At 60.7% G+C, this 57,671-nt stretch carries 44 protein-coding genes and 3 pseudogenes (2 of these 47 running past the window's edge); 34 read left to right on the plus strand and 13 right to left on the minus strand.

The window, feature by feature from the left end; all coding sequences use genetic code 11:
* Positions 1 to 1,255, plus strand: partial view of an HlyD family type I secretion periplasmic adaptor subunit gene (locus tag V1290_RS26110; protein WP_334367028.1) — the 3' portion only. It extends 110 nt beyond the left edge of the window; 1,255 of the gene's 1,365 nt are visible here — the last part of the coding sequence; the start codon falls outside the window, past its left edge; the stop codon is at positions 1,253 to 1,255.
* A 278-nt stretch (positions 1,256 to 1,533) separates the two neighbouring features.
* Positions 1,534 to 3,270, plus strand: a complete 1,737-nt coding sequence (locus V1290_RS26115) for an adenylate/guanylate cyclase domain-containing protein (RefSeq protein WP_334367029.1) — start codon at positions 1,534 to 1,536, stop codon at positions 3,268 to 3,270.
* An 836-nt stretch (positions 3,271 to 4,106) separates the two neighbouring features.
* Here V1290_RS26115 and V1290_RS26120 read toward each other — a convergent pair.
* The 9 genes from V1290_RS26120 to V1290_RS26160 are packed head-to-tail and all read right to left on the minus strand — an operon-like array spanning position 4,107 to position 13,116.
* Complete coding sequence (locus V1290_RS26120; protein WP_334367030.1) at positions 4,107 to 6,428, minus strand: xanthine dehydrogenase family protein molybdopterin-binding subunit; 2,322 nt, start codon at positions 6,426 to 6,428, stop codon at positions 4,107 to 4,109.
* The gene (locus V1290_RS26125) at positions 6,425 to 6,904 is read right to left on the minus strand and encodes a (2Fe-2S)-binding protein (RefSeq protein ID WP_334367031.1); all 480 of its coding nucleotides are present in this window, start codon (positions 6,902 to 6,904) and stop codon (positions 6,425 to 6,427) included. The genes V1290_RS26120 and V1290_RS26125 overlap by 4 nt, the downstream gene beginning before the upstream one ends.
* The gene (locus tag V1290_RS26130; RefSeq protein ID WP_334367032.1) at positions 6,901 to 7,770 is read right to left on the minus strand and encodes an FAD binding domain-containing protein; all 870 of its coding nucleotides are present in this window, start codon (positions 7,768 to 7,770) and stop codon (positions 6,901 to 6,903) included. The genes V1290_RS26125 and V1290_RS26130 overlap by 4 nt, the downstream gene beginning before the upstream one ends.
* Positions 7,771 to 7,775: 5 nt before the next feature.
* Positions 7,776 to 8,558, minus strand: a complete 783-nt coding sequence (locus V1290_RS26135; RefSeq protein WP_334367033.1) for an alpha/beta fold hydrolase — start codon at positions 8,556 to 8,558, stop codon at positions 7,776 to 7,778.
* Positions 8,559 to 8,569: 11 nt separating this feature from the next.
* Positions 8,570 to 9,289 (minus strand): ABC transporter ATP-binding protein, encoded by a 720-nt coding sequence (locus V1290_RS26140; RefSeq protein ID WP_334367034.1) that lies wholly within the window; start codon positions 9,287 to 9,289, stop codon positions 8,570 to 8,572.
* A complete protein-coding gene (locus tag V1290_RS26145) occupies positions 9,279 to 10,022 on the minus strand; it encodes an ABC transporter ATP-binding protein (RefSeq protein ID WP_334367035.1) in 744 nt (247 codons plus the stop codon). Before V1290_RS26145 ends, V1290_RS26140 begins: the two co-directional genes overlap by 11 nt.
* Complete coding sequence (locus tag V1290_RS26150; RefSeq protein WP_334367036.1) at positions 10,019 to 11,011, minus strand: branched-chain amino acid ABC transporter permease; 993 nt, start codon at positions 11,009 to 11,011, stop codon at positions 10,019 to 10,021. Before V1290_RS26150 ends, V1290_RS26145 begins: the two co-directional genes overlap by 4 nt.
* Positions 11,011 to 11,871 carry a branched-chain amino acid ABC transporter permease gene (locus V1290_RS26155; protein WP_334367037.1) on the minus strand — a complete coding sequence of 287 codons (861 nt, stop codon included), beginning with the start codon at positions 11,869 to 11,871 and terminating at the stop codon, positions 11,011 to 11,013. Before V1290_RS26155 ends, V1290_RS26150 begins: the two co-directional genes overlap by 1 nt.
* A 24-nt stretch (positions 11,872 to 11,895) precedes the next feature.
* Positions 11,896 to 13,116: an ABC transporter substrate-binding protein gene (locus tag V1290_RS26160; protein WP_334367038.1), complete on the minus strand. Its 1,221-nt coding sequence runs from the start codon at positions 13,114 to 13,116 to the stop codon at positions 11,896 to 11,898.
* Between the two features lie 205 nt (positions 13,117 to 13,321).
* Between V1290_RS26160 and V1290_RS26165 the strand changes: the two genes are divergently transcribed.
* From V1290_RS26165 to V1290_RS26190, 6 genes are all read left to right on the plus strand, one after another.
* Positions 13,322 to 13,981: a GntR family transcriptional regulator gene (locus V1290_RS26165; protein ID WP_334367039.1), complete on the plus strand. Its 660-nt coding sequence runs from the start codon at positions 13,322 to 13,324 to the stop codon at positions 13,979 to 13,981.
* Between the two features lie 40 nt (positions 13,982 to 14,021).
* Entirely contained in the window at positions 14,022 to 15,095 is a 1,074-nt protein-coding gene (locus V1290_RS26170) for an amidohydrolase family protein (RefSeq protein ID WP_334367040.1), read from the plus strand.
* A 161-nt stretch (positions 15,096 to 15,256) separates the two neighbouring features.
* A complete protein-coding gene (gene msrA / locus V1290_RS26175; protein ID WP_334367041.1) occupies positions 15,257 to 15,802 on the plus strand; it encodes a peptide-methionine (S)-S-oxide reductase MsrA in 546 nt (181 codons plus the stop codon).
* Positions 15,799 to 17,439, plus strand: coding sequence for an acetolactate synthase large subunit (locus tag V1290_RS26180; protein ID WP_334367042.1), 1,641 nt, complete (start codon positions 15,799 to 15,801; stop codon positions 17,437 to 17,439). The genes msrA and V1290_RS26180 overlap by 4 nt, the downstream gene beginning before the upstream one ends.
* A gap of 353 nt (positions 17,440 to 17,792) precedes the next feature.
* Positions 17,793 to 18,437 (plus strand): phosphatase PAP2 family protein, encoded by a 645-nt coding sequence (locus tag V1290_RS26185; protein WP_334367043.1) that lies wholly within the window; start codon positions 17,793 to 17,795, stop codon positions 18,435 to 18,437.
* Between the two features lie 183 nt (positions 18,438 to 18,620).
* Positions 18,621 to 19,247, plus strand: a complete 627-nt coding sequence (locus tag V1290_RS26190) for a tyrosine-type recombinase/integrase (RefSeq protein ID WP_334367044.1) — start codon at positions 18,621 to 18,623, stop codon at positions 19,245 to 19,247.
* A 301-nt stretch (positions 19,248 to 19,548) separates the two neighbouring features.
* Here V1290_RS26190 and V1290_RS26195 read toward each other — a convergent pair whose 3' ends face one another.
* Positions 19,549 to 19,761: a hypothetical protein gene (locus V1290_RS26195; RefSeq protein WP_334367045.1), complete on the minus strand. Its 213-nt coding sequence runs from the start codon at positions 19,759 to 19,761 to the stop codon at positions 19,549 to 19,551.
* 512 nt (positions 19,762 to 20,273) lie between these two features.
* Between V1290_RS26195 and V1290_RS26200 the strand changes: the two genes are divergently transcribed.
* From V1290_RS26200 to V1290_RS26240, 9 genes are all read left to right on the plus strand, one after another.
* Entirely contained in the window at positions 20,274 to 21,575 is a 1,302-nt protein-coding gene (locus V1290_RS26200) for an ABC transporter substrate-binding protein (protein WP_334367046.1), read from the plus strand.
* Between the two features lie 84 nt (positions 21,576 to 21,659).
* Positions 21,660 to 23,951, plus strand: a complete 2,292-nt coding sequence (locus tag V1290_RS26205) for a hypothetical protein (RefSeq protein ID WP_334367047.1) — start codon at positions 21,660 to 21,662, stop codon at positions 23,949 to 23,951.
* Between the two features lie 76 nt (positions 23,952 to 24,027).
* Positions 24,028 to 24,918, plus strand: a complete 891-nt coding sequence (locus V1290_RS26210; RefSeq protein WP_334367048.1) for a branched-chain amino acid ABC transporter permease — start codon at positions 24,028 to 24,030, stop codon at positions 24,916 to 24,918.
* A 2-nt stretch (positions 24,919 to 24,920) separates the two neighbouring features.
* Positions 24,921 to 25,946 (plus strand): branched-chain amino acid ABC transporter permease, encoded by a 1,026-nt coding sequence (locus V1290_RS26215; RefSeq protein ID WP_334367049.1) that lies wholly within the window; start codon positions 24,921 to 24,923, stop codon positions 25,944 to 25,946.
* Complete coding sequence (locus V1290_RS26220) at positions 25,943 to 26,716, plus strand: ABC transporter ATP-binding protein (RefSeq protein WP_334367050.1); 774 nt, start codon at positions 25,943 to 25,945, stop codon at positions 26,714 to 26,716. Before V1290_RS26215 ends, V1290_RS26220 begins: the two co-directional genes overlap by 4 nt.
* A gap of 2 nt (positions 26,717 to 26,718) precedes the next feature.
* The gene (locus V1290_RS26225) at positions 26,719 to 27,438 is read left to right on the plus strand and encodes an ABC transporter ATP-binding protein (protein ID WP_334367051.1); all 720 of its coding nucleotides are present in this window, start codon (positions 26,719 to 26,721) and stop codon (positions 27,436 to 27,438) included.
* A gap of 57 nt (positions 27,439 to 27,495) precedes the next feature.
* On the plus strand, positions 27,496 to 28,644 hold the full coding sequence (locus V1290_RS26230; RefSeq protein WP_334367052.1) for a hypothetical protein: 1,149 nt from the start codon (positions 27,496 to 27,498) through the stop codon (positions 28,642 to 28,644).
* An 18-nt stretch (positions 28,645 to 28,662) separates the two neighbouring features.
* Positions 28,663 to 29,046 (plus strand): hypothetical protein, encoded by a 384-nt coding sequence (locus V1290_RS26235; protein ID WP_334367053.1) that lies wholly within the window; start codon positions 28,663 to 28,665, stop codon positions 29,044 to 29,046.
* Entirely contained in the window at positions 29,018 to 31,678 is a 2,661-nt protein-coding gene (locus V1290_RS26240) for a hypothetical protein (RefSeq protein WP_334367054.1), read from the plus strand. The genes V1290_RS26235 and V1290_RS26240 overlap by 29 nt, the downstream gene beginning before the upstream one ends.
* A gap of 138 nt (positions 31,679 to 31,816) precedes the next feature.
* Here V1290_RS26240 and V1290_RS26245 read toward each other — a convergent pair whose 3' ends face one another.
* Positions 31,817 to 32,638: a universal stress protein gene (locus tag V1290_RS26245; protein WP_334367055.1), complete on the minus strand. Its 822-nt coding sequence runs from the start codon at positions 32,636 to 32,638 to the stop codon at positions 31,817 to 31,819.
* Positions 32,639 to 34,407: 1,769 nt separating this feature from the next.
* Here V1290_RS26245 and V1290_RS26250 point away from each other — a divergent pair.
* The 17 genes and pseudogenes from V1290_RS26250 to V1290_RS26335 form a co-directional block, all read left to right on the plus strand.
* Positions 34,408 to 34,695 (plus strand): annotated as a pseudogene (locus V1290_RS26250) (hypothetical protein); the annotation flags it as partial.
* 29 nt (positions 34,696 to 34,724) lie between these two features.
* Positions 34,725 to 34,874, plus strand: coding sequence for a hypothetical protein (locus V1290_RS26255; RefSeq protein ID WP_334369294.1), 150 nt, complete (start codon positions 34,725 to 34,727; stop codon positions 34,872 to 34,874).
* Between the two features lie 310 nt (positions 34,875 to 35,184).
* Positions 35,185 to 36,351, plus strand: coding sequence for an ABC transporter substrate-binding protein (locus tag V1290_RS26260; RefSeq protein ID WP_334367056.1), 1,167 nt, complete (start codon positions 35,185 to 35,187; stop codon positions 36,349 to 36,351).
* Between the two features lie 338 nt (positions 36,352 to 36,689).
* Positions 36,690 to 37,538, plus strand: coding sequence for a branched-chain amino acid ABC transporter permease (locus tag V1290_RS26265; RefSeq protein ID WP_334367057.1), 849 nt, complete (start codon positions 36,690 to 36,692; stop codon positions 37,536 to 37,538).
* A complete protein-coding gene (locus V1290_RS26270) occupies positions 37,538 to 38,485 on the plus strand; it encodes a branched-chain amino acid ABC transporter permease (protein ID WP_334367058.1) in 948 nt (315 codons plus the stop codon). Before V1290_RS26265 ends, V1290_RS26270 begins: the two co-directional genes overlap by 1 nt.
* Complete coding sequence (locus V1290_RS26275) at positions 38,482 to 39,264, plus strand: ABC transporter ATP-binding protein (RefSeq protein WP_334367059.1); 783 nt, start codon at positions 38,482 to 38,484, stop codon at positions 39,262 to 39,264. Before V1290_RS26270 ends, V1290_RS26275 begins: the two co-directional genes overlap by 4 nt.
* Complete coding sequence (locus V1290_RS26280) at positions 39,257 to 39,961, plus strand: ABC transporter ATP-binding protein (protein WP_334367060.1); 705 nt, start codon at positions 39,257 to 39,259, stop codon at positions 39,959 to 39,961. Before V1290_RS26275 ends, V1290_RS26280 begins: the two co-directional genes overlap by 8 nt.
* A 1,415-nt stretch (positions 39,962 to 41,376) precedes the next feature.
* On the plus strand, positions 41,377 to 42,741 hold the full coding sequence (locus V1290_RS26285; RefSeq protein ID WP_334367061.1) for an ABC transporter substrate-binding protein: 1,365 nt from the start codon (positions 41,377 to 41,379) through the stop codon (positions 42,739 to 42,741).
* Positions 42,742 to 42,900: 159 nt separating this feature from the next.
* Positions 42,901 to 43,728, plus strand: coding sequence for a carbohydrate ABC transporter permease (locus V1290_RS26290; protein ID WP_334367062.1), 828 nt, complete (start codon positions 42,901 to 42,903; stop codon positions 43,726 to 43,728).
* Positions 43,725 to 44,564, plus strand: coding sequence for a carbohydrate ABC transporter permease (locus V1290_RS26295; protein WP_051379336.1), 840 nt, complete (start codon positions 43,725 to 43,727; stop codon positions 44,562 to 44,564). The genes V1290_RS26290 and V1290_RS26295 overlap by 4 nt, the downstream gene beginning before the upstream one ends.
* A 13-nt stretch (positions 44,565 to 44,577) precedes the next feature.
* Positions 44,578 to 45,750: an ABC transporter ATP-binding protein gene (locus V1290_RS26300; protein ID WP_334367063.1), complete on the plus strand. Its 1,173-nt coding sequence runs from the start codon at positions 44,578 to 44,580 to the stop codon at positions 45,748 to 45,750.
* Entirely contained in the window at positions 45,747 to 46,067 is a 321-nt protein-coding gene (locus V1290_RS26305; protein ID WP_334367064.1) for an NIPSNAP family protein, read from the plus strand. Before V1290_RS26300 ends, V1290_RS26305 begins: the two co-directional genes overlap by 4 nt.
* Before the next feature lie 46 nt (positions 46,068 to 46,113).
* Positions 46,114 to 48,999 (plus strand): annotated as a pseudogene (gene ydiJ, locus V1290_RS26315) (D-2-hydroxyglutarate dehydrogenase YdiJ); the annotation flags it as partial.
* Between the two features lie 230 nt (positions 49,000 to 49,229).
* Positions 49,230 to 49,706 carry an aspartate/glutamate racemase family protein gene (locus V1290_RS26320; protein ID WP_334367065.1) on the plus strand — a complete coding sequence of 159 codons (477 nt, stop codon included), beginning with the start codon at positions 49,230 to 49,232 and terminating at the stop codon, positions 49,704 to 49,706.
* A 157-nt stretch (positions 49,707 to 49,863) separates the two neighbouring features.
* Positions 49,864 to 51,309, plus strand: a pseudogene (locus V1290_RS26325) (NAD-dependent succinate-semialdehyde dehydrogenase).
* A 3,410-nt stretch (positions 51,310 to 54,719) separates the two neighbouring features.
* Complete coding sequence (locus V1290_RS26330) at positions 54,720 to 55,757, plus strand: aldo/keto reductase (RefSeq protein WP_334367066.1); 1,038 nt, start codon at positions 54,720 to 54,722, stop codon at positions 55,755 to 55,757.
* Positions 55,757 to 56,614, plus strand: a complete 858-nt coding sequence (locus tag V1290_RS26335) for an amidohydrolase family protein (protein WP_334367067.1) — start codon at positions 55,757 to 55,759, stop codon at positions 56,612 to 56,614. The genes V1290_RS26330 and V1290_RS26335 overlap by 1 nt, the downstream gene beginning before the upstream one ends.
* 8 nt (positions 56,615 to 56,622) lie before the next feature.
* On the opposite strand, the gene V1290_RS26340 is transcribed toward V1290_RS26335, so the two are convergent.
* On the minus strand, positions 56,623 to 57,483 hold the full coding sequence (locus V1290_RS26340; RefSeq protein ID WP_334369173.1) for a carbohydrate ABC transporter permease: 861 nt from the start codon (positions 57,481 to 57,483) through the stop codon (positions 56,623 to 56,625).
* Between the two features lie 96 nt (positions 57,484 to 57,579).
* Positions 57,580 to 57,671: the end of a carbohydrate ABC transporter permease gene (locus V1290_RS26345; RefSeq protein WP_334367068.1), read on the minus strand. 1,036 nt of this gene lie beyond the right edge of the window; 92 of the gene's 1,128 nt are visible here — the last part of the coding sequence; its start codon lies off the right edge, out of view; its stop codon occupies positions 57,580 to 57,582.

A 57,671-nucleotide genomic window follows, 5' to 3' on the forward strand; every position in this document is an offset into this window, starting at 1 on the left:
CGGTGTTTGGGCCGGAGTCGCTCCACTGAACAGTGCGGTCGTCGCCCCGGGCACGTTCGTAGCCACCGGACAGAACAAGCTGATCCAGCACTTCGAGGGCGGCATTATCCGCGAGCTTGCGGCCAAGGACGGTGATGTCGTCGAGGCGAACCAGGTACTGGTTCGCATGGACGACACCGCTGCCAACGCCAAGCTGAGGCGGTTGGTTTTGAAGAAGTATCGACTGCTCGCCATGAAGGCGCGTCTCGAAGCCGAAATGAGCGCTTCAGAGACTATCGAAACTCCGGCCGCATTCAGCGAAAGCGCACGTGATCCGGAAATCCAAGCGATTCTTGAACGGCAACGTGCCGAACTGTGGGCACGCCGGGCTAGTCTCGTGACCCAGGAAAGCGTACTCGTGAAGCAAATCGCCGGACTGGAGGAAAGCATTCGCGGATATCAGGCGCAAGTGCAGTCTACCAAACAGCGTATTGCCCTGTTCGCCGAAGAGCTGAAGGACAAGAATTCGCTCCTTGGCCAGCAGTTGGTCCGCAAGTCGGATGTGCTCGCGCTGCGACGCTCCGAGGCGAGTCTCGGGGGGGAGCTCGGCGAGTATCTCAGCCGCATCGCCGATTCGAAGGAGCGGATCGCTCAGGCGAACGAAAGAATAGCCCAGCTCCACTCGACTGCGCTCCGGGATGCGATCAAGGAGCTGCGCGAGACCGAGGCGGAGCTGGACGACGTCGAGGAGCAGATTCGCGCCGCCCGGGACGTGGCCGACCGGGTCGAGGTCCGTTCGCCGGTCCGTGGCATCGTGGTGAAGAAGAACTTCCATACGCCGGGCGGCGTCGTCTCTCCTGGCGCCGTGATCCTTGAGCTCCTACCGATAGGCGAAGAGCGCATCATCGAGGCGCATGTGAATCCCAAGGACATTTCGCATGTTAGCGTGGGCCAGGAGGCGCTGGTGCGGCTGCCGGCGCTCAACCAGCGTATCACGCCTATGGTCGGGGCGAGCGTCATCTACGTGTCGGCGGACGCCTTGTCGGAGCAGGTGCAGGTGAAGGCCGAAACGCGCCCCGACAGTAACACGCGTCGGGACTTCTACATCGTTCGGGTGGGCCTGGACCAAGAAGATATTCTCAGACGCATGCCTGAATTTATCCCGACGCCTGGGATGCCCGCCGACGTTTACATCAAGACCGGAGAGCGTACGTTTTTCGAGTACATGATGAAGCCGGTGTTCGACAGCTTCTCCCGCGCTTTCCGCGAAACCTGAATGGACGAGCAATCTGGTCGTCGGCGGTAGGTACGCGGCCACGACCCGACCGACGTCCCGTCCGGAGGCGACGACTGTGGCTCCCAGGATGTCCGGAGTTGGCCCAAAGATGACGCGGACGTTGGAGCCACTGAACTCCGCTTTCAGGGTAAAGCGGACGTGGAGCAAGGCAGATCTGGATGCCAGGTTTTGACCCGTTCCGGGCATGAGCACAGCCGGACATCGGCCCACAATCCTGCTATAGAATGATTTAACTTCCCCGAGCCCGGGGGTGCGTCGTGAGCAGTGAGCACGTAGAGCGGCGACTGGCGGCTATTCTGGCGGCAGATGTCGTGGGCTCTTGTCGCTTAATGGGGATCGACGAAGAAGGCACGTTGGCGCAACTGAAAGCTCTTAGAAAGACGCTTTTCGATCCCAAAATCTCTGAGCACCATGGACGTGTCGTCAAGAATACGGGCGACGGTGCCCTCGTTGAGTTCGGCAGTGTGGTCGACGCCGTGCGATGCGCTGATGAAATCCAACGCTGCATGACAAAACAAAATGTTGATGTACCGCAGGACAAGCGGATCGAACTCCGCATCGGCATTCACGTCGGTGATATTATCATCGCTGATGGTGATATTTTTGGCGATGGGGTCAACATCGCCGTGCGCCTCGAAGCCCTCGCCGAGCCGGGCGGCATCGTGGTCTCCGGCAACGCCTATGACTATGTCAGGAACAAGCTCCAGGTTGGATTCGACGATATCGGCGCTCAAACTCTGAAAAACATCGCCGATCCTGTGCAGGCATATCGCATCAGTGGCACGCCTACAGTCGCAATAACCGTAGACCCGGTTGCGACCGACAAGCCTTCGGTCGCAGTATTGCCGTTTGACAACATGAGCAGCGGAAAAGAACAGCAATACCTCTGTGACGGAATTAGCGATGATATAATTACCGAGCTGTCACGGTTTCGACAATTGCGTGTTCTGGCACGCAATTCCTCATTCCAATTTCGCGGGCCAAATGTCGATGTTGGTCGCGTCAAGCGAGAACTTGGCGTTCAATACGTACTGGAAGGTAGCGTCCGGCGACTTGGAGAACGCATTCGCATCACTGCCCAACTTATTGACGCGTCAACGGGTCACCATGTGTGGGCAGATCGATTTGATCGGCGTCTGGAAGAATTATTCGATGTCCAGGATCAAGTGGTTCGGACAATCGTGGGTACTCTCGTAGGACGGCTGCAGGCCGACCGTGCTGATCGTGCTAAACGCAAGCCACCCACCAGCCTAGTCGCATATGAATGTGTGCTGCGCGGCGATGCCTTGCCCGTATACGACGACGTTAGCGAGGCCGAGGCGCGCCGTCTGTTCAGACGAGCTATCGAACTCGACCCCGGATACGCAAAAGCTTATGCGCTGCTCGCGTTTGCCATCTGTCGCGAATGGTACGTCGACATGAGTGGATCTAATGCTGCATTGGATCAAGCGTTAGTGCTCGCCAAGAGAGCCGTCGAACTTGACGATGGCCAGGAAACGTGTCTGGGGGCTCTGGGTTTTGTGCACACGTATCGCCAGTCGTACGATCTTGCCGAGCACTATTATGCAAGGGCTCTCGCGCTGAATCCGAACAGCCCGACTGTCTTGGCGAACTTAGGCGATTTGTACGTCCGTCTCGGAGAACCCTCGAAAGGCATCGATTACTTGAAGGAAGCGAAAGTGGTCGATCCCTTCTTTGCTCCGAAATGGTATTGGGGGGCGGTGGGCAGAGCGTACTTCGTGACACACCGATATGAAGATGCAATCGCGGCTTTCGCTCGTTACCCGAGTACAATGTATTGGGGGGAGGTGTACCTGGCGGCTTGCTATGCTTTGATGGGCAATATTGATCGGTCCAAACATCATGCTGCCGAAGTCCTTCACCTCATACCTGAGTTCTCAATCTCGCGCTTTATGCGGAAGGACCCGTACAGGCTTTCGAGCGATAGTAAACATCTGACCGATGCTCTTCGCCAAGCTGGGCTGCCGGAATGACAGTCGCATGTTCTGCTGGTGGACGCGGCTGCCCTAAAGGCGAAGAAGGATCGAACGCCTTGCACGTCCGGTGTCACGGGTAGACCGGACTTAATCCGCGAGGGCCTCGATGGCCGCTCTGGGTCAGAACGCAACCTCGCGGAGAGGGTCGCTTTTGGCGCAAAGCGGCCAATCGGCTGGACCCGCCCGTCTCACGAGGGGCCACTCTCGGGAATAACTGATCGCGTGACCCCGTCAGCTTTCTGCTCGGAAGCTGTCCACACTTGAGAAGGAGAGGCGGTGTGATGCGATAGGCTAGTCTTCGTCAGCGCGAGCGATATCGTCGAGCGCACGTATGATCTGGTGGGCTTTCTCTACTTCTCTAAGCTGGACGCGAATGATCTCATTGGCGTAAGCCTGCGCGCCCTTGCCGTCACGCGCGGCCGCTTCGGCCAGCCGTCTGTACAGCTCCTCGTCGATCTCAACGGATACCGGTACGAGTCGTCCTCCATAAGCCGGCCGAAGATATCAAAATCACGGATAAGGGACTACTCCGGAACGCCCTTGTGAGGGGCAGGAATGGCCTGTGTGCGAGCCTCTAATCTTCCTCGAGGAGAGCTGTCGTTTGCTCAGCTGAGGGGATTGGCTGCTTCGGGCCAAACACGCCGACGGCACGCTCGACTCACCCGATTCTACAACAGCGACGGCAGCAGCCGCAGTGCGCGCAGAGCGGCAGCTCTTGGGCAAAGCGGACGTTCCGGCGCGATGGCCCTTATCCGGCAGACGCTATGCGCGGACGCTGGTGCATGTAATGCGGTGACGGACTTACGGTCCCGGACAGCCTTGCACGCACGTCGTCATTTCTCGTCCAGCCATGTCACGACGTGCTGGGGCGAGATCGGGTGAAGCGCAATGAACGGTCCGTCCGGTCCCAGAGCATCTTCCACGGCTGATATCACGCAGGCGGCCGCCGGAATGGTGCCACCTTCACCGGCGCCCTTGACGCCGATCGGATTGCGCGGCGAAGGCGTTTCGATGTGATGGATTTCGATCCTCGGCATTTCCAACGCCATCGGCAGGAGATAGTCGCCGTAAGTGGTCGTGAGCGGCTGTCCTTCTTCGTCATAGATCATGCGCTCAAATAGCGCATTGCCAATGCCGTGCACGACGCCCCCACGGATCTGGCCGTCGACGATCAATGGATTGATCAGTCTGCCGCAATCGTGGACCACCACGTAGCGAACGACGCTGACGTCTCCGGTTTCGGGGTCAACTTCGACCTCGCAGGCGTTCGCGCCGTAGGCAAATGTCAGGGCATTGGAATTGAAATATGCCGTCGCAGCGAGATCGGGCTCCATGTCGCCCGGCAACGGGACTCCTGTATTTCCAGCGAGCGTGCGAGCGATCTCGGACAGTTTGATTTTCATATCCGGAATCCCCTTCACGTGCACGGCGCCGCCGCCGAGTTCAAGATCGTGTTCGCCCACTTCCAACTGATGGGACGCGAAGGCGATGGCCTTGGCCCGCACCTTGTGCGCAGCCAATTGCACCGAAGAACCTGCCGTGACCGCAATGCGGCTGGCGATGGTGGAGATGCCGAGTGGGAATTTAGCAGTATCGGCGGTTTCAACCGTCACGTCCTCGAGCTCAACGCCGAGCGCGTCAGCGGCAATCTGCGCGAATGCAGTGCGATGGCCCTGGCCCTGGCTGGATGCGCCGGTGGCGATAACAACCTTGCCGGCTGGCGTCACGCGAACGGACGCCCCTTCGAACGGCCCGAGTCCGGTGTCTTCGACGCAGGATGCGATACCCAGCCCGCGCAGCTTCCCGCGCCGTTTGGTTTCGCTGCGCCGCGCGTCGAAATTCGTCGCGTCGATCTTGTCGAGAACGAGATTCAGCGCGCCGACATAATCGCCGCTATCATAGGAGATCGGCGAACCGTCGCGTGCCTTCATGCCGGTGGTGTAGGGCATCTGGTCGGCGCGGACGAAACTGCGGCGCCGAACCTCCTCCCGGTCCATGCCAAGGTGGCGCGCGACGCGGTCGGCGAGGCGCTCAAGCAGGAATGCGACATTGGGTCGGCAGGCCCCACGTACCGGCGACGTCGGCACCAGGTTGGTGAGGACGACATCGATCGACAGATCAAGTGCCTCGAGGGCATAGGGGCCGGGAAAGCTGGCGAGGGCGGTGGCGGGTAGGATCAGGCCATAGGGGGCGTAGGCGCCATTGTCGTGAATACAGCGCCCGCGGATCGCGCGCATGCGTCCGTCCTTATCGAAGGCGACGTCCAGCGCCCAGGTCTGGCCGCGTTGTTGAGTCGTGGCGACAAAATGCTCCTGCCGATCCTCGATCCATTTCACGGGACGTCGGCTCTTGATGACGGCGAGAGCAACGGCGAATTCCTCGGCATAAACGTTGGCCTTCGGCCCGAACCCGCCGCCAACATCGGGCGTCATAACGCGAATGTCGTTCTCGTCGCGCTTCAGATAGGCGGCGAGATGCCGCCGGACCATGTAGGGCGATTGCGAAGAGGTCGAGATGGTCAGCGCATCGGTCAGCAGATCGATGTTTGCGACCACGCCGCGGCATTCTATCGAATGGCAACCGCCGCGATGAATGTCGAAGTGCTCGGTCAGCACATGATCCGCTTTGGCGAACACCTCTGCGCAGTCACCGAAGCCAGCCTTCATCGTGGCTGCGATATTGCTGGCGTGTTGTGAGTGCGTCTTGGGCGAATCGGGCTCGCGGGCGAGGGCGGCATCCGACACCGCGGGCAAGTACTCGATATCGAGCGTCACTGCGGCAGCGGCGTCCTCGGCGTTAGCGCGGTTATCGGCCAGCACGATAGCGATGGCTTCGCCGACATGGCGAATCTCTGTGTCGGCCAGTGGATGATAGGTGATCGGCGTCTTCAGAAGCGGATGTGGTGCCATTGGCGGCATCGGGCCGTGTGCGATGTTTGCGAAATCCGCCATCGTGTAGATCGCGACCACGCCCGGCATCGCTAGGGCGCCGCCCGTGTCGATGCTGCGGATCCTGCCATGGGCAAAGCTCGCTCGCACAAAGGCGGCATGCAGCATGCCGGGCAGATCGATATCGTCGACATATTGGCCTTTGCCCGCCAGCAGGCGTGCATCTTCCAGGCGGGTGACGGCGGCTCCAAAAAAACGTCCACTCATGTCCGGCTCGCCTTTGCGGATGCCGCGTCCAGCGCTGCCTGCACGATGCCCTCATAGCCGGTACAGCGGCAGATGTTGCCCGAGATCGCGATCCTGACGTCCTGCTCGGTCGGCGCGGGCGTGCTGCGCAAGTAGGCTTCGAGCGTCATCAGCATTCCCGGGGTGCAGAATCCGCACTGCAGGCCATGATTCTTTGCGAATGCCTGCTGGAGCGGCGACAGCGCACCGGGTTTGCCGAGGCTCTCGACAGTTTCCACATCGGTGCCGTCGATCTGAACCGCCAGCATGAGGCACGATCGCACCGGCGCGCCGTTCACGATCACGGTGCACGCGCCGCAGACACCGTGCTCGCAGCCAAGATGCGTGCCGGTCAGCCCGAGCGAGTGCCGCAGAAAATCGCCCAAATGAATCCGCGGATCGACCCTGACCTCGCGTCGTTCGCCGTTGAGCGTGAATGTCACGGAATGTTCGGTCATGACGGCCGCCGCATTGTGGTGCAGGCCTCGTTCAACGCCCGGCGGATCAGCACGCCGGCCAGATGACGTCTATAATCGGCGGTCACATGGACGTCTTCCATCGCATCGAGCGCGCTGGCTGCGGCAACGACGGGTTTGATGTCGAGACTGTCAACATGCTGGCCGATCAGCGTGCGTTCCGCTTCGGATAGGCGCTTCGGCGCCGCTTCGACGCCGAATGACAACAGTGCTGCATGCGTGATGCGGCCGTCCCTGCCGGCTTCGAGAAGAGCCGCGGCGCCGGCAATGGCGAAGTCGCCGTGCCTACGGGCATATTCCGCGAAACCGTAGCCGTGGCCGTCGGCCCATGGCTTGAAGCGAATCGCTTCCAGAAATTCCTGCTCGCCAAGCGCGGATTGCAGCAGCCCTTCGAACCACTCGCCGGCAGGAATAATGCGGCGGCCGCCCGGCCCGACGACGACGAACTCGGCGTCGAGGGCCGCGCACATTGCGGGCTGTTCGGCGGAAGGATCGAGGTGGCAACAACTCCCGCCGATCGTGCCGCGGGCGCGAGTCTGGATATGGCCGACATGTTCCAGTGCGCGGGTCAGCAGGGGCAGTCTGGATTTGACGAGGTCCGACGCCAGCACGTCAGCCTGTCGGGTCATAGCGCCGATCTCAATACTGTCAACGGCCTCGCGAATCCCGGCGAGGTTGGCAACGCGGTTGATGTCGATCAGATGATCGGGTGCGATCACCCGCAAATTCATCATCGGCATCAATGACTGTCCGCCGGCAAGAATCTTGGCGTTGTCCAGACGGGCCAACAGCGCGCCGAGTTCTTCGCGCGTTTGCGGACGGTGATATTGAAAGGGTGGTGCTTTCATCAGATTTACTTCAGGTCGAGGAACTTGGCGATAGCCTTGATGAACGCTTCGGGCGCCTGTGCCATCGGAGCATGGCCGCATCCAGGCATTTCGATAAGGTCGGCCTTCGGCAGCGCGCTGGCCAGCGTGCGTGCCATTTCAGGCGGTGTCGCGGCGTCACGTTCGCCCACCACCACCAGCGTCGGATTACGGATCTTCCCGATATCGGCGGTCAGATCGAGGGCTGCCAGCGCGTGACATGCTTCGGCGAAAAATTCCGGATTGGTCTTGACCAGCGCGTTGCGCCGCTCGGCCATGATATCAGGATTGACTGCGATGAAGTCCTCCGGGAACAGCCGTTTGAGAGCCACATCGACGATTGACTCCATGCCGCTTAGGCGCACGCGGTGAGCCATCGCATAGAACGACTGCTTGCCTTCCGGTGAGAAGCCGACGCCGGTGTCGGCCAGGACCAGCCGGTCGAATTGCGCGCCATGACGAATGGCCAGCGTGCTGGCGACAAAACCGCCGAAGCCATTGCCGAGGACGTCGGCCGTCGTTCCGAGGCCGAGCGCATCGAACAGGCCGGCGATGCGATCGGCAATCCCCTCGATGGTGGCGCCGGCCGATGACGACCCGCCAAATCCCGGTAGATCGGGAACAATGACACGTCGCTGCCGCCCAAGCGCAGGGACGATCTTGTCGAAGATGGCTCGATCTGCAAGCAACGAGTGGAGCAGCACGATCGGTTTGCCGGCGCCCGTTTCGACGATATCAAGGCCTCCCTCTCGCAAGCGAACGAATGTCATTCTTCAGCCTTTCAATAAACGCCGAGCAACTGCTCGACCAGACGATCGTTGGAACGCAGCGAGTCAACGCCTCCGGCGTGTGCGACGTAGCCGGTGTTGAGAACAACGACTTCGTCCGCGATGTCGAGCGCCAGCTTGATGTTCTGTTCGACGAGAATGATCGAAAGGCCGCTGCTGCGAAGTTGTTTCAGAACCGTTGCGACCTCTGCGACGATCTGGGGCGCCAATCCTTCCGAAGGCTCGTCAAACAGAATGACGCGCGGATTTATCATCAAGGCCCGGCAGATCGCGAGCATCTGCTGTTCGCCGCCGGACAGTGAGCCGGCCAGTTGCCGCTGGCGTTCCGACAGCCGGGGGAAGGTCGCATAGACCTGCTCGAGACCCCAGCCGGAGTTGTCCCCGGTCTTGCCGCGGCGAGCCGCCACCGTCAGGTTCTCGAATACGGTCAACGACGGAAAGATTCGCCTTCCTTGCGGGACGAGGCCGACGCCCTTCAACGAAATGGCCTCCGGTGACAGGCCCGCGATGGACTGGCCAAACAGATCGATGCGCGTGGCCTTGGCCTTGACCAGCCCCATGATCGCACCGATGCAGGTGGTCTTGCCGGCGCCGTTGCGACCGAGCAGTCCAAGGACTTGCCCCTTCTTCACATTGAAGGACAGGTCGTGCAGGACGTGGCTCTCGCCGTAGAAAGCGTTGAGGCCGCTGATCGTGAGCGCGTCAGTGTCCAAGATACACCTCCCGGGTCCTCGGATCGGCGACCACGTCGGCGCGGCTTCCTTCCACGACGACCTGTCCGTGCTGCATCACCGTGATCACGTCGGCGAAGGCGAGGGCGACGTCCATGTCGTGTTCGATCATGACAATGGTAACGTCGCGCGGAATGGATTGAAGCAGACGCTGAACGTCCTGGCGTTCGTCGGCGGAAAGGCCAGCCAACGGCTCGTCGAGCAGCAGCAGTTTTGGCTTTTGCGCGAGCGCCATCGCGATCTCAAGCCGCCGCCGCTCGCCATAGCTCGTCTCCGCCACGGTTCGGTCCGCAAGATGTTCGAGGCCGACAAGGGCAAGGGTTGCGCGCGCTTCATCCCAGAGCGGCGTCTGGCGGCGCAGATCGGACAATGGATTGAAGCGAATTTCCCGCAAGCCGACGAGTGAGATGACGACGTTGTGGAGCAGCGTGTTCTTCGAAAACAGCGTGATAATCTGGTAGGTTCTAGCCATGCCGAGATGGGTGCGCTGGTTGGCGGACTTCCTGGTCACGTTCTGGCCGAAGATCCGGATCTCGCCCTGCGACGGCGGGAAGTCGCCCGCGATGAGATTGAAGAACGTCGTCTTGCCGGCACCATTGGGGCCGAGCAACAGCCGCCGTTCTCCAGCCGGAATACGCATCGAGACATCGCGCACGGCTGGCAGTCCGCCGAAGAAGCGACAAAGCCCGGTGACCTCCAGAACAGGTGTCGTCATCGGGCGGAGTCCTTGGCGATGGCCGCAATCTTGTCTGCGCGTGGCTGGCTTCTCAAGGAGCGCACCCAGCGCGTAATGCCCGGCACCAGACCTTCGGGCATGAACAAGACGATCACGACAAAAATGACGCCAAGCAGGATCAGCCAGCGTGTGATGTAGGCGCTGACGACATTCTTGAGGATGACCACCAGTGCGGCGCCGACCACCGGCCCAAGCAGCGTGCCGGTGCCGCCGGCGATGACCATCAGCAGCGTTTCGGCCGACGTCGTGAGATGCAGCGTCTGAGGGCTGACGAACTGGTGGTAATAAGCATAGAGCAGGCCGCCGACCGCCCCCCAGAAACCGGCGAACACAAAGCTCAGCCACTGAATTAGCCACACATTATAACCCAGCGCCCGCATGCGTCGCGGCTGATCGCGCGTGCCTTGCAGGCTTTGCCCGAGTGCCGACTGGACGAAGCGCGCGATGCACCACAGCGCTATGCCGAGGAAGGCCAGAACGAAATAATAGAAAATGGCAGGGTCCATCAGGTTGAGGCCAAATGGGTGAGGCCGCTTGAGTCCGCCGAGCCCGTTGTCGCCGCCGGTCAGGCTGGCCCATCGATAGGCAACGCCCCACAGGATCTGGCCAAGCGCCAGCGTAATCATCAGAAATCCGAGACCTGATGCGCGTAGCGCCAGAAAACCGAACAGCATCGCCAGCACCGTCGTCGCTCCGATGGCGATCAGTGCGCCCGCAAGATGCCCGAAACCCGCATGGGCGGTGAGGTAAATAGACAGATAGGCCGCCACGCCGAGATAGGCGGCATGACCTAGCGATATCATGCCGCCGAAGCCGATCAGCAGATTGAGGCTGAGTGCGAGAATTGCCGCGATCACGACCTGGCTTGCGATGTTGACGTAGTAATCCGATGTCACCAGCCACGGCAGTGCCAGCAGCGCGGCGACCGCAAAGAGCCATGACAGCACGTTGAAGGACGGGGCGCGCATCAAATGGCCTGCCTTCCGAACAGGCCGGTCGGCCGCAGCGTGAGCACCAGGACCATTGGCAGGAAAAGGATCACGTAGGCGAGATCCGGAAACAGCGCCTGCCCATAGCTGTAGATGAAACCGATGATCAGGCTGCCGACAAATGCGCCGAGCAGACTGCCGACGCCGCCCAGAATGACGACGACCAGCGCAAGCGGCAGCATGTCGGAATCGAGGCCGGGATACACCGAAAGGATCGGTCCGGCCAGCACGCCTCCGGCGCCCGCCAGCGCCGAGCCGAGACAGAATACCGCGGAGAACAGCAGCGAAGTCCGGATGCCCATCGCGCGGGCCATGGGCAGATCGTCGACGCCGGCGCGGATCATTGCGCCGAGGCGGCTGCGTTCAAGCAGGAACCAGAGTGCGGCAGCGAGCGCGAACGCTACGCCAATCACGAACAGGCGATAGATCGGAAACGCCAGATTCGAGACGCGAAACGCGCCCGCCAATTCCCTGGGCATCGGCACCGGACGCGGGTCACCGGTCCAGATCCAGACGCAGGTGTCGGCGATGATGAACGCGATGCCGAGCGTCACCAGCACCTGCGCCAGCGGCTGGCCGTTCAGCCGGCGCAGGATGAAGCGCTCGATCACTGTCCCGAGGATGCAGATCGTGCCGCCGCCGATCAGGATCGCGATCCAGAAATTCACGCCGACCTCGATCGCCGACAGTCCGACATAGGCGCCGAGCATGAAGTATGCGCCATGCGAGAGATTGACGATGCGCATCAGGCCGAAGATCAGCGAAAAGCCTGACGCCAGAATGAACAGGAGGGATCCGAACGCCAGACCGTTCAAACCCTGAATGATCCAGAAATTCATGCGGATCCCTCCCGGCGATGCGAATTACTTCGCCGGCGCCCAGTCGCGCGAATAGACGGGGCTCTTGAGGAATTCGTCCGGCCCGTAGGTCCAGAACTGGCTCACCGCTGGATAGGTCTTGATGACGGTGTTCTGCAATCTTCCGTCCTTTTTCTCGACCTTGCGGATCGCGACATCGAGGGTCGGCTGACCGTACGTGTCGAGCTTTACCGGACCATAGGGACTTTGGGAAATGTTGACGTTGCGCAAGGCCTTCATGAAGGCGGCCTTGTCCGAAATGTCGCCCTTGACCTGCTCCAGCGCATTGTTGAGGAACTGACAGGCCATGTAAGCGCCGACGGTGTAGTAGCCCGGATCGGCGCTGTAAGCCTTGCGCACGGCTTCCATGAACTTCTTGTTGGCGGGAGTATCGGTGGCGGCGCTGTACCAACCCGACGAAATCACGCCGACCGCCTCATCGCCCATGCGCTTGAGAATGCCCTCGTCGACCGTCGTCATGGCGCCGAGAACCGGCTTCTGCATGCCGTAGTTCTTGTATTCGCCGAGAAACTTGATGCCGTTGCCGCCAGCAAACGCCGCGAATACTGCATCGACGCTCGGATCGATCTGCGTAATGTAGGTACCGTATTCCGCAGCGTTGAGCGGCGACCACAGCTTCTGGACGACCTTGCCGCCGTTCTGTTCGAACGTTCGCTGGAAGCCAGCCGCGATTTCATGGCCAAATGCGAAGTCGTCGGCGACGATCGCGATCTTCTTGTAGTGCAAATCCTTCGCGGCATATTCGCCGAGTGGGTGATGGGCCTGCGCCGATGTGCCGACAGCGCGCACGAACCAGGGATTGGGCTTGCGCTGGGTCAAATCCTCTGCGGCAGCAGAAGGCGAGATGATCGGCGTCTTGATTTGCCGGATATAGTCGTCGATAGCGAGTGCCTCGAAGGCCGCCAGCGGACCAATTAGCACCTGCGCGCCGTCGCGTTCGACCAGCTCCTGCGCCTTGGTCTTGGTCACGGCAGGTTGGCCGGCCGTATCGGCGGTGATGATCTCGATCTTGCGCCCTGCCATTTCGCCGCGGTGCTCGTCCATACACAGCTTCAGGCCTTCTTCCATCTGCCGGCCACCGGCGGCCAACGCGCCTGACCTGACCGTCATAAAGCCGACTTTGAGCGCTTCGGCAGCCTGCAGCGGCGTCAGAGCCGTCCACGCGGCGAGGATTGTCGTCGATAAAAAGATGCGGGTACGCACCATGCTATAAGTCTCCCTGAAGGCCGAGGCTTGATACATCTGGTCTTATGATTTTACTTCTCATTAGGATGTCACCAAGTGGTCCAAAGAGTCAATCGCCCGATAAAAAGGCCTGAATTTTGCTGAATTGTTGGTATAATCAGCGAAAAACGATACGATATGATCCGCGGGATGGAGAATTGGACTGAAGCCGTGATATCTTACGATTTTGAATAAAGGCAATGTAACTGAAATGCAGGGACAGCGGATCTACGATTTCCTGAGGCGGGGTATTCTGACATGCCATCTGCCGCCCGGCCGTGAACTGCGCGAGCAGGAGCTCGCCCAGCAGTTCGATGTCAGCAAGTCGCCGGTGCGCGAGGCGCTTCAGCACCTTGTCAGCGAAGGACTGGTGATTGTCATTCCTCGTCAGGGCTATCGCGTGTCGCCGGTGTCCTTGCGGGATGCCAACGAGATCTTTGCGTTTCGCCAGGCGCTCGAACTAGCGTGCATCGCTGAGGCGGTGAAGAACGCGTCCGACGAGGAATTGAAAGCGCTCGATCGGTTTCGCGAGTTCGATGGCGACTACGAAAACGAGTTCATCAGCTACAACCAAGAGTTCCACTGCGCTCTCGCGCGATGCTCTAACAACGGCCGGATGGCACGGACTACCTGCGATCTGATCGAGGAGACTGAACGTCTTGTCAGGATGAGCGTAGCCGCGGTTCGCGGACCCAAGGCACACAAGCTCGTCGAGGAGCACAACGCCATCATTTCAGCGCTTCAGGCGCGAGACTCGCGCCGCGCGGTCAGCTTGCTGAAGGCTCACGTTTCGGCGGCCGTAAAACGGTTCAGCACCGCGCTGGAATGGACGGCGATGCAGGCTTGAGCGCAACCTTTTCGACGATCTTCAAGAACGGGACATTTCAATGATCGACCACAAAAATCGCTATGGCTTTACCGCAGCCCGCATTCATGACGCTGACGGTCGCGCCCGACGTCCGTCGTCCACGACGATCGATATTCATTCGCACATCTTTGTCCGCGAAGCTGCCAAGGTTGCACAGCCTCACATCGACATCAGTCGTATTTCGCTGGCCCACTTCGCCGACGACGCGACCAAGGCGATCAATGCCGGTCAAGAAAAAGATATCATGGAAGTGATGACCACAATTGACCGGCGACTGCATGATCTCGACAAGATGGGCATCGATATCCAGGTCGTCGCTCCCGCCCCAGGACAATGCTACTATCATCTCGATACGAAAATCGCCGAACAAGCACATCGCATCGCCAATGATGGCGTGGCGGAATTCTGCTCACGCCGGCCTGATCGGTTTCTAGGTCTCGGTGGGATTACGCTGCAAGAGCCTGAGTTGGCCGTGCGCGAACTGGATTATGTCATAACTCACCTGAAACTGAAGGGCGTTCAAATTCTGACCAACGTCGATGGGAGGGAATTGTCTGATCCGGCTTACCGCCCATTCTTCGCCAAGGCCGAAGAGCTCGGCGCATTCATCATGCTACATCCCAACGGTTTCACGCATGGAGAGCGTCTGACGCACTTTTACTTCAACAACATACTGGGCAACCCGCTCGAGACCACGCTGGCGCTGCACAACCTGATCTTTAGCGGAACGCTGGCGCGTTTTCCTGACCTGAAACTGATGGCTGTACATGGTGGCGGCTATCTGCCGGCGTACTCGGGTCGCATCGACCATGCATGGGGCGCACGGCAGGATTCCCATGGTGATCTACCGCTGCAGCCGACGACGTATTTGCGTCAGGTCTATCTTGACACCGTTGTCTTCAGCTACCATCAACTGGCTTATTTGCTCGACTTGTTCGGTTCCGATCGGATCCTGATGGGTACCGACTATCCCTATGACATGGCCGAATACAATCCGATCGGTCACATCGCCGGCGTCGACGGCATGGACGAGACGACATTGGCGCAATTAGCCGGCGGCAATGCGATGCGGCTGTTGCAACTCGATTCTTAGATCGGCCTGCGCCGTCTGGCGGTCGTCGGTAAATGAACGACCGCTTTTGGCGCAAAGCAGACGTTCTGGATCATTGCGCTTCTGCATCGTTCGGCCTCATTATGCGTCCTTGATAGAGTTCGGGAACGACGCCCGCAGCGTATCATCCAGGGAGGACGGACATGACAGTTTCGACGGAACGCGCAGTCCTGGCTGGCGGCTGCTTCTGGGGGGTGCAGGATCTGCTACGCCGCTATCCCGGCGTGATTTCAACCAGGGTCGGCTACACCGGCGGCGAGGTGCCAAACGCGACCTATCGCAACCACGGCAATCACGCCGAAGCGATTGAGATCACCTTCGATCCGCAGACCATCAGCTATCGCAAGCTGCTGGAGTTCTTTTTTCAGATCCATGATCCGTCGACGCTGAACCGCCAGGGCAATGACCGGGGCGCGAGCTACCGGTCGGCCATCTTCTATACCAGCGACGCGCAGAAGCGGATCGCGGAAGACACCATCGCCGATGTCGATGCTTCCGGCCTTTGGCCGGGCAAAGTTGTCACCGAGGTGGCTCCTGCCGGACCGTTCTGGGAGGCCGAGCCCGAGCATCAGGATTATCTGGAAAAATATCCTGACGGCTACACCTGTCACTTCGTTCGGCCGGAATGGACACTGCCACGTCGAGCGGAGAAAGCTGCAACAGGAGCGAGCGGAGTTTCGGCCGCGTGACAAAAGCCTCCGATCTGCTGGTGGCCGCCCTTGAGAACGAGGGCGTCGGCTACATCTTCGCCATTCCCGGCGAGGAGAATCTCGACGTGCTGGAGTCGCTGCGGCGCTCGAAGATCAAGCTGGTATTGACACGGCACGAACAGGCTGCCGGTTTCATGGCGGCCACCTATGGGCGCCTCACCGGGCGCGCGGGCGTCTGCCTGACGACGCTGGGTCCCGGTGCGCTCAATTTGACGACGGCTGCGGCCTACGCGCATTTGGGCGCGATGCCGATGGTCATGATTACAGGACAGAAGGCGATCCGAAGCAGCCGCCAGGCGCGCTTCCAAATCGTCGACATCGTTGCGACCATGCGGCCGCTCACCAAGATGGCGACGCAGATCGTCTCCGCGCAGAGTATTCCGACCCTGGTTCGCGACGCCTTCCGGGTCGCGCAGCAGGAGCGGCCGGGCCCCGTGCATCTCGAACTACCCGAGGATATCGCGGCCGACGAAGCCGCGGCCGACATCATTCCCCCGCATGTCGTCGAGCTTCCGGTCGCGCCTACAGCGGCCATCGAGCGCGCCGCAGCCATGATCATGGGCGCCAGCAGGCCGCTCGTCATGCTGGGCGCCGCGGCGAGCCGCCCGCATCTCGCCGAGCCGCTGTCGGCGTTCGTGCGACGATGCAGGATTCCATTCTTCAACACCCAGATGGGGAAGGGCGCGGTCAATGCCGGCTCCAATCTCTATATGGGCACAGCCGCGCTGTCGGAGCGAGATTGGATTCACGAGGCCGTCGACCAGGCCGATCTGATTATTTCGATCGGCCACGACACCGTCGAGAAGCCGCCTTTCCTGATGGGCCATGATGGACCGCAGGTTATCCATGTCGGCGCCACGCCGGCGACGGTGGAACAGGTTTACTTCCTGCAGGCGGAGATCGTCGGCGACGTCGGCGCGAGCCTCACGAGCCTGGCCGATCGCCTCGAAGGCAACCTCCCCAATGGTCAGGCATTGCTGGGTTTGCGGGAAGGGATCCTTGCCCGCCTCGCCGAGCGGTCGACGGAGGATCGGTTTCCTCTGACGCCGCAGCGCATCGTGCACGACGTCCGTCAAATCATCCCGCCGGACGGCATCGTTGCCCTCGACAACGGCATGTACAAGATCTGGTTCGCCCGCAACTATCGCACCAGCGTCGCCAACACACTGCTGCTCGACAACGCGCTCGCGACCATGGGGGCGGGTCTTCCTTCGGCGATCGCAGCGTCGCTGATCTATCCGGACAGGCGCGTGCTCGCCGTCTGCGGTGATGGCGGCTTCATGATGAATTCACAGGAGCTTGAGACGGCCGTGCGGCTCAAATTGAATCTCGTCGTGCTCGTGCTCGAGGATCGTGCCTACGGTATGATCCGATGGAAGCAGGAAGTCGACGGATTCTCCGACTTCGGTCTCGACTTCGGTAATCCTGATTTTGTGGCTTATGCGAAGTCATATGGCGCCAAGGGCTCCCGCGTCGGCAAGGTCTCGGAACTCGCGACGACGCTGGGAGCGGCTTTCGCGGAAGGCGGCGTCCATCTCGTCGTAGTGCCCGTGGACTACAGCGAGAACATGCGCGTGCTCGTCAATGAGCTGCACTCGATAGCCCAGACCGGGTGACATTTTAAATCACCGCGTCAGGGCAAAATGCCCTAGGCTATCCTCGGTGCCGCCATTTCCGGCACAGGGAAAGCAATGAGCAACGACGTCATCGCCAATGGCTCCTTGTCAGAAGACCTGAAGGCAATATTCGTGAAGACGAGTTCCGCTTTGTAGAGAGCCCGATACCGACACCCGATCAGGGGTGGACTTTTGGTAAAGCGCATAATCCGCACTGCCAATGCTCGCTTAGCCGCCAAACCTCACTTCGTATCTTTGGAGATTGATGGAAGTTGAACTCCCCGGAGGCGACGAAGATGAGAACAACTGAATCGCAGAATGCTGCCAGGCATCTGAGGTCTTGGGCTCCGACCTTGTTCGTCGCCGTTCTTCTGTTCGGTTTTGCGTTCATCGCACTGGAAGTGACCGAAGGAGAGCCTATCGCGTTTGACCGTTGGTTGATGGTCGCCTTTCGCCATGCGTCCGACCTGTCGCGGCCAATCGGGCCGCCATGGTTGCTTGACGTTGTGCGAGACATCACCGCACTGGGCAGTACCGCGGTACTTGCACTGCTGGTCACGGTTGTGACCACGTTCCTTTTTGCCATAGGCAAACGTCACGCCGGTTTGTTCGTCCTGACGACGGTCCTGAGCGGCGCCATTCTCAATACCCTTCTCAAGCTTGCCTTTGCGCGAGCGCGCCCCGATCTCGTCGCTCAACTCACTCAGGTCTCTACGCTGAGCTTTCCGAGCGGGCACGCAGCGATTTCGGCTGTCTGCTATCTGACGCTCGGCTTGATGCTTGCTCAAACGCAAGCTTCCCGCTCTGTTCGCATCCATCTTATAATGACTGCCGCGATCCTTACCCTGCTGGTCGGAGTCAGCCGCATATATCTCGGAGTTCATTATCCGAGCGATGTGTTGGCGGGCTGGTGCTTCGGCACTTCGTGGGCGCTGATTTGCCAGATGCTGATGTCGTATTTTCAGCGCACCGGAAGGATCGAGCAGCCGAGCGACTAGTCAGCGTTGCGCCGCTCAGGCGGCGACTTTGCTCGCTTGCACCGACGAAGTGATCGAATGAGGACGTCGGACTTCCGCTATTGGCGCAGATCCGCTGAGGATTTCCTCGCCATCACTTTGCGTGACTGACCACGTTCCTATCTAGCTGGGTTGTGGACCGGGAGGGCGCGACGGAGCTCTCCAATGTGTTCAAGCCGCCTTCACGAACGTTCTCGCCACCCCTGGAATAAGGGCAGGATTGTCGGTCAAAAGCGGCCCTTGAAGCCGAAAGAGGTCTGGACGATTCGTGTCCGGTTACAGCTGGAGCAGCGCAAGCGCGATCTCGCGATGTTCAATCTGGCGATCGACAGCAAGCTGCGGGGATGTGATCTCGTCCGAATAGGTCTGGATGACGTCTGCATCGGAGGGCGCGTGCGGGACCGAGCGACAGTGATCCAGAAGAAAACTGGCCGGCCGGTCCAATTCGAAATCACCGACCAGACTCGGATAGCCATTCAAGCGTGGATCGACGTTTTGCAGCTCAAGACAGGGAAATACCTCTTCCCAAGCCGACTGATCGGAAGAGAGCATCTGTCGATCAGACAGTATGCACGGCTGGTGAGGTCCTGGATCGACCGTGCGGGGTTGGAGGTCGGCAGCTATGGCACCCATTCGCTCAGACGAACCAAGCCAGCACTGATTTACAAGAAGACCGGCAACCTAAGGGCGGTACAGCTGTTGCTTGGCCATAGTAAGCTTGAGAGCACGGTTCGTTATCTCGGCATCGAAGTTGATGATGCGCTTTCGATCTCGGAGCAACTCGAATTATGAGCAAGGGCCGGGCTGAACGTTGTTGTCGCGCTCGCGAAGGTGTTCCGCAAGGAACGGTAGCTTGTGGCGCAAAGCGGCCATTCGGCGGGATCAGCACGTCGCAGAAGGGCTAACATGCGACTTGGCGAGGACGGCAGCTCTTGGCACTTTTCGGACCTGCTGTGATGGCCCGATGATGTCTGCTCCTGAGGGGCGCACGGACATTCCTGTCACGAGGGCTAACTTCCGAAAATTGACTCATAGCGGTTATCCACGGCAATGGAGGCGCGCAATCACGCCCGACTATGGAGCCGACAGCGTCTCATGAGCAGAGTTCAGTCTCCGGTCGATCGCGAAGAACTGCGGTGAGGATAAAAATAAGTGTCGGGGGTTCGAGGCGCTCCCCCGCTACCAATGCCCATGAAGGATCGAGATGCCGCTTCACCACCTCGCCGGAGACGCGAATGATCACGTCGTGCTCATAGATCTTTCCGTCAATCGTGATGGTGCCGAACGTGGTGCGATCGATCTCCATGGCCTGTTCTGATCTCAGCACGAGGCTCTGACTCGGCGTCGGCAGACGCGCCGCGTATCGGTGCCGTCCGACGGCCTTGCTTCCGGTCGATCGCCAGATCCCGGATCGCTCCACGCCATGTCGGTCAGCTTCGATGGAGGCAAGAGACCGCGCCGTTAGCCCGCATCCGATCTTTTCCCCCTCAGCCTCTCAAAGCACGCAACAAGCGGCAACCGCCGATAGTCGGCGCAATGCGTTGTCCCATGACCTTTGCCTACAAACCCGGACCTTGGCCACGGTCCGGAGCGACAGCTGACTGCGCTCGGAGTCGGCGGAAGCTGATTTACTCGGAGGCGCCGCAGGACTAACATGTTGTAACAAGCCACGAAGCGGCCGGAGGTGTGTGCTCCGCGCGTGGCGGGAGCGTCGCACCCGACCCTCGACAGGGAGGACGGTCCATGACGCAGCAAGTGAATCGCAGAAATTTCCTGAATAGCCTTGGTATTATGGTAGGGGCGACGGCGGCAACTTCAGTGCCACCGATAGCTCCGGCCGTGGCGCAGGTCGGCGGGCCACCCAAGGGAAATATTCCCTCCACCCCGCTCAAGTTCGGTCATATGACCTTCCTCACCGGCCCCGCCGCGGTGCTCGGAGATCCCTCGCTCAAGGGCCATATCCTGGCCGCCGAGGAGATCAACGCGCAGGGCGGCATTCTCGGCAAGCGCAAGATCGAGACCATCACGGCGGACGAGAACGCCGGCACCGACGCCAACGTCAAAGAGCTTCGCCGCATGAAGCTCTCCGAGAAGATCGACATGTTCACCGGCGTCATATCGAGCGGCAATACGCCCGCGCTCGGACCGGTCGCCGAGGAGCTCGGTCTGCTCACCATCTTCGTTGACGGTTGCACCGACTTCTTGTGGGACAAGGCGGTGCCGAACCCGAAGTTCGCGTTCCGCATCACCAACATCCAGTCGGCCGACGGCGTAACCTGCGCGGTCGCGGCGGCGCAGACTTGGCCAACCGCAAAGAAGATCGCTCATATCCATCCCGACTACTCTTACGGTCGCAACGCCTTCGACCATTTCATGATCGCCTACAAGAAGATGGTGCCCGGCGCCGAGGTCGTGTCGGAAGGGTGGCCGAAGCTCGGCACGACCGACTTCACCGCGCATATCACAAAGACGATGTCGTCGAACCCCGACCTGATCGTGTCGTCGGTGTGGGGCGGCGACTACGTGGCGCTTTACAAACAAGCGCTGCGCTATGGCATGTTCAATAATGCCAAGTTCGCGAGCACGATCGCCTTCGGCGTAGCGCCGCACGCCATCGGCAAGGATCACCCGGAAGGTGTCATCGCTGGCGTCCACTCCAACTACTACTTCACCTTCCCGCCGGGAAATCGCTGGCCGGCCAACAAGACCTTCGTGGAGAAGTATTTCAAGCGCTGGAACGAGTATCCAAACTTCCAGTCGGATGGCGCGTACCACACGCTTCATATGTACCGTACGGCGGTCGAGAAAGCGAACAGGCTCGTCGGCGGCTGGCCGGACGAAGAGGCGATCATCAGCCAGCTCGAAGGCATGTATTTCGAGACCGCGGCGGGCTATCTCTATATCCGGCCCGACAATCACCAGGGCTACAAGGACGCGGTGACCGGCTTCAGCAAGAACGTGGCCGAGTACCCGTTCCAGATCCTCGATCCGGGCAGGATGATCACGATCCCGATCCGCAACATCACGGCGCCGCCGAACTGGCCGAAGCCGGGCACCTCGCACAACGATCCGACGTCGACCTACAATTGGATCAAGGAGACTTGGCCACAGGTGGCCTGAAGCTTGCCCATCAACCAACCATGCCTTCGTTCCGCGAGGGCGTGGTGGGTTTGTTGCAGGGCTGGCGTTGCCTCGAGGGTCGTGATGTCCGTGCGCAGACACCTCATGCAAAGCGGCACGCTCGCAGCGATGCTGCTGTGCGCCACCGTATCGGCGGCGCAGGCCGGGCATGAGGTGCCGTACTATCCCTCGTTCTACCCGCAGGAAATCCGTATCGAGCCGCTCGATCCCGGAGCGGCGGCCCGCGAATTCAGCAATGCCAAGGATCCGCTCCACGCCTATCTCGGCACCATCCCGCAGTTTTCGGGAGAGATGCCGTCGCACCTCAAGTCAGTCGTTTCACTGCGCTCGTTCATCACCGTGAAAGTCAATCCAGAGCGCGCGCAGGGGCGTGAAGCGCGCTGTCGCGCGATCGAAAATGCCGCGAATGCTCTGGTGTCGCATCCGGACGTGGTTCCGCACCGTTACCCGATCACGCCGTATCATGCGGACTACATCGGTCACGTTGATCGTGGCGCAGACACGAAGCCCACCGTAGGGTCTGCTGCAGACCCGAGTGCGTCGCTAGCCGTGCGCGCGCAAAACGCCGGCAGCGAGGATATGGTGCTTCACCGACTTGCGCTTGATCCGACAGACTGGGACATTCGCTTCGACGAGGTTGCGGTCAACGAAGTGCTGCGCGCCGCTAATGTCGGCTTTAATGCCTGGCCAGCACCGCCTTGGGTCAAGGAAGGCTGGTTCCAGGCCTATCACCTGCTGCAGCCCGCCGTCAGCGGCGCGGCCGAGCGTAAACATGCCGACGAACTCTATGGGCGGCTTGTCGAAGCGGATTACAGAGACCCGGCCGAGCGGCTCAACATCGCACGCGACCTGATAACGGAGCTGACCCGCGGTTGCGACCGCGCGGTGGTTGGCTATCGGCTTCGGCGCGAGTTCTATAGCGACGACTTCTCCAACGGGATCGAGAATATAGCGGTCGACTCGCAGTTCGGATTCAACTCAGCCATCGTCCTGCGCACGCTCAAGCTCAAGGATCTGCCGTGGAACGGCTGGCTCCGACTGGGCATCGAGATCCGCGCGACCGCAGCCTGGAACCCGGTTGCCGGGTTCACGGACGCGCCCGGCCGGCTGGTGTGGGCGATCGTCGGCGACGATGCGTTTTTAGCCGTCCCGTACAACAGTCTGTGGGCTCCCAATCGCGCGGAGGTTCGACCTGCGGAGCAATCGACGCGGCAATCCATCCGTGTCCCCGCCGATGCCCTGGTGCCGGAGCCCGGCACCGGCCGGCTCGTTCCGACCGGCGCCGCCGGGAGCGCGATGACCAAAGTCGTCTACCGCGTCCTGGCAGCGTCATTTCAGGACGGCAGCGAAATGGGGACCGCCGACCTGATCTACCCTTACGCCTTTGCGTACCGATGGGGTAGCTCGCCGGCCGCCGCGACCTTCGATGCCGAGGTTTCCGCCGCGACCAGCCTGATACGGGACCGCCTAAAGGGTGTCCGCGTCATTCGCGTGGAGGAATCGAAGCTCCCGATCGCTGATCTCGTCTTCACCTATCGCTCGCCAATCGTGGAGGTCTATGTCGACGCCATCCCAACCGACGAGCATGAGGATGCGCTGGTCGCGCCGCCGTGGAGCTCGGTGCCGTGGCACGTGCTGGCGCTGATGGAAGCCGCCGTCGAGCGCGAAATCGCGGCTTTCTCGCAAAGCGAGGCCAAGCGGCGCAATTTGCCGTGGCTCGACCTCGCGCGCGATCCTGCACAGCGCGACAAGCTGCGCGCGTTGATCAAGGAATTCGCCACGGCCGGCTACCGACCGGCGGCGCTCGAAAGCCTGGTGAACGCGCAGGCCGCGACCGCACGCTGGCAGGCGCTCGATCAATTCGTCGAATCCAATAACCACCTGCTCGTGACCAATGGTCCCTACCGGCTCAGGAGCTTCTCGCCTGACGTCTACACATTCGACGTCATTCGCGAGTTCATCTATCCGGTTGGCCTTGGCACGTTCGACTTCTATGCCTATCCAGCCAAGGCGTTCGTGACGCGGGTCGAGCACATCGGCAATCGCATTCTGGTGACGGCCGACGCCGAGATCGCGCTCAAGCAGCAGCGCGATCGCCGCATCGTTCGCGTGTCGCTCAAGCACGACACGCTGCGCGAGATGCTGCCGATCCGGCCGGTGGCACGGTATGTCCTCCTCGGCGAGACGGGAAGGGTGGTCGCAGCCGGGGACGCGAGCCGGGAAGGCGACGGACGCTTTGCCGTGTCGCTGCCTCCGAATCTCCCGACAGGCAATTACACAGTTTTCACGGCCATCTTTCTCGACGGCAACACGATCAATCCAACCATCGGCCGCATGGACTTTCGGAGCAACTGAGACAGTGGAGGGAATCCGAGGCGCCGCAGTTCGCGTGAGGAGATCTGAGACGCCGCAGATCGCGTGAGGAAGTACGGTGACGATTTTCATCATCCAATTGCTTAATTCATTCTTCTACGCGGCGGTTTTGTTTCTGATCGCCGCAGGCCTGAGCCTCATCTATGGTGTCATGCGCATCGTCAATCTCGCCCATGGGGCGCTCTATGCGCTCGGTGCCTACGTCTCGGCCTGGGTCGTCGGCGGGGCGGTCGGCCATGCGGCGAGCGGTACGCTCGGCCTTGCCGGCCTCCTGCTACTGCTGCCTGTCGGCGCCGTCGCGATTGCGGGTGTGGGCGCGGTGATCGAGCCCACGCTGCTGCGTCCGCTTTACCGACGGACGGAGGAGTACCACCTGCTGATCACGTTCGGCCTGCTCATGATCCTCGAAGACGCCATGAGATTCCTGTTCGGCGGCACGCCGCTCACGGCCGGATCGATCATGGATCACATGGGCAGCATCCCGATCGGCCGGCTGCTCTATCCGACCTACAACCTGTTCGTCATCGCCATTGGACTGATCGCCGCTCTCGGCCTGTGGTGGATCATCTACCGCACCAAATTCGGCATCATCCTGCGCGCCACTTCGCAGGATCGGCGTATGGCCGCAGCGCTCGGGCTCAATGTCAGCCGTGTCTACGTGCAAGCCTTCGCCATCGGCTGCTTCATGGCCGGGTTGGGCGGCGCGGTCGTGGTGCCGGCGCAGGCCGCCGTGCTCGGCATGGGCATTGAGGCCCTAATCTTGGCGTTCGTTGTCGTGGTGATCGGTGGGCTCGGGAGCCTCGAAGGCGCACTGGTCGGTGCATTGATCGTCAGCCTCGTCCGCACCGCCGGCATCCAGTTCTTCCCCGAGATCGAGCTTGCCGTGCTCTACCTGATCGCGACCGCGGTCTTGCTCATTCGCCCGACCGGGCTGTTTGGGAGGGCATGACGATGAGCCTCGCCGTCGCAAAAAAGGGCGTGATCACGAGCACTGGCCCGTCTGGTTGGCGGCCGGCCGTGGTTGCGATCGCAATACTCCTTGTGCTCGCGGTGCTGCCGAATTTGGTGGATCCCTACCAGACGGTGCTGCTCACCTACGGCCTGATCATGGCCATCGCGGCGCTCGGCTTCAATCTGCTGCTCGGCTATACTGGACTCCTGTCGTTCGGCCATTCTGCCTATTTCGGCGCCGGCGCCTATACGGTTGCGTTCATCGTACGCGACCTCGGCGCGCAATCCATGGAGCTCTGCATCGTCGGCGGGCTCCTGGGCACGCTGCTCATCTCCGCGCTATTCGGGTTCGTGTGCGTACGGCACACGCGCATCTTCTTCGGAATCCTGACACTGGCATTGTCGCAGGTGTTGTGGAGCCTTGCCTTCAAGTTCTTCTGGGTGACCGGCGGCACCGACGGCATCCGCGTCGCCTATGCCAAGCTCACGCTGCTCGGCGGTCTCGTCAACTTCGCCGGCCCCGGCTCGTTCCAACGCTTCGTTTTCGCCTACTTTTATTATGTACTTGGACTGTTCGCGCTGACGACGGTCATCATGTGGGTCATCGTGCATTCGCCGTTCGGCAAAGCGCTGCAGGCAATTCGCGACAACGAGACGCGCGCGAGCTTTATCGGCATATCAGTGCGGCACTACCGCTGGATCGCTTTCGTCATATCGGGCGCGTTCACCGGTCTTGCCGGCATCCTCTGGGTTCCGCTCAATGGGCTGACCACGCCCGACATCCTTTATTGGCCGTTCTCCGGCGAGATCGTGTTCATGAGCGTGCTCGGCGGGTTTCGGACGTTCACCGGGCCGATCGTCGGTGCCGTGGTGTTCAACTATCTCAAGACCTATGCGGTCGCGAGCACGGAATATTGGCAGCTCCTGCTCGGCGTGGTGCTCGTGGTCCTGGTGTTAGCGCTGCCGTCGGGCATCGTGGGGACGGCCGCGCGCCTTGCGGCCAGGTTTACCAGGAGGACCTCATGAGCCTCCTCGAGACGGTCCATCTCAGGAAGTACTTCGGCGATACGCATGCTGTCGACGACGTCAATCTGACCATCGAGGAGGGCGAGTTCATTTCGCTGGTCGGCCCCAATGGTGCCGGCAAGACTTCGTTCTGCAACATCGTGAGCGCATATTACAGCGCCGATTCCGGAAAAATCATCTTCCAGGGCCAGGACGTTAGCAACGCCTCGGTGACCCAGCTCGTCAAGACAGGAATTGCGCGCAGCTTCCAGCTCGTGAATCTGTTCGACGACCTCACCGCCTTCGACAACGTCGCGCTGGCGATCTTTTCCCGCGAAGGCAAGACCCGCAATATTGCGGCGCTCGCCCGCCGCGACAGCGAGGTGACGCGGGAAGCCGACGCGGTGCTCGACCAATTCGGGCTCGCCGGCAAGCGCAACGAGCTTGCGCGCGGCCTCGCGCAAGGCGAGCGCAAGCTGCTCGACGTAGCGCTCGCCTATGCGCTGCGGCCCAAGCTCCTATTCCTCGACGAGCCCACGAGCGGGGTGAGCACGCGCGATAAGGGCCAGATCATGGACACGATCGCCTCGGTCGTGCGCGGCGAGGGTATAACAGCCGTGGTGATCGAGCATGACATGGACGTCGTGTTCAAATATTCCGATCGCCTCGTCGTGATGCATCAGGGCGCGATTCTCGCCCAAGGCACCCCCGCCGAGATCAGGAAGAATGAGGAGGTCGCGATGATCCTGATCGGCTCTTCGGGTCCCGACGCCTTTTCACGAAAGGATTGATCGTGCTCGATGTCAATGCGATCGATACCTACCGCGGCCCGGCCCACATCCTCAACGGCGTGTCGCTGCGCGTCGACAAGGAGGAGGTGGTGTGCCTCGTCGGGCGCAACGGAGCGGGCAAGACCACCACGATCGAGAGCATCATGGGATTTCTCCCCGTTCGGGCCGGACAGATCCTGTTCGATGACGAGGACGTGACAAGGCTCCCGCCGCACGAGCGGGCGAAACGTGGCATCGGCTATTCGCCCGAGGATTGCGGGGTCTTTCCCGATTTGTCGGTGAGCGAGAACCTGATGATCAGTCGCTGGCTCGGCGATGAGGTCGCCAAGCGCCGTAACGGCGGTCAGCGGGTAGACCCCGAAGCCCAGACGTTCAGCCTCTTTCCCGAAGTGCAGAGCCTGCTGCAGCGTCAAGGCTTGCACCTCAGCGGCGGTCAGCGCAAGATGGTGGCGATCGCGCGCGCCATGATGCTGTCGCCTTCGCTGTTGTTGCTCGACGAAGCCTTCGAGGGTCTGGCCCCGGTCGTGGTCAATCGCTTCACCGAGGCGGTGATGAAAATCAAGGCGATGGGCGTTTCCATCCTCATGGCGGAATCGAATCTGGGTGCGGCGACGCGCATCGGCGACCGGCTCTACGCCATCGACCGTGGCGAGATCATCTTCCACGGGTCGCCGAGGGAAGCGCTCGGCGACGAAAAAGTGATGAAGGCGTTGCGCGGCTAGCTGCGCGCAAGCCGACACGACTGCGAAACGCCGTGTCTGAACGTTCCGGATGGCGCAATGACCAGACGCAGCCTCCTCATCGCCGCGATGACGTCCATCGCGATCACCGTGGCCCGCAGCGGCCACGAGCTGCCGGTCTATCCGTCCTATTATCCCCATGAGATCGAGATCGCGACCGTGGCGTCCGAGCGAGCGGCGGACCTCCTTCGCGACGGCAAGATGCATGCTTATGTTGGCGGTACGCCGCGATTTGCTGGTGCGAGTCCCGAGACCATCAGTGCTGTCGAGTCGCACGGCTCGTTCGTGATTGTTCGTGTGAATCCGGTATCGCAGCTGGCGAAGGACGAGGCGTCCATCTGTGCACTTACCCGGGCCGTAATCCGCGAGATCGGCGGCAAGGCCGGCGAGTTGATCCTGCATCCCTATCCGGTCACGCCGTTTCACGGCGATTTTCTCAACCACGTCGATCTGGCTGCAGCCGCAAAGGCGCGCCTTCTCGGCAACCCCACTGACGCAACCGGCGCCATCGTCGGTGAGTTGAAGGTGAAGACCGTAGGCGCGCTCGCAAGAAGCCTCGTTCGTGCCGAATGGCAGGCCGGCGAATTCGACTGGGATGTCGCGATCAATCAGGTGAGCGCCGACGACCTCGTGGCCTCGGCGAGCGTGGCGCTAAACGGCTGGCTTGGTCCGCGCTGGGTCAGGACCGGCTGGTTTGCCGCCTATCGGCTGCTCGTGGATGCAATTGTCGATCCCGCGCGGCGGCGTCGCATCGAAGCCGATGCCGAGCGTCTGCGGGCCGGCGACTATGACGGCGCGGTCGAGCGCATCAATCTGGAACGCGACCTCGTCGGCGCGCTCGTGGGCGGCTGCCGCAAGACCGTTGCTGGTTACACCCTCAAGCGGGAATATTTCAATTCCGAGTTCTCGGCTGGCATTGAGAACGTCGCGTATGACGCCCACGAAGGCTTCAATTCGCCGATGTTCATTCGCACGGTGAAGCTCAAGGATTTTCCCTGGAATGGCTGGCTCGCGCTTGGGGTCGACGGGCGGGCGCAGGCAGCGTGGAACCCGATCGCAGGCTTTACCGACCCGTTCGGCCGCCTGATGTGGTCTGCGCTCGGCGACCCGGCAGCCGTGCCGTCGCCATATGACGAGAACTGGGTGTTCAACCGCATTTCGGATGTCGCTTCCAAGCCGCGTCGATGAATGCGTCGGAGCAAGTCCATGCTGCGAATTCCGCTCACACTGCGCCGGCGCATGCTACTGCCAATGGCGGGTGCGCTTGCGTCGAGCGTGGGCGTGCAAGCCGCGGAGCTGACGTTCGACCTGAAGATCGAGCACGGGCAGGTGGCGCCGAACATGCGCCTGATCCGCGTCAAACAGCGCGACGTGGTCAAGCTGCGCTGGGCCACGGACCAGCCATTGACCCTGCATCTGCACGGCTATGACATCGAGCAGAAAGTCGAGGCGGGCACGATCGCCGAAATGAAGTTCACGGCACGCGCGACCGGACGCTTCCCCGTCCACCTCCATGATGCGCGCGAGCGCGCAGGTAGCCACTCCCATCATGAGCCACCGCTTGTCCTTATCGAGGTCTATCCGCAATAGCGCCGCCGTGTTGCGGACGCTTGCAGCAGCGGCGTGTGTCGCTCTCGGCACTGCGGCACCTGCTGCCGCCCACGGCTTCGGCCAGCGCTTTGACCTGCCGCTGCCGCTTTCGCTCTATCTTTTCGGAGCTGCCGCCGCGGTCGCATTGTCATTCGTCGTCTTCGGGCTGTTCGTTCGTCATGCCCCGGCCACCCGTCGCGGCCCGCATGTCGATCTGCTCGCCACCGCACCCGGCCGGCTGATCGCATTGCCGGGTGTTGTTCTGTTGCTGCGGCTCGTCGCGCTTGGCGTATTCATTTTCACGGTACTCGCCGGGTTCATCGGCGATCAGAACCCATACCGCAACATCGCGCCGACGCTCGTGTGGATCATCTTCTGGGTCGGCCTTGCCTATGTTTCGGCCTTCGCCGGCGATCTGTGGCAGCTGATCAATCCGTGGCGGACGTTGTTCGAAGGGGCGGAGCGGCTCTATCGGCTAGCCGCCGGCACCGAACTGTCGCGACGGCTGCCGTACTGGCCGGCGCTCGGTGTCTGGCCGGCGTGCTTGCTGCTGCTCGCCTTTGCGTGGATCGAGCTTGTCTACCCAAGCCCCGCCGTGCCGGCCCACATCGCTGGCTTCGCCGCCGCGTATTCGATCCTCACCTTGATCGGAATGCTCGTGTTCGGTCGTGACATCTGGCTGCAGCACGGCGAGGTGTTCACCATCGTGTTCGGCACATTCGCCCGTTTTGCGCCAACTCAGGCGAAGGTTCAGGCGCAAGGGCGGAAGTTATTGCTTCGACCACTCGGGGCAGGGCTGCTCGACGACGAGCCCGTCTCGACGTCCATGATGGCATTCGTGTTGCTCCTGCTCTCTACCGTGCTTTATGACGGGCTCATCGGCACCTCGACATGGTCGAACCTCGAAAGCTGGCTTCGCGCCACGCTTCTCGGCTTGGGCGAGCACGACCCGGTCGCGATCAAGACAGCCGGCCTCGTGGGGTTCTGGCTTTTGTTCCTCGGCGCCTACCTGGCGATCTGTGCGATCATGGCGACATTTATGGCCCGCTCGCCGCTGGAGCTTGCCCGCAGCTTCGCACTGACGCTCGTCCCGATCGCCATCGGCTATCACGTGGCACACTATCTGGTGTTCCTGTTGATCCAGGGCCAGTACATCGTGCCGCTCGCGTCCGATCCGTTTGGCAAAGGCTGGAATCTCTTTGGCACAGCCGGCTACCGCGTTGATATCGCGATCGTCGGGGCGCGCTTTGCCTGGTACGCGGCGGTTGCGGCGATCGTGACGGGCCATGTCACGGCGGTCTATCTCGGCCATACCAAGGCGATGCGTGTGATAGCGGTACGTGGAGCCGCGCTTCGTTCGCAAATTCCGCTGACCGCGCTCATGGTCGTCTATACCTTTGTCGGTCTGTCCATCACCGCGGAGCCCATCGTTGGGCAGCGCGAATCCGTCCTGCCATCCGCCGTGGCGGAGGCGATCGATGTCCTTCCTGACGCGGTGTTGCCTGAGCCGGGAGATGGCCGGCTGCAGCTGATCGGCCCAAATACATCCGCGGCTGCAAAGTTGACCTATCGTGTGCTCGGCTCGGCTTTTCACGATGGCTCACGCACGACCGCCGCCGATCTGCTCTATGCCTATATGTTCGCGTATCGCTGGGGCGTTCGCCGCGAGGGCGATGAGGGGCATTACGACCCCATAGTCGACGCTGCAACAGCACCCATGCGCCGAGCACTTGCTGGATTGCGGGTCGCTGGTGCGGATATCACCTCCAAGACCTTCCGCGTCGGCGATGTCAGCTTCGTTCGCGAACTGCTGGTCGTCGATGTTTACGTGACTATCGAGCCGGGGAATCCGGACCAGGACGCTCTGGCCGCGCCGCCCTGGAGCACGCTGCCATGGCATCTGGTCGTGCTCATGGAGGAGGCGGTCAGCCGCGGTTGGGCGGCATTCTCGCAAGGAGAGGCCTTGCGCCGCAGTGTCGAGTGGCTCGATCTTGTCCGCTCTGACGAACTCAAACGCAGGCTCCTGCCTTTGGTCGAGACATTCGAGCGCAACGCATACCGGCCAGCCTCGTTGCGATCCTTGGTGACCACCGATGAAGCGCGCAAGCGATGGGCGGCGCTCGCGGTCTTCTACCGCGAGCACGGCCACTTCCTGGTCACCAACGGACCGTACCGGCTGAAGAAATGGTCGGCCGACAATGTCGCGCTCGAGGCTTTCCGGGATCTAACCTACCCGCTGGGCGTGGGATCATACGACGCCTACGCGATCCCGCGGCGCGGCTATGTCACCAAGGCGGAATGGGACGGCGACCGCGTCACGCTCTCGGGCGAGATCGAAATCATCGAAAAATTCCAACGAAACTATCGCCTGGTCCGGACGCCGTTGCCGTTGATCGCACCCGTCGTGCGCAATCGCACCGCACCGGAGTGTCGCTATGTGGTGATCGACGACAAAGATCGAGTCGTTCTCGCCGATGCCGCGCGGCCCGGCGACGGCGCTACATTCCGGATCGATCTGGGCGGCCGGCTGCCAGCCGGCCAGTACACCATGCTCGCGGTCATCGCGGTCAACGGCAATGTCATGAACCCGGACATCCGGCGCATTCCTGTCGTCATTGCATCCGATCGATGATGGCGTGGTCGTGAGGATTGGTTCCCTCGGAATCTGGAGGTTGGGCCGTCAATTGGGGAAACTTTCGGCGGTACGCCGACATTTTGCGATGTGTCGCGACACACATTGATGCTCGCCGGTTTAACTAGGATAACCCGATCAGTGCGACATCAATGTGGGTTTGGTCATCGAGGCAAGCATACCACGTGTCGTCCCGCCAAGAATAAACTCCCGCAGCCGGGAATGCCCGTACCCGCCCATGACAATGAGATCGGCACCTGCATCGGCTGCATATGACAGGATTGTATTTGAAACATCGATCTTGCTAACGGGGATGCGCTCAATTGTGGCGTTTACTCCGTGACGGGTCAGATGGGTCGCGATATCCGCACCCGGAACGTCTACGCTTTTGGCGCTCTGAGTGTCCGCAACAACAATACTCGTCTTGCCGGAGCGGGTTAGAAACGGCATGGCATCGGCGATCGCTCGCGTGGCTGCCCGGCTGCCATCCCAGCACACCACGACATGATCGAGTTTGAGGCGATCCTTCTGAATAAAAGGAACGATGAGCACCGGTCTTCCGGATTCGAACAGCGCCGCCTCAATAACGATATTCGTGGTTCGATGATCCCGGTCCCTTTCAAATTGGCCAATGACGGAAAGATCGAATCGTCTTGCGATATGCGCAAACTGGGTTGGTACGTCGCCAACGTGAGCTTCAATCCGGCGTGTTTCGGCTGAAACTCCGGCGCGACGCGTCGCCTCGTCAAACGCGGTGGCCACGGACTCTGCGCGTTCTTGAGCTTCAGCTTGCTGGGCTCGAATAAAGTTAGCCGACCGGTCAACGCCACCGACCAGTGCCGGATAGAAGGCGGTCCCCATGATGTGTGCGCCGAATGTTTCCGCAACAGATAAGGCGTAATTGGAAACGCCATCTTGGGATGTCCCGTAAGACAGATTGACAAGAATATCCTTGATCATGCGTCTGCCTCCAGTTAGGTGATTGGGTAACTACACTGATTCCAGTGTCTATCTTTATCCCGACTGGTGCACCATTCCCGCGTCCCGGGAGCTGCGTGCCGGTTCGAGTAAAGGGCAAGCGGGCCCACGCTGCACGCTATCGAGACACTCCTCATCCGGCCGCCACCAGATGATGGTCAGGTTGAGACTTCAAGCACTTCCCTTCCCATCAGGTCATCAGGCGACCGGGTGATGCCAGCGATCATACCACCAGGTGATGAAATCGCGATCGGTCATCAGTTCCCAGGCTGCAAGCAAAGCACCAATATACCCGACACCACGCTGTTTACCGTAGCCGATACCGACTCGTAGCCGACCGTCCATCGAGCCAGACCGAGGAGAATCTCTCCACTCCTCCAGATAGGACGGAATGGCAGATCCCTCTAAGTGCCCTTAGCGCAGATGCATTGAGAAGGACCCGCACGCGAGAGTTTGAGGGGGCAATTTGCGCCGGCCGCGAAGTTGGAGACTGAACTGGGATAACAGGCAAATCCTACCCTGTCAGGCAGCGAGCAAAGGCAGCAACGCGGAGCCAGTGAAAGCTGGCGCTAGGAGCGCCGAAAACTATTACTATATCACTATAACAAGAAGGGAGGGAGATGAGCCTGTTGCTGGGCGTGTGGTAGGTTGTGTCGCCATTCGCCCTGTGCTTCGCCGGGGCCGCTACCTGGATAACCATCATGCTTGGGTTGTTCGTCATTCTGTGCGGCGCCGGCCGCGTTCTATTCATTCGGCGCTTAGGACCATAGTTGGCCAGGGTATTCGAAGCGCGCTGTTTCTCATTTCGTTGAGAACACCCAGTAACTTTAGAGCACGATGAGTTCACTGCGACAGGCGTGGTTCTTCGAGACCAGCAAGACCTCTCGCGCGAAGGTATAGCAGTAAGCGTTACGGGGCTGCGGAGAGAGCAACTTCAAGCGAGAACACATTTTCCGGATTGGGCGGTAATTTCCAGTGAATCCGATGCCGGTGAGGATCGTTGCCTAGAACTGGACGGGCGTGGTGTGGCCGGGAAGTTTGGCCTCACCGACCATGATCGGGTCAGCGGAATTCATGTTCGCTTCTGGCGGAGCCCGACAGGTCCGCAGGCGTGGCCCAGTGCGCCGCACTGCAGCATTTTGCTCTCGCAAACCGACCGTCCCGGCCTCGCGCCTATTGACGATCAGGGCTATCCTTTCTCTCTGATCGTGCTTTCGGCGAACCGCATGGAGGTCAGCGCCGGTGGTGGCTCCCGCGTGCAAGAAAATGAGCCACACAGCTTTCGTTGGTGATCAAATGATGCATGGCGGCCAAAAGGGTTTCGGCATGACCAAGCACGGCCGATCGGGGCACGCGACCCGATCGCCGCGTTTCCGTTTCCTGCAGAAGCTCGAAGCACAGAAGAATGATCGCAAGGACCGCTCTCGGATCAACGACCCGAAACAGTCCGTCGAAGATCTATTCCATCCCCGGAGGCCAACACGAGCCTGACGAACTATCCTTGGATGAGCTCCGGGGGTAGGCACATTCGGAAATTCGGGTGTTAGTGCTCAGTACGCGAACGGAGCTGAAGGACCGGACACTCCGTGTGCAAAGGAGGTATGGGCCGTGGTCGATGCGCTGCCGATGCCCGTCAATCTTGTGGTCGTGTCGACGATGGAGAGTTCGGTCCTCCGCCTGCGGCAGTACCTAGAGACAGGCGATTGGCCGATCACTCACTTGATCGCAATAGAGCGCGTTTCTCCAGCTGAGTGTCGGCCGCGGGAGCGACGGACGCCGACCCTCGCGAATATGATCTCATCGGCCTTGCGATGCAGGAGCCCCAGTATGGGTCGCCCGGAGTGCGGGAGCTTATGAACGCTGTGGCGACATCACGGGTGCCGTGTATGTCGATCATGAACATGCCGCCGTTTGCCTATATGAGGCGCGTTCCTGGGATAGATTCCGAACTGCTTAAGCCCGCTTATACGGCGCCGGAAGTCTGGGAGGAATTCGACCCTGCTACCCTGACGCTCTGCAGTCCCGATCCCCAGGCAATGTCGAGAAGGGGAACGAGATCGTGCGGCGGTTGGAGAAGGAGATCGATGCCGCGCGCTTCGCGGATTTGATTCCCGACAGGGACAGCCAGCGCTCAGATCGAACCACTGACTTCACTAATGAGTTGATGAAATTGCTGCGCCGCAGTGTGCGCGGTACACCTGCGTCGTTTGTCGTCTGAATAGCTCATCTCTGGGCAGGTGCAATCGAGTCGGCACTTCGCGAGCACCGCGCGCGGTGGTAAAATGAATATATCACCTTCGTGAATTCAGTTCATGGGAATGAAGCCGGCGGTGCGACTGAAGCGCGGACATCCCGAGCTGCCGGCGAACAGGCCGCCGTTGACATAAGGAAATGCGTCGGCCCACCGTGGTAGTTTCTGACGGCGCTGATCCGTTCGGTCAACTTGAGGAGGGAAGCCGCTCATCCTCGAATGGATGCGCCGGGCAAGCAATCTGCAAAAACGAGCACCCCGAAACCAGGAGGAATTCATGACACCACTCTCAGCCATGAAACGTCTTGTTGCGGCCGGCGCGCTTGGCTTGGCGCTGTGCCATCCCGCATTTGCGCAGCAGACCATCAAGATCGGTTCGATCCTCTCGATCACCGGACCGGCCTCGTTCCTCGGCGAGCCGGAGGATAAGACGCTGCGGATGTACGTCGACAAGATCAACAGCACCGGCGGCGTCGGCGGCAAGAAGATCGAGCTCGTGATCTATGACGACGGCGGCGACGCCAACAAGGCACGCACCTTTGCCACGCGGCTGATCGAGGACGACAAGGTCGTGGCGATGGTGGGCGGATCGACCACCGGCACCACCATGGCGATGGTTCCGGTGTTCGAGGAAGCGCAGGTGCCGCTCATTTCGCTCGGCGGCGCGATCGAAATCATCGAGCCGGTCCGCAAGTATGTTTTCAAGACGCCGCACACCGACAAGATGGCCTGCGAAAAAATCTTCGAGAACCTGAAGCAGCGCAACCTGACGAAGATCGCCATGATCTCCGGCACCGAAGGCTTTAGCATGTCGATGCGGGCGCAGTGCACCAAGGTGGCGCCGAACTACGGCATCCAGATCATCACTGAAGAGACCTACGGTCCGCGCGACAGCGACATGACCGCACAGCTGACCAAGATCAAGAACACCGCCGGGATCCAGGCGGTGGTCAATGCCGGCTTCGGCCAGGGCCCGGCGATCGTGACCCGCAACTACGCCCAGCTCGGCATGACCGCGACGCCGCTCTATCAGAGCCATGGCGTGGCCTCGAAGAGCTTCATCGAGCTCGCAGGCCCGGCGGCGGAAGGCGTGCGCCTGCCGGCGGCGGCGCTGCTTGTCGGTGACAAGCTGCCGGACAGCGATCCACAGAAGAAGGTCGTGGTCGACTACAAGAAGACCTATGAAGACACCACGAAGCAGCCGGTCTCGACCTTCGGCGGCCATGCCTATGACGGCCTCTTCATCCTGGTCGAGGCTATGAAGCGGGCGAATTCGACCGACCCGAAAAAGCTGCGCGACGAAATCGAGAAGACCAAGGGGTTTGTCGGCACCGGCGGCGTGGTTAACATGTCGCCTACCGACCATCTCGGGCTCGATCTCTCGGCGTTCCGCATGCTCGAAATAAAGGGCGGCGACTGGAGCCTGCTGGCGCCGGGGACCTGAAGCATGATCGCGTTCGAGACTCCAGGGCTAACGGCCTCATGGTCCGAGACGCGCGGCTGCGCCGCACGCCTCACCATGAGGGAAGAGGGAGCGCGCTGCACGTGATGCGTCATTTCCGGACTTGATCCGGCAATCCATCTTTATTCAAGAAGATGGATGCGCGCTGCAAGAAAGGGATACGCGGGGGCAAGCCCGCGTATGACGCAGAAAATATGACACCAGACCCTCATCCTGAGGAGGCGCGAAGCGCCGTCTCGAGGGATGAGCACACCGCAATGCTTTGAACGCGCGGCAACGCGAGCCGCTGAGGGTCATGGCCGAATTTTTCCCAATTCCTGATGTCGGGGCTGACCGTGGGCGCAGTCTATGCGCTGGTCGCGCTCGGCTTCACGCTGGTCTACAACGCCTCCGACGTGATCAATTTCGCGCAGGGTGAGTTCGTCATGCTGGGCGGCATGGTGACGGTGTTTGTTGCCGCCGCGGGCGTTCCGCTGCCGCTCGCGGCGCTCATTGCAGTTGTCGCCGCCGTTGCCGTCGGACTTCTGCTGTATTGGCTTGCGATCGAGCCGGCGCGCGGCGCCTCCGCCGTCACTTTGATCATCATCACCATCGGCGCTTCGATCCTGCTGCGCGGCGCGGCGCAGATCCTTTTCGACAAGCAATTCCACAAGCTGCCGTCGTTCTCCGGCGACACACCGGTCAATCTGTTCGGCGCCACGGTGCAGCCGCAGAGTTTCTGGGTACTCGGCGGCACCGCGGTGATCGTCCTGTTGCTGTACGCGTTTCTTGAACGCACTGTGCTCGGCAAGGCGGTGCTCGCCACCGCGGCGAACCGGCTGGCGGCGCGCCTCGTCGGGATCAACACCGCAACGGTGATGGCCTTGGCGTTCGGCGGATCGGCGGCCATCGGCGCCATCGCCGGCATCCTGATCACGCCGATCACCCTGACGAGCTATGACGTCGGTACACTGCTCGCGCTGAAAGGTTTTGCTGCGGCGATGCTCGGCGGCATGGGCAATCCGCTCGGCGCGGTGGCGGGCGGGCTCCTGCTCGGCCTGCTCGAGGCGTTCGGGGCAGGCTACATCAGCTCGACCTACAAGGATGCATTCGCCTTCATCGTCATTCTCGGCGTGCTGTTCGCGATGCCGCAGGGCCTGTTCGGGCGGCACGTGGTGGAGAGGGTCTAATGCCGGCATGGTTCGGCCATCGCAGTGTGACGCTGATCGTGCTGGCCGCGATCGTGGTCGTGCTGCCGCTGCTGTTTCCGTCCAGCTACTACTTTCGTGTCGCATCGCTGGTGTGGGTGTCGGCGTTCGCGGCGATCGGCCTCAACATCCTGATGGGGCAGGCGGGCCAAGTCAGCCTCGGCCACGCCGGGTTTTTCGGCATCGGTGCCTATGCGGTTGCGATCGGGCCGGCGCATCTCGGCCTGCCGTCGTGGGGTGCGCTGCTCATCGGCGCGGTGATTTCGGCAGCGTCGGCCTGGCTAGTCGGCCGTCCGGTCCTACGCCTGAAAGGACATTACCTCGCGATCGCGACGCTCGGCCTCGGCGTGCTGGTGGCGCTGGTGATCACCACCGAAAGCCGCTGGACCGGCGGGCCGGACGGCATGTCGGTGGCAAAATTGTCGCTGTTCGGATGGCGCGCCAGCGGATCGAGCACCTGGTACTGGATCTCCGGCAGCGTGCTGGTCGTCGGCACCTGGATCGCACTCAATCTCGGCGAGACGCCGACCGGCCGCGCCTTTCGCGCTTTGCACGATAGCGAAGTGGCCGCGCGCGTCGCCGGCATCGACGTCGCCCGCTTCAAGCTGCAGGCCTTCGTCATTGCGGCGGTCTATGCGTCGCTGGCGGGTTCCATGCTCGCCATGATGAACGGCTTTATCAATCCGGATCAGGCCGGCTTCCTGCACTCGGTCGAGCTTGTCACCATGGTGGTGCTGGGCGGGCTCGGCTCGGTGGTCGGCAGCATCATCGGCGCCGCTGTGCTGATCACGCTGCCGCAGGTGCTGACGGTGTTCCAGGAGTATGAGCATGTGCTGCTCGGCCTGATCATCATCGTGTCGATGATCTTCATGCGCGACGGCATCGTGCCCACCATGTCGAAATGGCTGGCAAGGCGGGTGCGCGCATGACGATCCTGGCTGCCAGCAACATCGGAATTTCGTTCGGCGGCATCAAAGCCATTGACGGCGTCAGCTTCGCTGTCGATGCGGGCCAGATTCTCTCCATCATCGGGCCCAACGGCGCAGGCAAGACCACGCTGTTCAATGTGGTGTCGGGTCTCTACGAGGCGGATCAGGGGCGCGTCGAGCTGGTGGGTGAGGACGTCACTGGCCTTGCGCCCGACATGCTCGCCGCCCGCGGCCTGTCGCGCACTTTCCAGAACCTGCAGATTTTCCAACGCATGACCGCCGCCGAGAACGTTATGGTCGGGCGGCATTTGCGCGAAACCTGCAACCTGTTCGCCGACCTGTTCCGGCTGCCGTCGGTGACGCGGCAGAACCGCGCAACACACGAGGCGGCGCTGGCGCTGCTCGACGGAGTGGGCCTGCGTGGCAGCGCCGATCAATTGGCCGGATCGCTGCCGTACGGCGCCTGTAAGCGGCTCGAAATCGCCCGCGCGCTCGCCGCCGAGCCGCGCGTGCTGCTGCTCGACGAGCCGGCGGCCGGCTGCAACGCGGTGGAAACTGAAGAGATCGATCAGCTGGTTCGCCGGGTTGCTGCAAAAGGCATCGCGGTGGTGCTGGTCGAGCACGACATGAAGCTGGTGATGAAGATTTCTGACCGGATTCTGGTGCTGGAGCGCGGCCGGCCGCTGACGGAAGGTACGCCGCGCGAAGTGCGCGACAACCCGGCGGTGCTGGAGGCCTATCTCGGCAGACACGGGGCGGGGGAGGCGGCACGTGCTTGAGGTTTCGAACCTACACAGCGCCTACGGTCGCATCGAGGTGCTGAAGGGCGTCAGCCTCGAGATGCGCACAGGCGAGGTGGTGGCCCTGATCGGCTCCAACGGCGCCGGCAAGACCACGCTGTTGCGCGCGCTGTCGGGCGTGCAGCCGATTACCGGCGGCGAAATCCGCTTTTTCGGCGCGCGCATCGACAAGCTGTCGCCGCACCGGCGGGTGGAGCGCGGCATGACGCAGTCGCCGGAGGGGCGACTGGTGTTCGGCCCCCTGAGCGTCGAGGATAATCTGCGGCTCGGCGCCTACATGCGCCGCGACGGCGAGATCGAGAGCGACCGCGAGCGGGTGTTTGCGATGTTTCCGGTGCTGCGCGAGAAGCGCCACCTCGCCGCCGGCGGGCTGTCCGGCGGTCAGCAGCAGATGCTGGCGATCGGCCGCGCGCTGATGGGAAAACCCAAACTACTGTTGCTCGACGAGCCGTCGCTGGGGCTGTCACCCATTCTCGTCGACCAGATCCTCGCCGCCATCGTGTCGCTGAAGGCGAGCGGCATCACCGTGCTCTTGGTCGAACAGAACGCCACCGCCGCGCTCGAAATCGCCGACCGCGGCTACGTGCTCGAGACCGGCCGCATCGCCTCGACCGGCGCGGCCTCGGTGCTGTTGTCCGATCCCAAGGTCAAGGCGGCATATCTCGGCGCGGATTGAAGCGGACCTTGCGTTCATGGAAATGTGTGCAGAATTAGTGATCGGCTAGCCTAGTCGAAGATCCGCGTTCAGCCAGCAGTCCGAGAGCGGACATCGCGGCGATCAGAGCGCTGTTCGAATATAGGCCAGGAGCCGACTTATGCGCCGCGACAGGCGACAAGCACGGTTGCAATGGGGTTCTTCGATTAACCCGTCGGCGCGCGAGCAAACTTGTCGATCAAGCAAATCGAGGACGAGATCGCCATCATCGAGGCCGAGCTGACGAGATTGAATTCCGTAGCTGAGGGGGCGGCGGACGTGCAAAGGCTCTGAGCGAACTTTCCTTGCTCAGGGTCTTTCAGCAATCGGGAGATGACATCGTGCGAGGTCGGTTTATCCAAGGCCCCGAGGGCGCAGCACCTCCATCCTCCTCTTCCATGGCCTATGGAAGAGTTTTAAGACCCCTAAAAGAGGGCTACAAACGGGGGTGACCGTTCCTAACAGAGCTAAGGCAAGCTAGGGATTTCGGACAAACGAATCCAGTAGTCGGTTGTCGTCGTCACCTATTGGTCAGCTCTCCTAGCCCTAAATCGCTTGCGTGGCCCCGCCCATTGCAGGGAAGCTTGGCGCAAGGGCTTTGGGGAGGCGGAGCGCGGCCTTTGCGCTGCCCGGGTCCGTCAGCTTCGGCTCAACCTCGCGACCTCTGCCCGGCGCGCACGGTCATGAGGTTCAACCGTGGCGCCCTGCGGACGGCCGCCTTCCAATGGTGCGGTCCTTCCTGTTAGGGGCGGTCCAGGAAGGGACCCGGAAATGTCCCGCGCCGAGCCTGTTCTTTCGCCTCAAGCGCCAGTTCCTCGCCGTCTAAAGCACGAATCCTTCGTAGTCGCATTCGGCCGCGGCTTCCAAATCCCGGCGGCGCTGTTGGTCTCCCCTAGGGAGCGCCAAGCTTTTCATAACATATTGATATAACTCGGCAATTTTCTCGACCTGATCGCCGGCGTCGGGTCTCGATTAATCGGTTCGCCGAAGGACATCAACCCATGTTGCATTCTGACCAGATGCGTTCGGCCACTACCGAAGGACCGCGACACGGCATCATCTCGGCAAGGCCCGGACTTGCTCCGGCACAACGAACCTCAATACGCTGTGCTATGCTTTGTGATTGCGCTGGGAGCACTAGCAGTCTTGAGATTCGATCGCAGCTCTGCAGCGGGGTCGCACGTAGGCATTCCGCCGATCCTCGCGCAGCCGGAAGCGCGGAACGCTGACGCTGATTGCGGCCAAGGGCGCCCATCCGATTGAGGATTGGCGCGAAGGCAAGACCGATGATGAGGATGCGAAGTGGTTCAAGCCGTCCACTCGCAGGCGAGACCGGCACCAGAAACGCCGACGACCGCACTGGCAGCGTCATTGCCGAAAACAAATGGGAGGAGACAATGCAGCGCATTGAAAGCGTTCGACAACTGGCTCTGAGCGTGACCTGCGCCATTCTGTTCGCGGGAACTGTGGCAGGTGCGGCGGTCGCCCAGACCAAGGTTGTGCGGGTTTGGCATACCGAGACCGACCCGGCCTCGGTGAAAGCGGTGGCGGAGATCGTCGAGCGCTTCGAGAAGGCGCATCCGGACATCAAGATCGAGGCCGAGGCATTGGCCTGGGGCGACCTGGAGCCAAAGATACAGGCCGCACTCGCCGCCGGCGCTCCACCCGAGCTCTCACACGGTCAACCCATCACTTGCACGGCGCTGCAGCAACAGGGTCTGCTGCTGCCGCTCGACGACGTGGTGAAGGCCATTGGCGAGAGCAATGTCTGGGATCAGATCAAGCAGGTGTGCAGAGCTGACGGCAAGTATTATGGTCTCGTCCATGCCGCCGGTACATCACTGCTGATCTATCGTGCCGATTGGGCAAAGCAAAAAGGTTTGAAAGCACCTAAGACCTGGTCCGACCTCATAGCCAACGCGAAAGCGCTGACAATGGACACCAACGGCGATGGCAAGCCGGACGTGTATGGTCTCACCATTCCGGGCGATAACTTGTTCATCAACATCCTCGTTGGCGAGCTGATCGCGGCCAACGGCGGTCAACTCTTCGATGACAAGAACAAGCCGCTGTTCACCGACAAGAAAATGATCGAGGTGCTGAATTTCTGGAAAGAGCTCACCACGGCGCTGCCGCCGGGATGGGAAGGTCACGGCTATCTCGACACGTTCGCGAATATGTACGGCCAGAAGGCGGCAATGATGTTCCAGGGCTATGGCCGCGGCGCGTCGCTGATCGAGAAATACGTCCCCAAGGAGATGCAGAATACAGATCACTTCGATGTCTGGATGAAGCCAGTCGGACCGAGCGGCAACAAGCCCGCCGTCCAGGTCGATGAGGAGCCCTGGATGCTGCTCAAGGGTTCGAAGAATCCGGAAGCCGCCAAGGAATTCCTGAAGTTCTTCTATAAGGACGAGAACTATATCGAGTACATCAAGTCGGTTCCGATCCACTTCTTCCCGATCACAAAGTCGCTTCGACAGTCGGCTGCTTACAAGGAAATCCCGATGGTGAAGCGCTGGGGCGGCTGGCTGGAAGTGCAGCAAGAGGCGCTCGATGGCGACCTCGCCAAGCCGACATTGGTCGTGAAATACGAGGACCTGAACACCAAACCTTACTTGATGCAGGTTCTCGGATCCGGCATCATCCGCGACATGGTGCTCGAAACAGCAGTGGAAGGAAAGAAGCCGGAAGAAGCCGCAGCCAAGGCGCAGGCTCGTGCCGAGGCGTTGATCAAGAAAGCCGGCTACGCCAAGTGGTGAAGCACGCGTGAGGCCGGAAGCGCGGCCATCCGCCGCAGACTCGGTTACGTGTCGCCTCGCGCTCTTGAGTTACACATCATGCATTCGTCCCACCGCAGACGAACGGCCAGCGTGCAGACGTCCCAAGCGAGACTTGGCATTCTGCTCCTGCTGCCGGCCATGCTCCTGCTGGCGGGGCTGACACTCTATCCTGTCCTCTACGGGGTTTGGCTGAGCCTGCATCACAAGCATTCGCTCTTTCCCCAGCAGAGCTGGGCAGGCCTGGAGAACTATTGGTTCCTGCTCGCCGATCCTGAGTTCAGCGAGAGCGTCTGGCGCGGCGTCGTCTATTCGGTTTCGACGATTACGCTCCAAATCATTATCGGCGTAGGGGCGGCGCTTGCTCTCAATCAATACTTCCCCGGACGCAGTCTGGTGCGCGGGATCGTTCTTTTCCCGTACGTGATCCCGACCGTCGTGGCCGTGATCCTTTGGAAATGGCTGCTCAACAACCAGTTCGGCCTCATCAATTATGGGATGGTGATGCTCGGCCTGACTGACGAGCCGATCAACTGGATGGGCCGCACTTACATCATGACGTCCCTGATCCTGATCTCGGTATGGCAGTTCTTTCCTTTTGTCGTTCTCGCGGTCCTGGCGCGCCTGCAGACCATTCCAACCGAGCTCTATGAAGCGGCGCGTGTGGACGGAGCCGGCCCATTGAGCCGCTTTCTTTACGTGACGCTGCCGCAATTGGCATCGGTTCTCTTCATCGTCGTGCTGCTTCGCACGATCTGGATGTTCACCAAATTCGACACCGTTTGGCTGATGACCCAGGGTGGCGGCGCGGAAAAATATATCCGCACCTTGCCGGTTTACGCTTATCTGCGCGCCTTCCATTACTATGAAGCGGGCACGGGAGCGGCTGCCTCGGTGGTCATGTTCTTGCTGCTGGTGGTCTTCGCTGCCGTCTATTTCATGATGTTCAGGCGAGAGGAACAGCTATGAATCGCCGTTCCGCGTTTTTTTTGCAGCGCTTTTCGCTCGCCCTGGCCATCATCGCGTTGCTGTTGTTCACAGCTTTCCCGTTCGCATGGATGGCGGCGACCGCATTCAAGCCGTCGCAAGAGGTATTCTACTGGCCGCCGCGCTTCTTCCCCGAACAGGCGACGCTATCCAATATCGCGCGGCTGTTTGAGGAGACGCGCTTCCTCGACTATTTCCGCAACAGCGTCGTTGTCGCGTCGGCAACGGTGTTGTTGACGCTCGCCCTGGCCACGCCCGGCGCGTACAGCCTGACACGTTTCCGCTTCCGCGGCCGCGAGACGCTGGCGGCGACAATACTGTTCACCTACATGTTCGCGCCGATCATGATCATCATTCCGTTCTACGTAATGGTGCGCTATTTCGGCATCGCCAATACCCATCTCGCCCTTGTTCTCGGATACACGGCATTCAGCATGCCGTTTGCGTTATGGATGTTGCGTACTTTCTTCCAGAGTATCCCGCTTGATCTGGAAGAGGCGGCGCTGACTGATGGCGCCGATCGTGGACGTGCTGTTCTGTACGTCGTTCTTCCGATGGCACTGCCGGGCATTATCGCGACAGGCATCTTTACGTTCATCCTCGCCTGGAACGACTATATTTTCGTTCGCATCCTGATCACCTCCGACGAATTGAAGACGCTGCCGATCGGCATTGCCGATCTCTACAATTCCAGCGTCATCGATTGGGGAATGATCATGGCCAGCGGGATGCTGGTGATTGTTCCCGTCGTGATCGTGTTCTCTTTCATTCAGAAGTTTCTCGTCGCCGGCTGGGGCGGTGGCGGCGTGAAAGGCTAGGGGCCGCAAACGCATGACCGAGATCCGGCTTGAAAGACTGACGAAGCGCTTCGGCAGTGTCGCGGTGATCCATGGCATCGACCTCGTCATCGCGGAGGGCGAGTTTGCGGTCCTCGTTGGCCCTTCGGGCTGCGGAAAGACAACGACACTGCGGATGATCGCCGGGCTGGAGGACGTCAGCGAGGGTTCGATTCGTTTCGACGGCAAGGCGGTGGAGCTTCTGGCGCCGAAAGATCGCGACATCGCGATGGTGTTCCAGTCATACGCGCTTTATCCGCACATGACAGTGCGCGGCAATCTCGCCTTCAGCCTCAAAATGAAGGGCGTTCCAAGGGCGGAGCGCGAACGCCTGGTGCAGCGGGCCGCGACAATGCTGGGGATCGAATCCCTGCTCGATCGCAAACCGCGGCAACTTTCGGGCGGACAGCGCCAACGGGTGGCGATGGGTCGTGCCATCGTGCGCGAGCCGCGTGCCTTCCTGTTCGACGAACCCCTGAGCAATCTCGATGCCGCATTGCGGGCTCAGATGCGGATCGAGATCAAGCGCATTCATCAGCGCCTCAAGGCCACCGTCGTCTATGTTACGCACGATCAGATCGAAGCGATGACGCTGGCTAACAAGATTGTCGTTATGCGCAGCGGGCGCATCGAGCAAGTCGGCGATCCCATGTCGGTTTATCGGGCGCCGCTGAACAAGTTTGTGGCCGGCTTCATCGGCTCGCCGAAAATGAACTTCATGGCGGCGCGACTTGTTCTCGAAAAGGGCGAATTGAGAGCTGAACTGCGCAACGGCGCTGCGATTGCTTTGCCGCGCGACCGGTTCGCCTCTTATGGCGCCTATGCGGGAGCTGAAGTTGAGATTGGCTTGCGCCCCGAGCATCTCACCGACCGTGCCGACCCGCCAGATGGCGATTGCCAGTTTCTGGATGGCGTGGTCGACGTGATCGAGCCGATGGGGGCCACAAGCCTGATCACCTTCACGCTCGCTGGCGTCGCCTATAATGCAATCGGCGACGCTAGCCGCGTGCGCGGTGCCGGCGAGCCTTTACGGCTATGCGCGCAGCTTCGGCATATGCACCTGATCGATCCCCAGACCGAACGCGTGGTGCCGCCGCTGGAAGCGGCACCGCGGCACCGGAACATGCGCACCGGCTCGCCATCTGACTATCGCGAGGACATCCTATGATCATTGATCATCGCACCTACACGATGCATCCCCTGAAACTTGGCAAATGGCTCAAGCTCTATGAGGAATTCGGCTTGCCGGTCCAGCTTCGACACCTCGGCAACTTGATCGGCTTCTTTCAGACCGAGATCGGTCCGCTGAACCAGGTCGTGCACCTCTGGGGCTTCGATACGCTTGAAGAGCGGCAGCGCCGTCGGGCGGCTATGGCCATCGACCCCGACTGGCAGGAGTTTCTTCGGCGCAACGAAGAACTAGGGGCGTTACTCTACCAGGAGGACAAGATCGTGATGCCAGTCAGCTTCTCACCCATCAAGTGATCAAACATCATTTCCAGCCACCGCACCTTGGCCCGTTGCAGAGGCCCGGTTTCAGCAATTGAAACTCGCGCCGCGCGGCGGCGGGACCGGCACGAATGGGCAATCGCTCACAAGTGGTTTGTCGGTGGACCTCTCCCGCCACATGAACAGCATTATCGAGATCGACCCCAGCAAGCGCTGGGTGCGTGTGCAGGCGGGAGTGGTCAAGGACCAGCTCAATAAAGCCTTGCGACCGCATGGGTTGTTCTTCGCGCCGGAACTTTCGACATCGAACCGCGCCACCATCGGTGGAATGATAAGCACGGACGCAAGCGGGCAGGGATCGTGCTTGTACGGAAAGACGCGGGATCACGTCCTGGAGCTCTCCACAGTGTTGCTTGGAGGTGTGCTCTGGCGCTCCGTGCCTCTGACCGAAAAGGAACTCCTGGCGATCAAGCTGCGTCCCGACCGAGTCGGTTTGGCGCACACCGTTCTCGACAAGGTTCACTGCGACAACCGCGGCGCTATCGAGGAGAGATTCCCCAAACTGAACCGGTGCCTGACCGGATACGATCTGGCACATCTGCGCAATAACGAAGGGCTGTTTGACCTGAACGCTATCCTTTGCGGATCGGAAGGGACGCTCGGCTTCATCGTAGAAGCCAAACTGAACCTGCTGCCGATCCCTAAATGCAGTGCAATCGTTAATGTGCGGTACGGGACCTTCGATGCGGCCTTGCGAGACGCCTCGGCCCTCATGGCCCTCAAACCGGCGTCGATCGAGACCGTGGATTCACTCGTCCTGGGGCTGGGCCGCGGAGACGCCGCTTGGCGCGATGTTGGCCAGTTCTTTCCTGACGACCCGGAAGGACCGGCCCAAGGTATTAATCTCGTCGAGTTCTTGAGCGACCGCGAGGTCGATCTCGATGCGCAACTGCAGCGCGTCGAGAAGAGCCTGTCACGCGACGGTGCGGCACGCGGAATCCGCGGACACACGGTCGCTCGCGGCGAGGAGGCCGTCAAGAGCATCTGGAATATGCGAAAGCGCGCGGCGGGATTATTGGGCAACGTGGAAGGCGACAAGCGGCCGGTCCCATTCGTGGAGGACACCGCCGTTCCTCCGGAGAAGCTTGCAGACTATATCCGCGAATTCCGTCAGCTTCTCGATAGGCGCGGTCTGTCGTACGGGATGTTCGGGCATGTCGATGCCGGCGTACTTCACGTGCGCCCGGCAATCGACATGAAGGATCCGGCGCAGGAAAAGCTCATCCGGGAGATATCCGACGAAGTTGCCGAACTGACGGCGAAGTATGGCGGTCTCCTGTGGGGCGAACACGGCAAGGGCGTCCGTTCCGAGTATGGACCGCGATACCTCGGACCGCTCTATCCTGCGCTTCAGCTCGTAAAGGCGGCGTTCGACCCCCACGATCAATTGAACCCGGGCAAGATCGCCACAGCTTCGACTGAAGGACTTCTCAAGATCGACGGGGTCCCGACGCGCGGCCAGAATGATCGACAGATCCCTGCAGCTACACGGAAGGCGTTCGAAGAAGCCCTGCACTGCAATGGGAATGGGGCCTGCTACAATTTCGATCCCGATGATGCGATGTGTCCCTCCTGGAAGGCGACGCGCGATCGGCGTCACTCGCCTAAAGGGCGCGCGTCTTTGATCCGCGAATGGTTGAGAATGCTCTCGGTCGAAGGTATCGATCCGTCGTCGCAAGCGAGGGTACAAAGAGCGTCGCTAGCGCTGAAAATGCTGCCTGCGCGCATCTGGAACACCCTCGGCAAGCTCGCCGAGGTTCCGGATTTCTCGCACGAAGTCAAGGAGGCGATGGACGGTTGTCTCGCATGCAAAGCGTGCGCTGGCCAGTGCCCGATCAAGGTCGACGTACCGTCGTTCCGCGCGAAATTCCTCGAACTCTATCATGGTCGCTATTTGCGTCCGTTGAAGGACGGGTTACTGGCCCCCCTCGAGCGGAGGCTTCCTCTTCTTGCGAAGGTATCGGGAGCCTACAACGTGTTCGTGTCGAGCGCCGTCGGAAGATGTTTGCTGCGCTCCGTCGGTCTCGTAGGTGCGCCTCGCCTGTCCGGTATCGACCTAAGGAGGGAGCTCGCGAAGCGGGGAGTCGGCATCGCGAGTGCCCGATTGCTCTCGGGATTGACGATTAAGGAGCGCGCCAAACACGTTGTCCTGGTGCAGGACGCGTTCACGAGCTACTTCGAGACCCAGATTGTTCTCGATACGGTCGACTTGATAAGGCGTCTCGGCTTCACACCTTGGATTGCGCCGTTCCTTCCCAACGGCAAGCCCTTCCACGTCCACGGTCTTCTCGCGGAATTCGAAGAAGCTGCCCGCCTGAACGCGACCATGCTAAGCAGTCTCGCATCAAGCGGCGTAGAGCTTGTCGGCATCGATCCATCGATGACGTTGACGTACCGGTCGGAGTACCGGCATACGCTCGGCCCCGAAGCTCCGCATGTCCTTCTGCTGCAGGAATGGTTGGCGAAGTGCTTGAGCACGACGACCGTTCGGCCCGTCGTGGGCGAGCGATACTGGTTGCTCCCACATTGCACCGAGCGCGCGAATGCGGCCTCAGCGACCGACGATTGGAAAATCGTGTTCCGATCGCTCGGAGCGGACCTGACAATTCTCCCGAGCGGATGCTGCGGCATGGCCGGCGCCTATGGGTATGCGACCGAGCATCGTATGGTTTCGAGGAGGATCTACGGACAAAGCTGGAGCAAGCACGTCCGAAACAGGGCATCCAATGGACGGCTCATTGCGAGCGGACATTCTTGCCGCTGCCAAGTCAAGATGGCGGACGGCGTTGAGCTGTCGCATCCCGTTCGGATCCTGCTGGATGCAGTCGGTGTGTCGCGTGCCGAGACTTCGGAGAACGCGGCTTGTCCGGCGCCGAACTTAGCCAACCATACAAAGAATCGGAGTTGATATGAAGACGATCGGCGTGGTCGGCGGCGTTGCGTGGCCAAGCTCGATTATTTACTATCAGACAATCAATGAACTGATCGCACAGCGCTTGGGTGGAAGCGGCCGGCATTGTGCCAAGCTCGTGCTTGCGCAGACCGACTTCGATGAGGTGGAACGCCTCCAGGTGGGAGGGCGCTGGGAGTTGGTTGGCGAAATGATCGCCGAGGAGGCAAACAAGCTCAAAGCCGCCGGTGCCGACTTTCTACATCATAGCTTGCAACACAGTCCACGCTGCAACCGACACTTTCCAGGCGAAGGTCGACCTTCCGTTCATTCACATCGTCGATCCAGCAGCACAGCGCGCGATAGCCAACGGTTACAGGACCGTCGGCTTGCTCGGCAGTAGATACACCATGACCGGGACATACTTCGTAAGCCGGCTCAAGGAGCGTTATGGTTTGAATGTGATGGTTGCCGAAGGCGAGCACCAGAACAATGTTCACAACGCCTTATACGAAGAACTGACCAAGGGGATCTTTCGGCCTGAGACGCGGTCGAAGTTCAAAGCCGCGTTGTATGACCTCGCTAATCGGGGTGCAGAAGCCGCCATTTTGGGCTGCACCGAATTCGGCATGCTCATTAAGCAAGAAGACTGCTTGATTCCGCTGATCGACACAACGATCACTCACGCGGAGGCTGCCGTCGACATGGCATTGAAGTCTAATTGACAGATATTAGAGCGCCGCAGGGGTCCGGTTCTGCTCTCTGCAAAAAATCGCCATTCTGGTCATCGCTCTCACCTTAGGTCGGTCAGGACGCGCGTGTGATCGTGACCGCAATGGCTTTGACGGTTAGGACGACCCTGTCGGGTGGACGGAGGAACGAATGTTGAAATTGAACGACAAATCGCTGTTGGTTGAACGCTGCTTAGTCAACGGAGAGTGGATTGGCAGGCCGACGGAGCCGGTAGTTAATCCGGCCACGGGTGAGACTATCGCCTCGGTGCCGAACTTGGGTGCAGATGAGGCGGAATTGGCCGTCAGCGCAGCCCAGGCAGCGTTCCCGCGTTGGACGGGGCTAACGGCGAAACAGCGAGCCGGAACTCTGCGCAAATGGTTCGATTTGATCATCGAAAACAAGGACGACATTGCAGTGCTCTTGACAGCGGAGTAGGGCAAGCCTCTGGCCGAGGCGAAGGGCGAGATTGATTACGCGGCCTCTTTCGTGGAATTCTATGCGGAGGAAGCGCGTCGCATCTACGGTGAGACCATCCCTTCCCATCAGCGAAATGCGCGCATCATGGTGATCAGACAGCCCGTAGGTGTCGTCGCTGCGATAACACCTTGGAATTTTCCGGCGGCGATGGTTACGCGTAAAGTGGCGCCCGCCCTCGCTGTCGGATGCACGGTCGTTCTCAAGCCGGCCCCCGAAACACCGCTGACGGCCCTAGCGCTGGGCGTCCTCGCCGAACGTGCTGGCATTCCAGCCGGCGTCGTCAACATCGTTACGCGTAATGCTCCAGCGATCGGCAAAGTATTCACCGAGCATCCTACCGTCCGTGCAATTAGCTTCACGGGTTCCACGGAGGTCGGAAAATTGCTGATGCGTCAAGCAGCCTCAACCGTGAAAAAGGTCGCGCTTGAGCTCGGCGGCAACGCGCCGTTCATTGTATTCGACGATGCCGACCTGGATGCGGCGGTTGAGGGCGCCCTGATCTCGAAGTTCCGCAATATGGGCCAAACCTGCGTTTGCGCGAACCGCCTTTATGCCCAGGATTCCATCTACGACGCCTTTGTCGAAAAGCTGGCAAAAAGGGTCGGTGATTTGCAAGTCGGAAACGGCTTCGATGTCGGCGTCAGCCAAGGACCATTGATCACTGCCAAAGCGGTCGACAAGGTCGAAAGGCATCTCACCGACGCGACCGAGAAGGGCGCCCGTGTTCTCGTGGGCGGTCGCCGCCACGCTCTCGGCCGTACGTTTTTCGAGCCGACCGTTCTGGCCGATGTCACGACCGATATGGCTGTGACGAGGGAAGAGACCTTCGGACCGATCGCTCCGGTCTATAGGTTCAGGGACGAAGCCGACGCAATCGCCAAGGCGAATGCCTCTCCGTTCGGCCTCGCATCCTATTTCTACACGCGCGACCTGGGCCGCGCGTTTCGGGTCGCCGAGGCATTGGAGGCGGGCATGGTGGGTATCAATTCCCCACTCGTCGGTGTGGATATGGCGCTCTTCGGCGGCGTGAAGCAATCCGGTCTTGGCCGCGAGGGATCCCGCCATGGCGTCGACGAGTATGTCGAGATCAAATACATACTTGTTGCAGGTATTTGAGGGAACGTGAGCGCTGCGCCGTCCAAATCCCGTCATTTCCCATTCGACCGATCGCAAGGAACCGGGTGTGGCGAGCCTCCCCGCAGCCCAACGATTCTTGCGAAACCGGCGAAGGGAAGGGTCGCCTGTCGCGTTTTCGGATCGGGTTTTGTGCCTTTAGGATTTGAACCCACTCCGGCCCATTTTTGGCGGCGATGTATCGCGAGCGAACAGCGGCTTTTGGCGGACTATCAAGACGATGCTTCCCGAGTTAGGCTGCCTCCGTTACGAAAACAGGGCCCGCGCGATAGTGATATATCGCGATGTAGCGCTCCGCCGACTCGAACCCAGCTACGAGCGCGGGGCTCTATGGATCGTCCGGGCAATGATTCCAGTACGGAAGTAGGCGCGATTGTCCATGACCATAGGGGATCATTTGCTGGAGCTAGCTCAAACTTGCTCATGATGGATTGGACCGATTCATGAGCTGTCTAGAAACCAAATTCTCCAACGCGCCGAGGTTCAGAATGATCCTTGCGTATTTGAGTAACCGGTCGGACCACAGCCTGCTTATCACCGGAAACAAGACCCTGGATTGAACGCCGGTTCGCACCTCTCCCGAGCCAATCCTGTAACACACGATCTTGGGTAATCGCCAGAACCGGCAGAGCCATCTCGGCGGTTACTTTTGGAAGCGTTTTGGTGAGGAAGTGCGTCGCTCCCATGCGAGCCTTCATCGTGCCGTTCGCCGGATGGTAGCGGTCAACCCAGCGAGATCATTTTGGTCCATATGACCGAAACGACGCGCGCACCTCCGTCAACGTGAGGGGTTGATTGCGCGCTAACTTGGCTTTGGTTCGGGCTCCCGGTCGTACCTCCCTCAGCGCCCGATCAGAAATGGCGAGAGGGTGGCGCCCGGGCATCGGACGCCAGCCTTTATTGACGGAGCCATAATGAGACGCGGCGGTTTCGGCCGATGCGTGACCGAAGATCGCGGCAATCTCTCTGGGTGAGTAGCCGGCCCGTGCCAGGTTTGCGCGACATTGCGAGCGGGTTGTCTTTAGGGTGATGCGTGAAGCCCACGCTTCTCCGCGTCGCAACCTCCGGAGCGCGTCCCCGTATCGCCGCACCAGACGAGTTCGATCACCCCCGGCGGATTCTAGTTTCTGCGCCAAGCGAGTCAGCAATCGCCCCAAACCGTCCAAATCGAAATCGTCGAATTCGTCCAGCAACCCAATACTGCGGAACTCACCGATCCCCCTTTCGTTTGCCGCGGAATACTTTGCTGAGCGGATCGACAATATCCGGCCCTTGAGCCGGGCTCCGATGAGTTCGCAGGGGCGCGTTCCGACCTTGACTCCATATTCCAGAAGGCTGGCCAGGTCGTCGAAGGTTGGATGGCAGCGAGCCCCAGCCATGGTCACGAGCGTGCCCACGCTGGCAGGCCGCAGGTGCTGTCGTGTCCCGGCAGACGTTCGCCTCCGGGGGGCTTTCGAGCCTATTAGGGCGGCTCCCTCATAGGGCGTCATCCGCCGAACCAGTCGCTCAACCTGCTGCTCCGTCAAGTCGCCCGCCGCAAACCGGTCTCGCAATTGCTGGAGAACTGTCGCCCGGTACAGGTAGTAGGAATTAGGTTTCAAGGAGAGCGCTCGCTCTCGGAGATCATCGATGACATCGACGACGTTCGCCGATATTCCCAAACTGCCTGAAAGCGTCTTCATCCAGCCAGCATAGCGGATACGATAGGCTGCCTCGGTTTGGGACGACCGTACGCGAACTGTTCCACCGAGATCCGGCCGTTGAAGGCACTTCGGGAAGGTACCTGAGCTCCTGTTTGCCGTCATTTCGCTTACCTGGGCTACATTACAGCTGATTTCGCAATCATCCTGAGGGCCGGGTTGGAAAACGACAAGCGACTATTTTCCAAGCAGATGAGAATGTCGGATGCCGTCCCTGCCACGATCATGTTCGTTGTCGGTTAGCGGAGATCCTCGTCGGTCGGTTAGTCGCCAGCGATTGAATTTAGCGAGGTCATTCATCACCGCGCGAAAAGCATTGCGGATCGATTTCGACCGAGTGCCGTAGCTGGATCGGGAACGATCGGGAGGCGCAGAGGCGGCACCAAACCCTCCGCCGACGAAATCCGTTTTTCCGCTAGGTCAGGGGGCAGTGCAGGCGCTGCTCGACGCTGGACACTCCGGCGATCTCGATAGTCGTTTCGCACTTCGGACGTAATTCCGGATGGTGGCCCCGTCGCTGCCACCGCGGCCGGCCTTGATGGTGGTCCTCAAAGCCAATCCGTCCCGCCAACGTCGGGCGCGCTGCCCACAGTGCTTTCCTTTGCCCGTCGCCCTCAGGTCGATGGATAGCGCAGATCTGCGGCTCGCCGCCGCTACCGGAGCACGCCCGCCATCGCGTATCGCAGGATGCGCAAGGCGTAACATAGCGTGCGTTAGCGCCGCAGACTCCGATGGGAGAGCGACTTGCGCCTTCCGCTTGCTAAGATCTTTCGCTGCCCTTGCCACATGCGGCACACGCCTGATACACACCAATCTGTCGCAGCGATTGGTGCAGTATTTTCAACGGCTTGCCGGCGCGGCCGATCTGGCTGAGTACCCTCCCGCCCCAGCCAGCGCTTAAGCTGGTGCGCTCGCTGTGTAAGTAACTCTACTCCCGCCAAATTTTTTGGGCGCGTTTGGAGATCAAGCTTCTAATGCTCGGTCCAGAATCGAACCAGACGGCGTCGTGCATTACATCGACCATGGTGGCTTCTCTCCGTGGTTTCATCCCAACATGTACCGCTGAAGCTAAAGTCGGGCAGGTCTGTTACGCCCTCATCGTAGAATAGGGTATTACGGCGAACAAATCGGACAACCAGTCGAAATGATGCACTTATGCGCAATTGGCGCCGTCCAGCAATTCGCCCAGCGGATAGCCTCGGAGGTTCGAGTTGCACCCCCGACTTTGATTTCGCTTATACTTACGGAGCGTTTGCACTTCTGGCTCAAGTTGCTTGTCGAATTGATGCTGCTTCCACCTCGTGATCGGCCAGTTCAGCGTGGCTCGCGGGGCTGCGCGAGACCGAGCCAGCCCGGTCTCTGACTGAGTTGAACTAGCCTATCGCGTCAGTCGCTTCGTTTGATCGTCTCGACCGGCCTCTTCATCAACTCGATGAGACGCAGATAACCTTGATCAGCCAAACGTTTGGCGGCGGTCTGTGCATAACTGGGATTCAATTCGATTCCCAATCCCTCTAGCCTACTTTGGGCTTCGAAGTGACTTCCACTCAAGCCTTGTCGGTGGCAAAATCACTAGGCGGCCGGTGACTAAAGGCTTTGTGGATGTCCTGCGAGCGGAAGTAGTGGAGTGGCAGGCAAGAAGAACACGCGCACCAGCACAAATGGGCAGTGGCCAGAAAAGAGCTGGTCCATATGAAGCCGGTACTCACAGCACCCCGCCGTGCCCTTGGTCGGACGCGGGTCGAGGTCTCGGTGCTGGGCTTCGGGACCGCGCCGCTTGGTGATCTCTATGCGCGACTGGACGATAGTATGGCCATCGCCACGGTGGAACGCGCGTTCGAGTTGGGTATCAATCTCCTCGACACTTCACCGCTCTACGGGAATGGACTTGCCGAGCATCGCTGCGGCGCCGCGCTCAGGCGCGTATCGCGCCAGGACATCGTTGTTTGCACCAAGGTCGGTCGCTGGATGGATCCGTCTCGCGGGCGAGACGACGGTTCCGGCTTTGTGGGAGGGCTGCCGCACCGGGCCGTGGTCGATTATTCCTATGACGGCACTATGCGATCGGTCGAGCAGTCGCTGTTGCGGTTAGGGACTGACCGGCTGGACCTGTTGCTGATCCACGACGTTGACGTCTGGACTCACGGCATCGACGCCATTGAGCAGCGGTTTCGTGAAGCGATGACCGGCGCGTACGTGGCGCTGGATCGGCTTCGCGGAGAGGGCGTGGTCGCGGGCATCGGGATCGGCGTGAACGAGGCCGACATGTGCGTGCGTTTCGCGCAAGCCGGATCGTTCGACACCATGCTGCTCGCCGGGCGCTATTCGCTGCTGGAGCAGCCCGCGCTGAGGCAGTTCCTCCCGCTGGCGCAGCAACAGCGAATCGGTGTGTTACTTGGCGGCGTATTCAATTCAGGTATTCTGGCGACTGGCGCGGTGAGCGGTGCCAAATACAATTATAGGGATGCGCCGCCAGAGATCCTGGCAAAGGTGGCGCAGATCCAACGCGTCTGTGATGCGCACAGCGTGGCCCTGCCAACCGCAGCACTGCATTTTGCTCTGGGGCATCCGGCTGTGGCGAGCGTTGTGCTTGGGGGCCAGAGTCCACAGGAGGTCGAGTCCAACGTCGCGGCGCTGTCCAGCAACGTGCCGGCCGCGCTTTGGGACGATCTGAAGGCGGAACGTCTGCTGGACCCGGATACACCCGTTCCGTTGTCGGGAGCCGGCTGATGCGGATCGATGCGCATCACCATCTCTGGACGCTCGCTCGGGGCGATTATGGATGGCTGACGCCGGCGCTCGCGCCGATCTACCGTGACTTTTCCCTCTCGGAGCTGGCGCCGCACCTTGCCGCCGCGACGATCGACGGAACGATCCTGGTGCAGGCTGCACCAACCGAGGCGGAGACGATGTTTCTGCTCGATATCGCGGAGAAGACGCCGCTGGTGCGGGGCGTGGTTGGCTGGACTGATTTCGATGCAGCCGACGCCACGGCGCGCATCGATGCACTCGCCGGGCGCAAACTTCTGGTCGGGCTGCGGCCGATGGTGCAGGACCTTCCCGACGACGATTGGCTGCTCCGCCCGGCATTGGCGCCGCTATTGGCGGCAATGGCCCGAAACAGCCTGGTATTCGACGCGTTGGTGCTGCCGCGGCATTTGCCGCGCCTGCTGCGGCTCGTCGATGATCACCCCGATCTGCAATTCGTACTGGACCACTGCGCCAAGCCGCGGCTTGCAAACGGCGAGCTTGCGACATGGCAAGACGATATCGCGTCGATCGCCACACGTCCCAACATCGTTTGCAAGCTATCGGGATTGGCGACAGAGGCGTCGCCGGACTGGCAAATTGCGGATTTACGGAAAGCGGTGGATCACGTCCTTGCCTGCTTCGGGCCACATCGGCTGCTGTGGGGAAGTGACTGGCCAGTGGTCAATTTGGCGGGCGGCTATGAAAAATGGTTTGCCGCTGCCGAAATCCTGCTGGCCGGTGTGTCTCCGGATGAAAAGGCCGCTGTCTTCGGCGGCAACGCGGCGCGCATCTATCTCTCAAGCCGGGGACGGAATGTTGAACCCATGGTCATCTGACCGTGTGGCTATTTTCCCGCACCTGTCGTCAAACCACTGACGATGTAGCGTTCAAGAAAGATCCCGACGATGACGAGCGGGGCGATTGCCGCCGTCGACAGCGCCGCCATCGACCACCAGTTGATGCCTTGCGACCCAGTTTGGCTCGCCACCATGACTGGTAGGGTTTTAGCGTCCGTACTCGTCAGCAGCGCTGCGAAGAAGTACTCGTTCCAGCACAATATGAGCGAGAGGATGAACGCCGCTGCCATCCCGGGCACGGCGAGCGGCAATATGATGCGAAAGAACGCGCCCCAGGTTGAAAGCCCGTCCACGAAAGCCGCCTCATCGAGCTCGATCGGAATCGAATTGAACTGGTCGCGCATGATCCAGATCACGATCGGTAGCACCGTCAAGGTGTAGAGCAGGATCAGACCAAATCTGGTGTCGAGTAGAGACAACGCCTTGTATAGCACCAGGAACGGCAGCGCGAGGACGACCGGCGGCAGGATCAGCTGCGACATGAAGAAGAACAGGATGTCGTCGTTGCGCATCCATGCAAACTTATAGCGGAAGCGGCTCAAGCCATAAGCCGCGAGTGATCCGAGAATGAGGGCCAGGACCGACGCGCCGACCGACGTGATGATGCTGTTGGTGAATCGGCTCACGAACTCGCTCCGGGCGGTCGAGATTCCGAAAATCGTATCCGGCGACAGGCCGAGCGAGCGCCAGCCCTTCCAGTCCGGCTGAAAGTCCAGCCAGGGGATCAGGTGGCCTTGCGTCACGTCGATCGCCGATTTGAATGAGGTCGTGGCGGTCCAATAGATCGGAAACAGGCAGACGAACGACCAGAACAGTAATGCGCCATAGATCAACGCGCGCGATACGATCCGGTTGGTCCGCGCCGCCGCGCCGTGCTTTCGGCTGCGCTTCGATCCCGATGTCAAGATGGCCAATCCAGCAACTCCTTGGGAGCCATATCCGTTCTACGCGGCCTTCTGCGTCCAGCGCCTGGAGAGGCGCAGCAGCAGCGTGAGGAACAGGATGATCATGAGAAGATAGAACATCGCGAGCCCGG

Source organism: Bradyrhizobium sp. AZCC 1578 (assembly GCF_036924675.1).
Lineage (GTDB): Bacteria > Pseudomonadota > Alphaproteobacteria > Rhizobiales > Xanthobacteraceae > Bradyrhizobium.

What these genes read in the sequence shown, in the direction of transcription:
- V1290_RS26335 (WP_334367067.1), top strand. Translation starts at nt 55,757, where the DNA reads ATGCGGATCGATGCGCATCACCATCTCTGGACGCTCGCTCGGGGCGAT.
- V1290_RS26245 (WP_334367055.1), bottom strand. Translation starts at nt 32,638, where the DNA reads ATGATCAAGGATATTCTTGTCAATCTGTCTTACGGGACATCCCAAGAT.
- V1290_RS26135 (WP_334367033.1), bottom strand. Translation starts at nt 8,558, where the DNA reads ATGACATTCGTTCGCTTGCGAGAGGGAGGCCTTGATATCGTCGAAACG.
- V1290_RS26145 (WP_334367035.1), bottom strand. Translation starts at nt 10,022, where the DNA reads ATGACGACACCTGTTCTGGAGGTCACCGGGCTTTGTCGCTTCTTCGGC.
- V1290_RS26305 (WP_334367064.1), top strand. Translation starts at nt 45,747, where the DNA reads ATGATCATTGATCATCGCACCTACACGATGCATCCCCTGAAACTTGGC.
- V1290_RS26160 (WP_334367038.1), bottom strand. Translation starts at nt 13,116, where the DNA reads ATGGTGCGTACCCGCATCTTTTTATCGACGACAATCCTCGCCGCGTGG.
- V1290_RS26270 (WP_334367058.1), top strand. Translation starts at nt 37,538, where the DNA reads ATGCCGGCATGGTTCGGCCATCGCAGTGTGACGCTGATCGTGCTGGCC.
- V1290_RS26265 (WP_334367057.1), top strand. Translation starts at nt 36,690, where the DNA reads ATGTCGGGGCTGACCGTGGGCGCAGTCTATGCGCTGGTCGCGCTCGGC.
- V1290_RS26220 (WP_334367050.1), top strand. Translation starts at nt 25,943, where the DNA reads ATGAGCCTCCTCGAGACGGTCCATCTCAGGAAGTACTTCGGCGATACG.
- V1290_RS26300 (WP_334367063.1), top strand. Translation starts at nt 44,578, where the DNA reads ATGACCGAGATCCGGCTTGAAAGACTGACGAAGCGCTTCGGCAGTGTC.
- V1290_RS26260 (WP_334367056.1), top strand. Translation starts at nt 35,185, where the DNA reads ATGACACCACTCTCAGCCATGAAACGTCTTGTTGCGGCCGGCGCGCTT.
- V1290_RS26285 (WP_334367061.1), top strand. Translation starts at nt 41,377, where the DNA reads ATGCAGCGCATTGAAAGCGTTCGACAACTGGCTCTGAGCGTGACCTGC.
- V1290_RS26195 (WP_334367045.1), bottom strand. Translation starts at nt 19,761, where the DNA reads ATGGAGATCGATCGCACCACGTTCGGCACCATCACGATTGACGGAAAG.
- V1290_RS26330 (WP_334367066.1), top strand. Translation starts at nt 54,720, where the DNA reads ATGAAGCCGGTACTCACAGCACCCCGCCGTGCCCTTGGTCGGACGCGG.
- V1290_RS26230 (WP_334367052.1), top strand. Translation starts at nt 27,496, where the DNA reads ATGACCAGACGCAGCCTCCTCATCGCCGCGATGACGTCCATCGCGATC.
- V1290_RS26155 (WP_334367037.1), bottom strand. Translation starts at nt 11,871, where the DNA reads ATGAATTTCTGGATCATTCAGGGTTTGAACGGTCTGGCGTTCGGATCC.
- V1290_RS26215 (WP_334367049.1), top strand. Translation starts at nt 24,921, where the DNA reads ATGAGCCTCGCCGTCGCAAAAAAGGGCGTGATCACGAGCACTGGCCCG.
- msrA (WP_334367041.1), top strand. Translation starts at nt 15,257, where the DNA reads ATGACAGTTTCGACGGAACGCGCAGTCCTGGCTGGCGGCTGCTTCTGG.
- V1290_RS26290 (WP_334367062.1), top strand. Translation starts at nt 42,901, where the DNA reads ATGCTCCTGCTGGCGGGGCTGACACTCTATCCTGTCCTCTACGGGGTT.
- V1290_RS26150 (WP_334367036.1), bottom strand. Translation starts at nt 11,011, where the DNA reads ATGCGCGCCCCGTCCTTCAACGTGCTGTCATGGCTCTTTGCGGTCGCC.
- V1290_RS26120 (WP_334367030.1), bottom strand. Translation starts at nt 6,428, where the DNA reads ATGAGTGGACGTTTTTTTGGAGCCGCCGTCACCCGCCTGGAAGATGCA.
- V1290_RS26130 (WP_334367032.1), bottom strand. Translation starts at nt 7,770, where the DNA reads ATGAAAGCACCACCCTTTCAATATCACCGTCCGCAAACGCGCGAAGAA.
- V1290_RS26205 (WP_334367047.1), top strand. Translation starts at nt 21,660, where the DNA reads ATGTCCGTGCGCAGACACCTCATGCAAAGCGGCACGCTCGCAGCGATG.
- V1290_RS26125 (WP_334367031.1), bottom strand. Translation starts at nt 6,904, where the DNA reads ATGACCGAACATTCCGTGACATTCACGCTCAACGGCGAACGACGCGAG.
- V1290_RS26235 (WP_334367053.1), top strand. Translation starts at nt 28,663, where the DNA reads ATGCTGCGAATTCCGCTCACACTGCGCCGGCGCATGCTACTGCCAATG.
- V1290_RS26170 (WP_334367040.1), top strand. Translation starts at nt 14,022, where the DNA reads ATGATCGACCACAAAAATCGCTATGGCTTTACCGCAGCCCGCATTCAT.
- V1290_RS26295 (WP_051379336.1), top strand. Translation starts at nt 43,725, where the DNA reads ATGAATCGCCGTTCCGCGTTTTTTTTGCAGCGCTTTTCGCTCGCCCTG.
- V1290_RS26190 (WP_334367044.1), top strand. Translation starts at nt 18,621, where the DNA reads ATGTGTTCAAGCCGCCTTCACGAACGTTCTCGCCACCCCTGGAATAAG.
- V1290_RS26275 (WP_334367059.1), top strand. Translation starts at nt 38,482, where the DNA reads ATGACGATCCTGGCTGCCAGCAACATCGGAATTTCGTTCGGCGGCATC.